This window comes from Bradyrhizobium sp. STM 3561, from assembly GCF_045571455.1.
In the GTDB taxonomy this organism is placed as follows: domain Bacteria; phylum Pseudomonadota; class Alphaproteobacteria; order Rhizobiales; family Xanthobacteraceae; genus Bradyrhizobium; species Bradyrhizobium vignae.
In genome coordinates, this window is record NZ_CP120695.1 from 3,524,142 (window position 1) to 3,580,120 (window position 55,979).

Below are 55,979 nucleotides of genomic sequence, written 5' to 3' on the forward strand. Positions count from 1 at the left end.
GCCGGTGCCCAGGAAATTCGCCTTGTATCCGGGACGCGATTTCAGCGTGCTCTGATCGATATGCACGGCCTCCATCGGCAAGCCGTTCTTCGCGCTGATGTTGGGCAACAAGCCCGCCGGTGGGGCGATCAACGGCTTGCCGCCATTGTGCATGCCGCCGTTCGGTGCTCCGCCGTTGCCTCCCGGCGGGCCCTGCACGGGCGCCGGCGGAGGCATCGGAATTTCCGTCCTGAACATCGGCAACGGCACGCGGATCGGAACCACGAGCGAGGTCCCGTCGAGGGATTGCTCGACCCAGGCATTGGCACCGAAAGCAGGCGCGGGGGCCGGCGGCCGGACTTTCGCGACCTCGTCCCGGATCGGCGGCTCCTCCTCATCGAGCACCGGCCTGATCAAGGGATGAGAACCAATCGCAACTTTGAGATCGGCGACGATCGCGCTGATCCGGATGCCTTCATTGGCGATCCAGTCGATCGAGGATTCGTCCATCGTCGGCTTCCACACCTTGCCGTCCTTGGTCAGGGTGCGGCCCTGCGCATCCTTCCGAGGAACGCCACTGTGGTGCAGCGCGACCACCTGCCAGAAGCGGTTGAACGCCGGCGATCCCGATGATCCGGCCGTCGTATCGGTGTTGTACCAGAGGAAGTCGCCGACATATTTGAGCAGCTTGTTCTCGCGGACGCAGACCTGCTTCATCTGACCGCTGGGATGCTGGATGATGGTGAGGTACTCGCCGGGGTCTGCCTTGCCGGGCGCGCCGCTCAGCGGCAGCCATCCCCAATCCTCGAGCCCCTCGTTGCCTGACAGCGAGGTCGGCGCCACCGCAACGACCGAGAAATCCAGCCTGTCGTTGGTGTAGAAGAATTTGCCCGGCTCGAATCCGAACCGCACCGGCACACGCTCCTGTCCCGAAACATCCAATTCATAGTTGAAATCGGCAATCGAATTGGCCGCCTCGGCCGGCGTACCGAAGACATGATGGTTCGTCAGCAGCAGGCCGGGTCCGATCAGAAAGCCCGAGCCATAGCCGAGCAGGTTCGACTTGAGATCCCTGAGTTGAATGCGGCAGACCGGGCGCGAGGCGGCCGTTCCCTTGGCCAGGTAATTGATGCTGTCGAGATCATTGCCCTGGAGAATTCGCTCCAGGCCGATCTCGGCCGCCTGCACGTCCTGCGTCTCGGCCAGGAGCTGGCGCTGGCGCTGGCGTATCTTTTCGACGGTCATCTCGATCGGCCCGTCGCCCAATTTACGGTTCAGGGCATCGGGTGAGAACTCGGCTTGCTTGAATCGCCTTTCTGAGCCCGCGATCAGGCTTGGCTTGATGAGCATCATGACCTCTCAAAATACTGGGCGAATATTGGACATGGTCGGCGCCTGAAAATCTGCGCCAAGGTTGCAGCGCGGTTCGGACCGCAGGTCGCTGCCGATCGTTCTGAAAATCGGGGCACCGCCCCTACTACTTTAGGCCTATATATTTATTCCACAACAACCAGAGCGTCAATCAACGTGCGCTGCTGAGGACGCGACATCATGCCATGGTCTGCGGCGCCGTCCGTGTGACATTTGCCACAAATGATCGCTGCATTTGTCCGCCACCGTTCTCATGCGCTTCTTCCGATCGCCTTCAGCTGCCATCGTCGCAGCGCCACGATGGACCAGATCGCCTCGACCAGGCCGAACGGCCAGGCCCTGGAGGAAACCGTAAGCCGAGCCGAGCGCGCAGGATGCGGCGAACAGCAGCACGAACCAGTGGCTGCGATCCTCCAGGGCATAAGTGACCAGCATTGCCGTGACGGCGAACAGGCCGAATAATGTCAGCGCATCCATGTTCCGGGTTCACTCCGCAGCGTGACGCGTGATATGCGCTAACGCCATGCCGGCTCTTATCCTGCCTCTCGTCGAAGCTGCAACCCATTGGCCCGCGCGCGGCGCGCTGGTCGGGCTCGATCTCGGCACCAAGACCATCGGTGTTGCCGTGTCCGACCCCGATCGTCGGCTTGCGACCGGCGTCGAGACCATCTCCCGCAAGGCGTTCAAGCAGGATGCCGCCCGCCTGCTCGCGATCGCGGCCGAGCGCAAGGCGGCCGGATTCGTGCTCGGCCTGCCCATCAACATGGACGGCAGCGAGGGCCCGCGCGCGCAATCCACCCGCGCCTTCGCGCGCAACCTTGCCGGCCTGACCGCGCTTCCCATCGGTCTCTGGGACGAGCGCCTCTCGACCGCGGCGGTCGAGCGCGAGCTGATCGGCATGGACGTCAGCCGTGCGAAGCGCGCCGAGGTGATCGACGAGCATGCCGCGATCTTCATCCTGCAAGGCGCGCTCGACCGCCTCGCCAATCTTCGCGCCAGCCCGGGGATCGATTGATCCATGGCCGTCGTCGTCGCGGCGCTGCTGCCGGTCTTCATCCTCATCGTGCTCGGCATCGTGCTGAAGCGCAGCCTGATGCGGCTCGACACGCAGTGGCACGGGCTGGAGCGGCTGACTTATTTCGTGCTGTTCCCGATGCTGCTGATCCAGACGCTGGTGAAGGCGGATCTCTCCAAGGTGCCGGTCGCCGGCGTCGGCGGCGCGCTGCTGCTGTCGGCGCTCGGGATGTCGCTGCTGTGCCTCGCGCTGCGCCCTGCCCTTTCGCGGCTCGATATCGACGGCCCCGCCTTCACCTCGATCTTCCAGGGCGCGACGCGCTGGCAGACCTTCGTCGGGCTGTCGGTGGCCGCCAACATGTTCGGCGACGTCGGGCTGGCGCTCGCTTCGGTGGCGATGGTCGCGATCATTCCGCTGGTCAACGTGTTCAGCGTCGCGGTGCTCGCCCATTACGCATCGCCCGAGAAGCAATCCGGCCGCGCCATCGTCATGACCTTGGTGCGCAATCCCCTGATCTGGGCCTGCGCGATCGGCCTCTTCATCAATGTCACCCGCTTGCCGCTGCCAAAGCTCTGGCATGAGGTTGCCGACGCGCTCAGCCGTTCCTCGCTCGCGATCGGCCTGCTCGTCACCGGCGCGGGGCTGCATCTCGAAGGCCTGCTGCGTCCGAGCGCCGCCGCTGCGATCGGCGTCGCCTTCAAGCTGGTACTGATGCCCGCACTCGCCCTCGCGCTTGCCGTCTGGTTCGGCCTGTCGGGCGAGAGCCTGGCGATCGTTGCGATCTGCTCGGCGGTGCCGACCTCGTCGAGCGCCTATGTCCTCGCACGCCAGATGGGCGGCGACGCGCCGCTGCTGGCGCAGATCATCACGCTACAGACGATGCTGGCGGCGATCACGATGCCGATGGCGATCGCGCTGGTGGCTTGAGGCGAACGACCGAACGCCGACCGATCGTACTCGTTCCGACCGAGCGGCTCCGCCCGCGCGGATGCCGCCGTTTCTGTCTTACGGAGGTGCCGGGGGCAACTGGAGATTCTGAGCGATATCGGCATATTTTTGTGCGCTCAACTGATAGTAATCGCGGTTCATTTTCGCGATCTCATACAGGGATTGCGCGATCGTCTTGATGTCGACCGGCTCCTTCCTGGAGCATTCGAGTATGTTCTTCAGCAGGTCGTTCCAGCTGACCTCATCCTTCATGGTCTTGGTCAGAGGCGCCACGCCGCGAGCATCCATCGGCTTCGAAAGCCCGCGTATATTGCTCTGTATTTCTAGACTTCGCAGTTCGTCCCGTATTTTCAAGACAACGCTACGGACTTTTACGGCTTCAACTTGCGACGAATTCACGTATCCCAACAGTTCGTCATACAATTGATCAATCAGCTTTCGTCGTGCGTACCAAGTGATGTTGATCATGTTGTAGACCGCAAGTTCCTCCTTGTTTGTGGTGTCATGGATTCCGAAGATCGGAATGTCGATCGGCGCTGCAGTGAAGTAGAACTTCAATCGACTCGCGCCGTCGATCTCCTCGTAGCGCCGAAGTGTGAGCCGGAACAGGTCGTCAGAACCGGTGGGACGAATGAAACATCCCAAGGGCGCCTTCTTCTTGCAGGCGCTCCTCAGCATCCGCGCGAGTTCAGGCTCGTAGATGTCGCGATCGACCCAATCGGAGGACAAATCCTTCCAGTTCCAAGCGCCCGTTGACACATCCTTCCCGAACAGCGCCTCCCAACCCTGGGTTCCCATGAATAGCGCATCCGCTGGCAGATTCTCCAGCTCCAGGCAGTCTTCATTCTGTTCCGTGCGGCTCAATTCGATTGAGAAGTTTGGCACGAGATCAAAATTGATCGCGGTGACGTGCGTATAGTCGAACCATCTGCAGATGTCGGTGGCAGTCTTGCGCAAGAACGCCGTATCAATACCTGGGTAAATATCTCTTTCGACGTATAATTGCTCCAGGAAATCGTAAACCTGATCCGACGATATCGGCACCGATATGTACTGGCTCAGCGCTCTTGGCTTGCTAACGCTCGGATCGTGAAACACGACAATGGATCTTTTTTCGTCTTTGCTCAGAGCCGTTTGGAATTGGCCAGCCTCGAGCAGACAGTATCCCCAATCCTGATCCTCGCCAGTGTAGAGCAGCAGAAAGAGATCCGCACTCTGGATCGCTGCTGTGATCTCCGGACTGAGTTCTCTTCCCTTCTGAAAATCCTCCGCAAGGACGATCTTGATTTTGTTGCCAGAGTACGAGGCAATCAAATTTCCGATACGGCGAGCCGCCTCACTATCCTTCGGCATCTTGTGGCTGATGAAAATCGTTAAATCGGACATGGCCCCTCCAATCGTAGCGCGTGGGACAAAGCTCGAAAATCAAAATAAAAAGTTGGGCGGGGGCCGTGTGTCGCGTGCGACGGCGCCCCCTAGCTAATTTCCGCATTCAAGCCGACAAGGGGATGCGTGACAAGCCTCTTCTACCTTGGGATGCCCGATAGAGCCGGGAACTTGCAAGGCAGCGGACGGCAACACCAATCTGACCCGCTGAGACACCGCGGGTCTTTCGGAGCCGCCGCAGTTGGGGAAGCGGCAGGCGAGCGCTCAGCCCCCCACCCACATCGTCAGCACCACCGCGGTCAGATTGTTCAGCGCATGGAGCACGATGGTGAGCCACAGCGAGCCGGCGCGATAGCGCATGTAGCCGAACCACAGGCCGATGGTGAAGACCTCGGCGAGGAAGTAGATGTCGTATTGCAGGTGCACGATTGTCCAGACCAGCGACGACAAGAGGATCGCGCCGGGCACGCGCAGGAAGCTCGCGGACCAGCCGCGATAGAGAAAGCCTCGCGCCAGAATCTCTTCCGACATCGGCGCGGCCACGCTGAAGGCGAACAGAAGCAACAGCGCAGCGCCCTTGTCGCGTCCCGATTTCAACAGATCGGTCATGAAGCCCGGTGTCGCCTCGCGGCCGAGTGCGCGCGACATCGTCTCCCAGACCAGCACGATCAGGATGAGGCCGACGGCGCCGAGCAGCAGCTGCTTCCAGGACGTCCAATGCAGCGCGAGATAGTCGACAAAGGAGGCCTTCTTGATGCGGATCGCGAGCCAGACCGCAAGAAGCGTTGCCGGCAGGCCCATGATGACCGAGAGCGCGAGCGTCTGGGGCTCATGGCCGACGAGCTGGAGCGAGGCGAGGTCCATGGGGAGGCCACGCTGCGCCGCCAGCAGAACGACGGCGCCGATCTGGCCGACGAACATCGCGACGAAGATGAAGAGGCCCCACAGCGCCGTACCCCAGAACTTCCAGACAGGTGGCGCGTGCTCTGCTCGCGTCATGACGAGAGGCGGATGGTCGGGATTGAGGGTGTCCATCAGGAGGCTTTCGTTGGAACGCGCAAACTAACGAGCGATCGTCATGCCCGGGCTTGTCCCGGGCATCCACGTTCTTCTTGCCACGCAGCAAGACGTGGATGGCTGGGTCAGGCCCGGCCATGACGCTGTGGAGAGACCGCGGCCGCTCACGGCAGCGCCCGCTCCAGCAGCGCGCGCTCGTCGGCGCTGTCGAGTTCGACCGCACCGTACATGCTGGCGTGATTGGCCGCGAGACGCGTCGCCGCGAACAGTTCGGCATTGTGCGGTGACACGCCGTTGAGCGCTGCGGCCGCAGCGAGCAACGCCAACGTCTCGACGGCAAGCCGCGCGACGCGCTCGCCGTCGGCGCGCCAAAAAATCCTGCCGATGAACGCGACCGCCTCCCCGGCCCCCGGCAGGCTCTTCGTGTCGGCCGCAAGCGATTGCAGCACGGTCATCGCCGCCTCCGGCTCGCGCGAGAGCGCGCGGAGCACGTCGAGGCACATCACGTTGCCCGAACCTTCCCAGATCGCATTGACAGGGGACTCGCGATAGTGGCGCGCCAGAATGCCGTCCTCGACATAGCCGTTGCCGCCGAGGCACTCCATCGCCTCGTAGAGAAATGGCGGCGCGCTCTTGCAGGTCCAGTATTTGATCGCGGGCGTGAGGAGCCGCATATAGGCGGCTTCCGCCGCATCGTGCGGCGTTCGGTCGAAGGCGCGGCAGAGCCGCATCACGAGCGCTGTACTCGCCTCGACATGCAGCGCCATGTCCGACAGCACGGCCTGCATCAGCGGCTGATCGGCCAGATGCTTCTGGAACACGCTGCGGTGACGGGCGTGATGCAGCGCATGCGCCAGCCCCGAGCGCATCAGGCCGACGGAGGCGATCGCGCAATCCTGCCGCGTCAGCTGCACCATCTGGATGATGGTGCGGATGCCCTTGCCCTCCTCACCGACCGCTTGCGCATAGGCGCCGACGAACTCGACTTCGGACGAGGCATTGGAACGGTTGCCGAGCTTGTCCTTCAGCCTCTGGAACTGGATGGCATTGACCGAGCCATCCGGCGCGAAGCGTGGCATGAAGAAGCAGGTCAGCCCCCCCTCCGCCTGCGCCAGCACCAGGAACGCATCGCACATCGGTGCCGACATGAACCATTTATGGCCGGTGATGCGATAGCCGTCCCCGTCGCGCACGGCGCGCGTCATGTTGGCGCGCACGTCGGTGCCGCCCTGCTTCTCGGTCATGCCCATGCCGAGCGTCATGCCGCGCTTTTCCCACCAGGGCGCGAAGCTGGGATCGTAGCTCTTCGTCGACAAAACCGGCATCACGCGCGCGAGCAGATCGGGTTGCATCGCCAGGGCACCGACGGAGGCGCGCGTCATCGTGATTGGGCAGAGGTGGCCGGTCTCGACCTGGGCTGCCATGTAGAACTTTGCGGCACGAATGACCTCGGCGCCATCGCCCGCCGGCTTGCCATCTGCGGTCCAGGTGGAATTGTGCACGCCGGCATGCGCGCTGTGCGCCATCAGCTCGTGATACGAGGGGTGAAACTCGACCTGGTCGCGGCGATGGCCCTTCGAATCAAAGGCGCGCAGCTTCGGCGTGTTCTCGTTGGCGAGGCGCCCGCGATCGGCCATCGCGGCCGAGCCCCAGTGCTTGCCGAACGCTGACAGCTCGCGCTCCGCCGCCGCGCCGCCATTGGCCTTGACCGCCTCGACCAGCGGCCGATCCGTGGCGAACAGGTCGACGTCCTCGAACGGCGGTGACTGGTTGAGGACCTCGTGCGTCGCAAATGTGGGCTGGGTCATTGTGCTTCCATCGAATCTATCTCGGCTCGGGCAGTGCCACCTCTCGCAACGGGAGAGGTCGCGCCGGAGGCGCGGGCGAGGGGCTACGCTCTATCGAGGGACCTGATCCCCTCACCCGGCGCTTCGCGCCGACCTCTCCCCTTGGGGCCCCTTGGGAGAGGTAACCCTGCCCGCGGCGGCTTCCGTTTCAATCGAACTCTACCTCGTACGCGGCTGGATCGGGAAATCATAGGCCGGCCCGCCCGCCCCCGGCAGGGAAAAATGCCACCACTCCTTCGAATAGTTCACAAAGCCTTGCCTCGCCATCGCCGCGACCAGCCGCTTGCGCCAGGCGCGCTGCTCCGGATTGATCGACGGTGCCGCAGTGTGCCCCTTCGCATCGGTACAGTCGTAGCCTGTGCCCATGTCGACGCTGCCCTCCGGCGCGCGTATCTCGGCCGGCGCCGTGCAATCGGCGTAGGTCTTTGACGGATCATATTTTGCGGAATTGTCGGCCTTGAGATCGACCAGAGTGAGATCGAGCGCTGCACCCGTGGAATGCTGCGAGCGGCTCGCAATATAGCCGAGGCGGAACAGCTCGGTCTTCGGAATCCCGGGGTTGTAGCGCCGCTCAGCCGCCGTCTCGTGACCGTTCTGCGACCACTTCACCATGTCGAGCGAGGCGCGCGCCGGCCGGTAGCAGTCGAACATCTTCAGCGACAGATTCTGTGCGGCTAGCTCCGCTTGCACCGCCTTCAGCCGCAGCCCCACCTCCCGTTTCACCACGCATTCACCGGCATTGTAACCAGCGAGCGGACGGCCCACGAAATTGTTCGCCGTGGCGTATCGGATGTCCTGGATGATGCCGGGATCGATGTCGCGCAGGTAAACGAAGCCGCCGGGGAGCGATTGGGCGTGGGCCGTGCTGATTGGCACCGCGGCCAGGAACGCCGTCAGAATTCTTTTCACGAAATGCCCCACGATCGTCATGCCCGGGCTTGTCCCGGCCATCCACGTTCTATTGCGTCAAATGCGATAGAAGATCGTGGATGCCCGGGACAAGCCCGGGCATGACGGAGAAGGTGGCGGCAGGCCAGGCCACAGCGACCAAACCGACAGATCAGGGGATAACTCGCCTCCCGCCGTTTGCCCCTTGCTCCCCCCGCCATCCCCGCCTATAGCTCTGCTTTTAATGACATCGAAATCGACCTTCGTCCTCGGCCACCGGCATTTGCTGGGCATCGAGGGCCTTTCCGCGGCCGACATCAGCGGCCTCCTCGACCTGTCCGAAGAATATGTCGAGCTCAACCGCCAGGTTGACAAGAAGCGCACCGTCCTGCGGGGACGGACGCAGGTGAACCTTTTCTTCGAGGCCTCCACCCGGACCCAATCCTCGTTCGAGCTCGCCGGCAAGCGGCTGGGCGCCGACGTCATGAACATGTCGGTGTCCTCGTCCTCGATCCGCAAGGGCGAGACCCTGATCGACACCGCCGTGACGCTGAACGCGATGCACCCCGACATCCTGGTGGTCCGCCATCACGCCTCCGGCGCGGTGGAACTGCTGGCGCGCAAGGTCGACGGTTCCGTGATCAATGCCGGCGACGGCGCGCATGAGCATCCGACCCAGGCGCTGCTCGATGCCCTCACCATCCGCCGCAACAAGGGCCGGATCGAGGGCCTGGTGGTCGCGATCTGCGGCGATGTGCTGCATTCGCGCGTCGCCCGCTCCAACATCATCCTGCTCAACACCATGGGCGCCCGCGTCCGCGTCGTCGGCCCGTCCACGCTGCTGCCAACGGGCATCGAGCGGATGGGCGTCGAGGTCGCGCGCGACATGCGCGAAGGTCTCGAAGGCGCCGACATCGTCATGATGCTGCGGCTGCAGCGCGAGCGCATGAACGGCTCCTTCGTGCCTTCCTCGTCGGAATATTTCCATTATTTCGGGCTCGACCAGAAGAAGCTCGCCTACGCCAAGCCGGACGCGCTCGTGATGCATCCAGGTCCCATGAACCGCGGCGTGGAGATCGACTCGATCGTGGCCGACGGCGCCCAGTCCCTGATCCGCGAACAGGTGGAGATGGGCGTCGCGGTGCGCATGGCCGTGCTGGAAGCGCTCGCCCGCAACCTGCCGAACGCGTGATGCCGATGTTGACCGACCGCCGCCCCATCCTGCTCGCCAACGCCCGCGTCGTCGATCCCTCCAGGGAGTTCGACGGCATTGGTGACGTTCTCATTGCCGACGGCACCATCCGCGAGACCCGCCGCGGCATCGGCGCGGCCGGTGTCCCCGAGGGCACCGACATCATCAATTGCTCCGGCAAGATCGTGGCGCCGGGCCTGATCGACATGCGCGCTTTCGTCGGCGAACCCGGCCTCAGCCACCGCGAGACCTTTGCCTCGGCGAGCCAGGCCGCGGCGACCGGCGGCATCACCACCATCATCTGCCAGCCCGCCACCTTGCCCGTCATCGACAATTCGGCGACCGTCGATTTCGTGATGCGCCGCGCCCGCGACACCGCGATCGTCAACATTCAGCCGATGGCCGCGCTCACCAAGGGCATGCAGGGCGAGGAGATGACCGAGTTCGGCCTCCTGAAGGCGGCCGGCGCTGTCGCCTTCAGCGACGGCGACAAGAGCGTCACCAACGCCCAGGTGATGCGCCGCGCGCTGACCTATGCCCGCGACTTCGACGCACTGATCGTGCATCACACCGAGGATCCCAACCTGGTCGGCGAAGGCGTGATGAACGAGGGCGAGTTCGCGACCCGGCTCGGCCTGATGGGCATCCCGAATGCCGCCGAAGCCGTGATGCTGGAGCGCGACCTGCGCCTCGTCGCCCTCACCGGCGGCCGCTACCACGCGGCTTCGCTGACCTGCATCGACTCTCTCGATATCCTCCAGCGCGCTCGCGACGCCGGACTCGCGGTCAGCGCCTCGGTCTCGATCAACCATCTGGCGCTGAACGAGAACGACATCGGTCCTTACCGTTCGTTCCTGAAGCTGTCGCCGCCGCTGCGCACCGAGGCCGACCGCCGTGCGGTGGTGGCGGCGCTCGCCTCCGGCCTGCTCGACGTCATCATGTCGGACCACAATCCGCAGGACGTCGAGGTCAAGCGCCTGCCGTTCGCGGAAGCCGCACCCGGCGCCGTCGGCCTCGAGACCATGCTGCCGGCCGGCTTGCGGCTGGTGCATAATGGCGAGATGGAACTGAAGACGCTGATCCGTGCGATGTCGACCCGGCCGGCCGAGTTGCTCGGGCTGCCAGGCGGAACCCTGCGCGCGGGCAGCCCGGCGGACGTCATCGTAATCGATCCCGATACGCCCTGGGTGGTCGATCCCGCCGACCTCAAATCGCCCTGCAAGAACACCCCGTTCGACGAGGCCCGCTTTACAGGCCGCGTGGTGCGCACCATTGTCGGCGGCCGCACGGTCTATGAGCATGTCTGACGTGCGAGATCGTTCGACACGGAGATCCAGCCATGGCGCTTGAAGCATTTTTGCCGGTCGCCTTCGTCACCGGCTATCTCCTCGGCTCGATTCCATTCGGCCTGATTCTGACCAGGCTCGCCGGCACGCAGGATATTCGCTCGATCGGCTCCGGCAGCATCGGCGCGACCAATGTGCTGCGCACGGGACGCAAGAGCCTTGCCGCGGGCACCCTGCTGTTCGACGCGCTCAAGGGCACCGTGGCCGTGGTGATCTGTGGCTACATCGCCGGGCCAAATGCTGCGATGGTGGCCGGGCTCGGCGCGTTCCTCGGCCATCTCTTCCCGGTCTGGTTGAAATTCAGAGGGGGCAAGGGCGTGGCGGTCTATATCGGCATCCTGCTCGGCCTGTTCTGGCCCGGCGCCGTCGTGTTCTGCCTGCTCTGGCTGGCGACCGCCTTCACCACCCGCTACTCTTCACTCTCGGCGCTGGTGGCGGCGTTCATCACGCCGATGTTCCTGTGGTGGTTCGGTCACCTCGCATTGTCGGCACTGGCAGCAGTGCTGACGCTGCTCTTGTTCTACGCGCATCGCGAGAACATCAAGCGCTTGCAGGCCGGCAGGGAAAGCCGGATCGGCGAGAAGGCTTGAGGGCCGGAAAAAGTACGGATACCGCCGCACCCCTTCCGCACTATATGCCAAATTCTGTTCGCAACTTGGCTGCGACTCACGTCAGGCTGTAGCGAACGGGTTTCACGCCTGTCATCCTGACCCAGAAAAAGGCGTTACGCGGTTGCTCAGAATGAGCGAGAAGATTGTCGGCGTGCAGGATGGGGTTGGTTCGTCAGGTGTGACCGGCACCGCGGCAAGCCGGCTGCTTTCGGCGACCAACATCTGGTCCGATGCGCCGCCGCAAGCGGCTGCCGCTGTTTCACCGCCAACGCCGCAGCCTGAGCCCGTCGCGCGAGCCGCCGCTCCGCCCGATATCGTGGTCACCAAGGCTGTACCGGCCGCGCCTGCACAGGCGCGTTCAGACCAATGGCCGCCGCGAAAACTTTCGCTGGCGCTGCAGGGCGGCGGCACCTTTGCCGCCTTCACCTGGGGCGTGCTGGAGCGGCTGCTGGAAGAACCAGACATCGCGATCGACACCATCAGCGGCGCCAGCGCCGGCGCCATCAATGCACTGCTGCTCGCGTGCGGCTTGGCCGAAGGCGGCCGCGAAGGCGCGCGGTCGCGGCTGAACCGGTTCTGGGTCCGGCTGATGCACGAGGCCTCGTTCCGCTCGCTGATGCTGATCGGCGGCTTTTCCCCCGCGGGAAGCTCGGTCGCATTCGGCCCGACGCTGCGCTCCGGACAGTTCGATCCGTTCGACCTCGATCCGCTACGGCAGGCGCTGTCGCGCGACATCGATTTTGCCGCACTGCGCGACCCGAGGTGCCCAAGACTCATGATTGCGGCGACGCGGATCCGCGACGGCCAGCAGCAGATCTTCCGCAACGACGCCATCACCGCCGACGTCGCGCTGGCCTCGACCTGCCCGCCCCTGGTTCACTGCGCCATCGAGGTCGATGGCGAGGCTTATTGGGACGGCGGCTTCGGCGGCAACCCGCCGCTGCTGCGGCTGGCGCAGGAGACCACGACGTCCGATGTCCTGCTGGTGCAGGTCACGCCGACGCGCGACAGCTACGTGCCGATCACGCTTGCCGCAATCGACCGCCGGCTCGACCAGATCGCAGCCAACGCCGCGCTCAATGCCGAGATCGCAGCGATCGAATGGGCAAAGACCCATGCCGCGCCGTCGCTGCGGCTCTCCAGGATCGCGGCTGAAGATTCCGTCGACGGCCTGGCGCAGCGCTCTTCGACCGATCTCGGCCGCGGCTTCATTCGCCTCTTGCACCGGAGCGGCCGCGAGGCCGCCGAGCGCTGGCTCGGGCAAGGTACCGCTGGCAATGCAACATCACCTGCATCCGATCAGCGCATCGCTCCAGTGGAGCCCGCACTGGTCTAGAGTATGACCAAGTGTGAGACTGCCTGCGGTCTTGGTTCACCTCCGGGTGAGGGGCCGCAGCATTCAGTGAGACCATAACCCTGTCATCCGTGAAGAGCGGCTAAGCGATTGAGCTGGAATCGCATTTGTGGTTGCGGGGTGTTTTAGGATTGCAGGGTTTTGATGCTTCGGGCATCGGAACCTTGCAATTTCATTTTCAGGATTCCGTCGATCGCCAGACATGATTCGGTGGCCGCATCGGAGGTGGCGATGCGACCGAAGAAGCACAGGACGACGGGATCGGGCGATCTGTTCCGGGCCAGGCTGGACCAGATCATCAACATGAAGCACGAGCTGGTTCAGCTCGCTGGCAAGGTCGATTGGGACTGGATCGACGGCGAGATCGCGCCGCTCTACAGCGAGAACGGCCGGCCCGGCATCGCGACCCGCTTCGTGATCGGGCTGCTGCTGCTCAAGCACATTTACGGCCTGTCCGATGAGGGGGTCTGCGAGCGCTGGGTCCACGACCCATATTTCCAGTACTTCACCGGCGAAGAGTTCTTCCAGCACGCCTTCCCGCACGAGCGCTCGGACCTGAGCCACTGGCGCAAGCGGCTCGGCGACAAGCTGGAACTGCTGCTGGCCGAGAGCCTGCGGGTGGCGCACGAGGCCGGCGCGTTACGCGGCCAAGACCTCAAGCGGGTCACAGTCGATACCACGGTGCAGCCAAAGGCCATCACCTTCCCGACCGATGCCAAGCTGCTGCACGCGGCGATCAAGGGGCTCAACCGTCTGGCGAGGAAGCACGGGATCAGGCTGCGGCAGTCCTATCTTCGCATTGCCAAGACCGCGGCCATGATGGCTTCCCGCTACGCCCATGCCAAGCAATTCAAACGGCATCAGCGGCAGTTGCGCATCCTGCGCAGCCGGTTGGGCCGGATCATCCGCGATATCCGCCGCAAGATCGAAGCTCAGGCCGTGCTCGAGAACGCCTTCGCCCTGCCGCTCAGCCGGGCCGCGCAGATCCGCTCGCAGCAGCAGCGCCAGCGCGGCTGGAAGCTGTATTCCTTCCATGCTCCGGAGGTCGAGTGCATCGGCAAGGGCAAAGCAGCCGCGCCTTACGAGTTCGGTGTCAAAGCCTCCATCGTCACCAACAACCGCCGTGCTCCCGGCGGCCTGTTCGTGCTGCACGCCAGGGCGCTACCCGATAACCCGTACGACGGTCACACCCTGCGGGACGTCATCGACCGCACCGAGACACTCACCGGCTGTCCGATCGAGCGGGCCTATGTCGACAAGGGATACCGCGGCCATGACGCGCAGAACCCGCGCCGTGTCTTCATCTCCGGCCAGAAGCGCGGCGTCTTCGGTATCATCAAGCGCGAGCTGCGCCGCCGCTCCGCCATCGAACCCGTCATCGGACACCTGAAGGCCGATGGTCACCTCGGCCGCTGCTACCTCAAAGGCCGCGCCGGCGATGCCGCCAACGTCATCCTCTCTGCCGTCGGTCACAACTTCCGCCGCATCCTCGCCTGGCTGAGGGTTCTTTGGTGCCTCTTCCTGGCCACCCTCATCGCAGCCATCAGCGACCGCTCACCGCTGCAATCGGCTTCTTAACGGACGACTAACCCTCACCCGCCGCGACTCGTCCGGCGCTAGCCTGATTTCGCCAGCGCCTCCTCCAGGAACCAGGCCACCGCGAGTGCGAGCGGATCATTGCCGAAGCGCGCGATCACCTGCACGCCGATCGGCAGGCCCCCGGCCTTCAGCACCGGTACGTTGACGCAAGGATTGCCCATCAGCGTCCAGAGCCGGTTGTAGCGGGGGTCGCCGGTGCTGGCGAGCTCCTTGGCCGGCGCGGTGCCCGGCGCCGAATAGGTCAGGAGCACGTCGACGCCCTCGAACAATTCGCCGAGTTCGCGGCGGCCGCGACGGCTGATGCGGCGCGCCTCGTCATATTCCTTCGGCGTCAGCCCGACGGTCGCATCGAGACTGGCGCGCAGCATCGGCGCGATCTCGTCGTGACGCTCTGAAAACTCCCAGGCGAGTGCGCGATGCGCCTCAAAGTCCTGGATGATCGGGTGGATGCGCCAGGCCTCCTTGATGGCCTCGGGCAGATCGATGGTCTGCACGCTGGCACCGGCGCGCATCGCCGCCTTGATCGCAGCTTGCAGCCCCTCCTCGGCCGCCGCCTCGACGGCGCCCGCAAACTCCTGCCTGACCACGCCGATGCGCGGCGACTTCGCCGGAGTGATGCCCGAGAATTCGCGGCGCGCGGTCATCGCCAAGAGCCCGCGCGCAAGATCCTCTGCCCGGGCGCCGAACAGGCCGACCGTATCGAGCGCCCATGAATAGCACTTCACGCCGACCGTCGGCAGCATCCGGAACGACGGCTTGATCGCGGCCGTCCCGCAATAGGCGGCGGGCCGGATCACCGAGCCGCCGGTCTGGGTGCCCAGCGCCAGCGGGATCATGCCGGCGCCGACGGCCGCCGCCGAGCCCGAGGACGAGCCGCCTGGCGAATGAGCCAGATTGTGCGGATTGCGCGTCGGGGTCGGATCGCGCGAGGCGAACGCGGTCGTGGTGGTCTTGCCGATGATGGTGGCCCCTGCCCGCTTCAGCATCATCACGACAGGTGCGTCAGCGCGCGGCCGCCAGCCGCGATAGATCTCCGAGCCCATCTCGGTCGGCATATCAGCGGTGTCGATGATGTCCTTGATGCCGACCGCGATGCCGCGCAGCGGCCCGGTGCTTTGCGCGCTCGCCGACTTGTCATGACGGACGAAGGCCTGGACGTCCTTCTCCTTTGCCTCGATCGCGGCATGCGATTGCGCGATGGCGGCCTCGGGCGAAAGCTCCCCCGCTTCGATGCGGCGCTGGAGGTCGGCAAGTGAGATCATGGCAAAACCCTTCTTATTGCCACCGCTTTTAGCATCGCGACCAAGCCGCGCAAGCGCACGTCCCTGTTGCGCAACGCCCTCAGGTTGTTTCATGCTGTCCCTGCAAGGAGACACCGTGGACGCCATCAACAGAAGCGTGGAGCTGACCGAGGCTGAGCGGATCGATCGCCTGCGGCTGATCCGCTCCGACAACGTCGGGCCGCGCACCTTCCGCTCGCTGGTCGATCATTTCGGCAGCCCGCGCGCCGCTCTGGAGCGTTTGCCCGATCTGGCACGCCGTGGCGGTGCGCAGCGATCGGGGCGCATCTGCAGCGCGGACGACGCGAAGGCCGAGCTCGCCGCCAGCCGCAAATTCGGCATCGCCTGGCTTGCGCCCGGCGAGGACGGCTATCCGGCGCGGCTCGCAACACTCGATGATGCGCCGCCGCTGCTTGCCGTGCGCGGCGACACAAAAAGCTTGATGAGGCCGATGATCGCGATCGTCGGCTCGCGCAATGCGTCTGGTGCCGGCTTGAAATTCGCCGGCCAGCTCGCGCGTGCGCTCGGCGAAGCCGGCTTTGTCGTCATCTCGGGGCTGGCGCGCGGCGTCGACCAGGCTGCGCACCGAACCAGCATCGAGAGCGGTACGATCGCAGTGCTCGCCGGCGGCCATGACTGCATCTACCCGCCCGAGCACGGCGACCTGCTCGCCGCGATCCTGGATCACGCGGGCGCCGCGATCTCCGAAATGCCGCTCGGCCACGAGCCGCGCGCCCGCGACTTCCCCCGCCGTAACCGCCTGATCTCGGGCGCTTCGCTCGGCGTCGTCGTGGTGGAAGCGGCCCACCGCTCGGGCTCGCTGATCACCGCGCGCATGGCGGCCGAACAGGGCCGCGAGGTGTTCGCGGTGCCGGGCTCGCCGCTCGATCCGCGCGCCGCCGGCACCAACGACCTGATCAAGCAGGGCGCAACGCTCGTCACGGAAGCCGCCGACATCATCAATGCGGTGCAGCCGATCATGGAGGGCTCGTACCTTACCTCCCCTGGAGGGAGGGAAAAATCGACCTCGCAGCATGAGCAGAGCGCTTGAGCAGAGTGCTTACCCCCTTGATTCTCCGCTTCACCCGTCGTTGCGCTCGTCGAAGCGCGCTCGTGCTGCCGCGATCTGCTCCTGATGCGCGATCGCCCATTCTCCGAGCGCCTTCACCGGCTGCTGGAGGCCGTGGCCGAGATCGGTCAGCTCATAATCCACGCGCGGGGGTATGGTCGGGAAGATCGTGCGCGTGACGAGGCCGTCGCGCTCGAGGCCACGCAGCGTCAGGGTCAGCATGCGCTGCGAGATGCCGTTGATCATGCGCTTGAGCTCATTGAAGCGCTTTGGCCCGTCGCTCAGCATCATGATGACGAACACGCTCCATTTGTCGCCAACGCGGGACAGCACGGAAGCGACCCCGCGACAGTCTGCATGGTTGGGGTCTGGCCTTTGATCCGGCCTTTGATCCGGACCTGGAACCAGCCTCGGCGAGGCAGGCAAATCGGTGTTCTCAGGTTTCAATAATGTGCTCATGGCTCAAAAAAGTGCGTTCTTGCGGGGATTTCAACAGTCACTCATGTAGCGCTGGTTACAAACCTATACCAGGGTGACCCCAAATGAAACTGCTCCATATCGACTCCAGCGTACTCGGCCCCCACTCCGTCAGCCGGCAGGTTTCCGCCGCCATCGTCGACCGGTTCCGGCAGGCGACGCCCTCGCTTGACGTCGTCTATCGCGACCTGACCCAGACGCCGCTTGCCCATCTCTCCGGCTCGCATCTCGCGGCCGCGCAGGGCGCCCCGGCGCCGGCGGAACTCGGACCGGACCTTGCCGCAAGCGCGGCGGCGCTGGAAGAGTTCCTGGCCGCCGAAATCGTCGTCATCGGTGCGCCGATGTACAACTTCACGATTCCGAGCCAGCTCAAGGCCTGGATCGACCGCATTCTGGTTGCGGGGAAGACTTTTAAATACGGCGCGGCCGGGCCGGAGGGCCTTGCCGGTGGCAAGCGCGTGATCGTCGCGATCTCGCGCGGCGGCTATTATGGCGCGGGCTCGCCCGCTGCAGCCCTGGAGCACCTCGAAAGCTATCTGCGAGGCGTATTCGGCTTCATGGGCATCCACAATGCCGAGTTCATCATCGCCGACGGCATCCAGGTCGGACCGGATCATCGCGAGAAGGCGCTCGCCGGCGCGCTTCAGGCAGCCACCAGCCTGCACGCGGCCTGACGCCGTGCTGAAATCAGCCGCCGCCGGATTGCGCGGCGGCTGACGGCTGCACGATCTGAGACGCTAAAACCAGACGCCCTGCATGCCCAGGATCACGGCAAGGAGGGAAACGAGCAGGCCGATCCCGGAGAACAACGCGATGGCGACGAACTCGGCCGTGTCGGAACGCTTGGCCGGAATGGCGGATCTTTCGGTGAAAACGCGCGGTGATGAAATCGATGAAAAAATGCGGGCTGCCTTCGCCATAACCGACTCCCTTAAAAATGAGTCTTCTGCCCCCTTGCCCGTAAAAGTGTCTTCGCGGTCTGGATGAAGGTTCAACGCCTCACGCAAAGGTTCAGGAAATACGTCTTCCAAGATGCGGGAACCGGCCGGCGCAACCAACCTGGTCGTGCCGGCCGATTCAATTTGCACTCGACTTGTTCAGCCGCGGTAGATCGGCGCGCCGCTCGGGGACGCCACTGCGCCGCCGTCGACGAAGATTTCCTGCCCCTGCACGTGCGCGGAATCATCGGAGGCGAGGAACAGCACCGTCTTCGCAACATGGTCCGTTTCACCGATGCGGCCCAGCGGCGTCGATAGCGCAATCCGCGTCTCGAACGCTTTCTCGGCTTCGGGCGTCGCGGTCGCGGGCCCCCAGATCGGCGTGCGGATCGCGCCGGGCGCCACGACATTGACGCGGATGCCGCGCGGCGACAGCTCCGAGGCCATGATCCTCGCCATCGCCCGCACGCCCGCCTTCGCTGCGCCGTAAGCGGAGTAACCGGGAATGCCGAGCACGGAGATCACGGAGCCGTTGAGGATGATCGAGGCATTGTCGTTGATGTAAGGCAACGCGGACTGCACGGTGAAGAACACGCCGGTCAGATTGGTGCTGATCACCTTCTCGAAGACCTCGAGCGTGGCCGAACCGAGCGGCGTGCCGCCGGCGATGCCGGCATTGGCGAACACGATGTCGAACTTGCCGAACTTTTCCGCACCCTGCTTGATCGCGGCTTCCGTCGCCCCGATGTCCGTGGCGTCGGCCGGCAGCGCGAGCGCGTTCGGCCCGAGCTCCTTTGCGGCCGCCGCCAGCGTCTCCTTGTTGCGCCCGGTGATCACCACCTTGGCGCCCTCCGCCACGAACAGTTTTGCCGTCGCCAGCCCGATGCCGCTATTGCCGCCGGTGATCAGGGCCGTCTTGTCCTTCAGTCTCACGCTCGCCTCCAGTAGTTGCATGATGAAACTAAGTTGCCATCTAGGCCATTCGGTTCTATGATGCAACCACACAAGCGCGTGATCGGCGCTGGCGCCGTGCGAACGCGACAGGACAGAGGACGATGGTGAAACGAACGAGCTTCGAGAGCGATGCCTGCCCGATCGCGCGCTCGCTGGACGCGCTCGGCGACTGGTGGTCGCTCTTGATCATCCGCGAAGCGCTGTTCGGCCTGCGCCGCTTCGGCGAATTCCAGAGCAAGCTCGGCATGGCCAAGAACATTTTGTCGGCCCGGCTGCGCGCGCTGGTCGATCACGGCATCCTGGCAACCGCCCCCGCCTCCGACGGCAGCGCATATCAAGAGTATGTGCTGACGCCGAAGGGACGCGGCACCTTCCCGATCCTGGTCGCGCTCCGGCAATGGAGCGAGGAGTTCGACGACCACCCCGAAGAGATCGCGACGATCCTGGTCGATCGCGAGAAGGGCCGCCCGGTGAAGAAGCTCGAAATGCGCGCCGAGGACGGCCGCCTGCTCAGCCCGGCGGACACGATGGTGAAACCGCGGCCGGCACTGCGCCGGCGGTCAGTGGGATGACGGTGCGCTGCCACGACACCGTCATTGCGAGCGCAGCGAAGCAATCCAGTCTTTCCGCCGAGACCGTCTGGATTGCTTCAGCGTACTCTTATCGGTCACCGTCACACTGAGGCGCTCGCCCCTTCGGCGAGCCTCGAAGGGTGACGGCCCGGCTGGCACCTCGGCCGTTCATTCTTCGAGGCTTCCGGCGCGATGCCTGGCATCGCGCCACTCGCGCACAAGGATGACAGGGCGATATTGGCCGGACTGCTCACGACAGCTTGCGCTTGGTCCGCAGCCGCAGATGCTCATCGGCCTCGAGTTGCGTCATCCCCAGGAGATGATGCAGCACATCGAGCTTGTGGCGCTCGGCGAGCTTGCGCAAGACAGCCACCTGCTCGGCGATGAAGGCGACCGCCTCATCTGCCCCGCCCTCTCCCGGTTCCTCGTGACGCGAGCCCACCCGCGCGCCTGATCCGGTGCGCGCCCGTTTCTTTCCTGGCCTAGTCACCAGACCCCACCCGAATCCATGCCCCGCGGAAACATTACGTCGACATGCACCGCAACTCCAAGGTGGTATTTTGCAACTTTCTCGATATGAAATTTTGCCCACTCCAGCGGGTTTCAACAGCCCCCGATTTGACAGGGGCCGGCTCACCACCCATGTTCGGGTCGAAACGGCCGACCCGAGTCCTTTCGTTTTCGGCCCCAGATTTTCCCGTAAGACACTGGAACTAAATGAATATCGTCATTGTGGAGTCGCCGGCGAAAGCCAAGACGATCAACAAATATTTGGGCTCGTCCTATGAGGTTCTGGCCTCGTTCGGCCATGTCCGCGATCTCCCGGCGAAGAACGGTTCCGTCGACCCCGACGCCAATTTCAAGATGATCTGGGAGGTCGACCCCAAGGCGGCCGGCCGGCTCAACGAGATCGCCAAGTCGCTGAAGGGTGCTGACCGCCTGATTCTCGCCACCGACCCTGATCGCGAGGGCGAGGCCATCTCCTGGCACGTGCTGGAGGTGATGAAGGAAAAGCGCGCGCTGAAGGATCAGAAGATCGAGCGGGTGGTGTTCAACGCCATCACCAAGCAGGCGGTCTCGGACGCGATGAAGCATCCGCGCCAGATCGACGGCGCGCTGGTCGACGCCTATATGGCGCGCCGCGCCCTCGACTATCTGGTCGGCTTCACCCTCTCCCCGGTGCTGTGGCGCAAGCTGCCCGGCGCCCGCTCGGCCGGGCGCGTGCAGTCGGTGGCGCTACGCCTCGTCTGCGACCGCGAGCTCGAGATCGAGAAGTTCGTGCCGCGGGAATATTGGTCGCTGATCGCGACCCTGCTCACGCCGCGCGGCGAAGCCTTCGAGGCCCGCCTCGTCGGCGCCGACGGCAAGAAGATCCAGCGCCTCGACATCGGCACCGGCGCGGAAGCCGAGGATTTCAAGAAGGCGCTTGAGCTGGCGACCTACGCCGTCACGGCGGTCGATGCAAAACCCGCCCGGCGCAATCCGCAGGCGCCCTTCACCACCTCGACGCTGCAGCAGGAGGCCAGCCGCAAATACGGTTTTGCGCCGGCGCACACCATGCGCATCGCCCAGCGCCTCTATGAGGGCATCGACATCGGCGGCGAGACCACCGGACTCATTACTTATATGCGTACCGACGGCGTGCAGATCGCGCCCGAGGCGATCACCCAGGCCCGCAAGGTGATCGGCGAGGATTACGGCAACGCCTATGTGCCGGATGCGCCGCGCCAGTACCAGGCCAAGGCCAAGAACGCCCAGGAAGCGCACGAGGCGATCCGCCCGACCGATCTCTCGCGCCGCCCCGACAGCATGAGCCGCAAGCTCGATGCCGATCAGGCGAAGCTTTATGAGCTGATCTGGAAGCGCACCATCGCGAGCCAGATGGAATCGGCCGAGCTCGAGCGCACCACGGTGGACATCACGGCGAAGGCCGGCGGCCGGACGCTGGAGCTGCGCGCCACCGGCCAGGTCGTGAAGTTCGACGGCTTCCTCGCGCTCTACCAGGAAGGCCGCGACGACGAGGAGGACGAGGATGCACGCCGCCTGCCCGCGATGAGCCAGGGCGAGGCCGTGAAACGGCAGAGCCTCTCCGTCACCCAGCACTTCACCGAGCCGCCGCCGCGCTTCTCCGAGGCTTCCCTGGTCAAGCGCATGGAAGAGCTCGGCATCGGCCGGCCCTCGACCTATGCCTCGATCCTCCAGGTCCTGAAGGACCGCGGCTACGTGAAGCTGGAGAAGAAGCGCCTGCATGGCGAGGACAAGGGCCGCGTCGTGATCGCGTTCCTGGAGAGCTTCTTCAGCCGCTACGTCGAATACGACTTCACCGCCGCGCTCGAAGAACAGCTCGACCGTATCTCCAACAACGAGATCTCCTGGCAGCAGGTGCTGAAGGATTTCTGGCGCGACTTCATCGGCGCCGTCGACGACATCAAGGATCTGCGCGTCGCGCAGGTGCTCGACGTTCTCGACGAGATGCTGGGGCCGCACATCTATCCGCCCCGCGCCGATGGCGGCGATGTCAGGCAGTGCCCGAACTGCGGCACCGGCCGGCTGAACCTCAAGGCCGGCAAGTTCGGTGCCTTCGTCGGCTGCTCGAACTATCCGGAATGCCGCTACACCCGCCAGCTCGCCGCCGATGGCGAGGCTGCCGCCGACCGCTCGCTGGGCCAGGACCCCGACACCGGTCGGGATGTCTGGCTCAAGGCGGGCCGGTTCGGCCCCTACATCCAGCTCGGCGAGCAGAAGGATTACGAGGAAGGCGAAAAGCCGAAGCGCGCAGGCATTCCGAAGGGCACCTCGCCCAGCGATGTCGACCTCGAGCTCGCGCTGAAGCTGTTGTCGCTGCCGCGCGAGATCGGCAAGCATCCGGAGACGGGTCTGCCGATCACCGCCGGGCTCGGCCGCTTCGGGCCGTTCGTGAAGCACGACAAGACCTATGCGAGTCTCGAAGCCGGCGACGAGGTCTTCGACATCGGCCTCAACCGCGCGGTGACGCTGATCGCGGAAAAAGCCGCCAAGGGCCCGAGCCGCCGCTTCGGCGCCGATCCCGGCAAGGCGCTCGGTGATCATCCCTCGCTCGGCACCATAACCGTGAAGAGCGGGCGCTATGGACCCTACGTCACCGCCGGTGGCGTCAACGCGACGATCCCGAGCGAGATCGAGAAGGACGCGATCACGCTGCCGCAGGCGATCGCGCTGATCGACGAGCGCGCGGCCAAGGGCGGCGGCAAGACCAAGGCAACGAAGGCAGCCAAGCCTGCCAAGGCCAAGAAAGCTGCGGAGAAAGCTGCGGAGAAGGCTGCGAACAGCGAGGACGCCGCGCCAAAGCCGAAGAAACCGGCCGCGAAGAAAGCCGCGGCCAAATCGAAAACCGAATCCACCAGCAAGGCGCGCGCCGCCGTGTCGTCGACGGCAAAGACGTCGCCGACCAAGGCAACCGCCAGCAAGGCTCCGGCCAAGAAGAGTGCCGGCAAGAATTAGAGGTTAAGTGAAACGCAAGAATGACCATGGCTTTCCCGATCGGAACGCCATCGTCGCCTTCATCAAGGCAAATCCAGGAAAGGTCGGCACTCGCGAAATTGCGCGCGAGTTCGGCCTGAAGAACGCCGATCGCGCCGAGCTCAGGCGCATGCTGCGCGAGCTCGCCGACGACGGCATCATCAAGAAGAAGCGCCACAAGGTCTCGGAGCCGGACGCGCTGCCGCCCATCCTGCTCGCCGACATCACCGGCCGTGACAGCGACGGCGAGCTGATCGCCTCCCCCGCCGAATGGGACGAGGTCGAGAGCGGCGAGCCGCCAAAGATCCTCATCGAAATGCCGCGCCGGCCCAAGCCAGGCACCGCCGCCGGCGTCGGCGACCGCGCACTGCTACGCGTCGAGCGCACCGACGAGACAGAAGGCCCCGCCTATCGCGGCCGCATCATCAAGGTCATCGACAAGGCCAAGAGCCGCATCCTCGGCGTGTTCCGCAGCCTTCCCGAAGGCGGCGGGCGGCTCGTCCCCGTCGACAAAAAGTTCGCCGACCGCGAGCTGAACATCGCGAAGACCGACACCCAGGGCGCGCAGGACGGCGACCTCGTCAGCGTCGACATCGTCCGCTCGCGCGGCTTTGGCCTCGCCTCAGGTCGCGTGAAAGAGAAGCTCGGCTCGGTCAAATCCGAGAAGGCGATCAGCCTGATCGCGATCTACGCCCACGACATCCCGCTGCAATTCTCCTCCGCCGCGATGCGCGATGCGGAAGCCGCGGAGCCCGCCAATCTGAAGGGACGCGAGGACTGGCGCGACGTCCCGCTCGTGACCATCGATCCGCCGGATGCGAAGGATCACGACGACGCGGTGCATGCGCAGGCCGATGACGATCCCAACAACAAGGGCGGCTTCATCGTCAACGTCGCCATTGCCGATGTCAGCTTCTACGTCCGCCCGGGCACCGCGCTCGACCGGGACGCGCTCGACCGCGGCAACTCGGTCTACTTTCCCGACCGCGTCGTGCCGATGTTGCCCGAGCGCATCTCCAACAATCTCTGCTCGCTGGTGCCGGGCGAGCCGCGCGGCGCGCTCGCGGTGCGGATGGTGATCGGCCCGGACGGGCGGAAACGCTCGCACAGCTTCCACCGCATCCTGATGCGTTCGGCGGCGAAGCTGCACTACGCGCAGGCGCAGGCTGCGATCGAGGGTCGGCCCGATGACACCACCGGCCCGCTGCTCGATCCGATCCTGAAGCCGCTCTACGCCGCCTATGCTTGCGTCAAGCGCGCCCGCGACGAGCGCGATCCGCTCAATCTCGACCTGCCCGAGCGCAAGATTCTCCTGAAGAGCGACGGCACGGTCGACCGCGTCGTCATCCCCGAAAGGCTCGATGCGCACAAGCTGATCGAGGAGTTCATGATCCTCGCCAATGTCGCCGCGGCCGAGATGCTGGAGAAGAAATCGCTGCCGCTGATCTACCGCGTGCATGACGAGCCGACCTTGGAGAAGGTCCACGCGCTCGCGGAGTTCCTGGATACGCTGGACGTCCCCTTCGCCAAATCGGGCGCGCTGCGTCCGACGATGTTCAACCGCGTGCTGGCCCAGCTCGAAGGCCACGACTATTACCCGCTGGTCAGCGAGGTGGTGCTGCGGGCCCAGGCGCAGGCGGAATATTCCGCGGAGAACTACGGTCATTTCGGCCTGAACCTGCGCCGCTATGCGCATTTCACCTCGCCGATCCGCCGCTATGCCGATCTCGTCGTGCACCGCGCCCTGGTCCGCGCGCTCGGCCTCGGCGAAGGCGCCCTGCCCGACAGCGAGACGCCGGAAAGTCTCGGCGAAGTCGCCGCGCATATTTCGCTGACCGAGCGGCGGGCGATGAAGGCGGAGCGCGAGACCGTGGATCGCCTGATCGCCCATCACCTCGCCGACCGCATCGGCGCCAGTTTCCAGGGCCGCGTCTCCGGCGTCACCCGCGCCGGCCTGTTCGTGAAGCTCAGCGAGACCGGCGCCGACGGATTGATCCCGATCCGATCCCTCGGCACGGAATATTTCAACTATGACGAGAGCCGTCACGCGCTGGTCGGCACGCGCAGCGGCACCATGTACCAGCTCGGTGATGTAGTCGACGTCCGCTTGGTCGAAGCAGCCCCAATCGCCGGCGCGTTGCGCTTCGAGCTGCTGTCGTCACAGAGCGAGGGCGGCCCACGCGAGCGCCGGCCGTTCCGTCCGCAGCGCAAATCATCAAAGGCTCGTCCCGGACGCAGCCCAGAGCAAAAACGCAAGCCGGAGAAGCAGAAGTCCGGCAAGGAGAGGAACGCCAAAGGAAAGAACAAGGGAAGAGGCAAGAAGGGCAAGGCATGGTGACCACGAGCACGGCCCCAAAAATCTGGACGCGCGAAAGCGGTCTCGTCGAGAAGCGCGACGTGTGGGCGGCCATGAAGCGCGGCTTTCGCGGCCGCTGTCCGCGCTGCGGCGAGGGCAAGTTGTTCCGCGCCTTCCTGAAGACTGCCGACGATTGCGCCAAATGCGGTCTCGATTTCACGCCGCATCGCGCCGACGATCTGCCCGCCTATCTCGTCATCGTCATCGTCGGTCACATCGTGGTGCCGGCCATCCTCTGGATCGAGACCAATTATTCGACGCCGGTCTGGCTCAGCTTCGCTGCCTATCTACCCTTCACCTTCGTCGCCTCGCTCGCGCTGTTGCAGCCCGTCAAGGGAGCTGTGGTCGGCTTGCAATGGGCTCTGCGCATGCACGGGTTTGACGAGAACCCTCCGGATGGTATTCCGCCAGTGTAAGCAAAATAAGCAAGAACAGTTCGGGTGAGGACATGACGGATATTGCGCAAATTGCGGAGAAGGCCAGGGTTCACGAGGAGAAGGAAGCCGACCACCATCCCTATTTCCGCCCGAGGGATGCGGCGACGCTGATCCTGGTCGATCGCAGCGGCGCCGTGCCGAAAGTGCTGGTCGGCAAGCGCCATGACAAGGTGGTGTTCATGCCGGGAAAATTCGTCTTTCCCGGCGGCCGAGTCGACAAGGCCGATCATCGCGTGCCGTGTGCGGCGCCCATCACCGCGGAGTTGGAGGCCAATCTCGCCAAGGGCAGCCCGAAGACACCGGCCTCGCGCGCGAAGTCGCTGGCGATTGCCGCGATCCGCGAAGCTTGCGAGGAGACCGGTCTTTGCCTCGGCCGCAAGGCGGAAGGAAAGTTGGCAAAGCTCGAGGGTCCCTGGAAGCCGTTCGCGGATGCGGGCCTGTTGCCTGATCCCTCCGGCCTGTTCCTGATCGCGCGCGCGATCACTCCGCCCGGCCGCGTCAAGCGCTTCGACACGCGCTTCTTCACCGCCGATGCTTCCGCGATCACCCATCGCGTCGAAGGCGTGATCCATGCCGATGCCGAGCTGGTCGAATTGGTCTGGGTCGAGCTCGGCTCGAAGCCGCTCGCCGATCTGCACCCGATGACGCGCAACGTGCTCAACGAGCTCCACACCCGCCTTGCCACCGGTCCGCTCCGCCACGACGCACCGGTGCCGTTCTTCCATTTCTACGGCGGCAAGATGCAGAAGGATATTTTGAGCTGACATGACGGATGTCGCCGCACTTCGGCGCGCCGTCATCAGCACCCCTCTGGCGTGATGAGCACACTCAACGCCGCACCTCTGAAGGGACGGTCTTCGCGGCCGCCCTGTCCGTGGCCGATTGCCCAATGCCGGGGCCACGACAGCTGTTCCAGCCCCCGCGCCGTCGCGGAGGTGAAGGACGACCAGCGCGTGCAGTCGTGCCGGCGGTACAAGAGACCGCCGGGGCCCATATCAGGGTAGATCGTGGCGTAGATATCGAAACCCTCGCCCGGCGGAAGATCAGGTCCGAACCAATAGGTCGGGCTTCGCCCTGGCTGACCACCCACGATGGCCGTCAGGGTTTGCCGCGGTCCCCGAAGCCCCAGCCAGAACGGGGCGATCGAACCAGGTTCGAAAGCCGTGAAAATCGTCTGAGCCGTTGCGACGTCGGCTGCAGCGCTTTGCCCCGCAAGCCTCAGCTCGATCCGGCGTCCGCTCTTCACTTGTCCTTTGAACGGTGCTTCGACATCTCCGAGCCGCAACTCTCTCCACCCGGCGGGATCGGGCAGCGGCCATTGCAGCCTCTCCCTGACGACGCCATCGATATCGAGCACCTGATAGCGCAGGCCTTCCTCGTCGAGCGCGGCCTGAACGCAATGCAGATACTCGACGCCCTCGGGCATCCTGTGCGCCGTCCCTGCGCCCGCCGTGCAAATCTGCAGGACACCACGATGCGCCTGGACATCGAACGCCAGGATGTGGCTGCACAGATAAGCCAGCACATTCTCCTTCACTAGAATGTCCCAAAACGGGCGGCCGTATTCGTGGCCGATCTCGCGCTGATACGTCCCGGTAAAGCCGTTGATGGAAAACACCGGATGATGGCCCAGGACGAGCTTATGTCGGGCATCACCGTGGTCTCTGAGCGTCGCTTCCAGCCAGGCCAGCTCGACATGGCCCTCACCTCCAAGGCCGCTCCAGAGCGTGTTGACGAACACCATCAGAAGGTCGCCGCGCCGTACGTAGTAAGAGAGTCCGGCTTGGTCGGGCGGCCCATTGTCCGGCAGGTCCAGCACTGCGCGAAACACCGCCTCGCTCATCGCGTCGTAGGTCGTGTGGTTGCCGGTGGTGTGCCAGATCGGAATAGCCGCACGGTCGAGCCACGCCATTTCCGTGTCCAGCCAGTAACGCCACTGCGCACGCAGAGCGTCCGGGTCCGGCGTGAGTCCGATGATCTCATCGCCCGGAAAGAGAATGAAATCAGGCTGCGGCTTCAGGCGCTGCACGACTGCATTGACCGAAGCGAAGGTCCTTTCGTGCAAGGCACCGGGCACGCCCGAACAGGAGTCGCCGTACAAGAGAAACTGGTGGCCCTTGCCGCGCGGCAGAAGCGCGGGAATGGGATTATTCACAGAGGTCATGGCCTTCCATCGCGCTGTTCGGCCACGAGGATGACAATTTCCGGAGCGGGTCGCAACCAGGCCTTGATCAGCTCTCATCCGGCTCGGAGCCGACATAGTCGCGCGCCGGCAGCTTAAGGATGCGGCCGAGCTCGTTTGCGAGCTTGTCCGCCTCCTCGCTGGTGAAGGTCTGAAGCGTGATCGGCTCGGTGCCCTTGTTGCCGCAGAGATTGACGTCGTCGGTGGTCAGATCCGTATCATAGTCGTCGGTGATGCTGATGAAGTGATAGTCGGCGAGATCGCGCGATGAGCGGATATTCAACAGGCCGAATTGTCTGGTGATTACGATCTGGCGACCCAGGGCATGGGCCGGTCGATGCGAATCATGCCGCCATCCACTGTCATTGTGCCTGCAATGTCGGGGCTCCTCACAGGTTTTGGCTTGGTTGGGGCGAAGGGCGGATTGGTGCGATGAGGCGCGTCCGACGCCTTGCGACCGGCCCCGCTCCGCCGCGATGCGCCGGTACCGTTCTTCCATTTTCCATTGCGGCAAGATACGACGAGATGTGCTAGGTGAAGGGCGCTTGAACGACTGGAGGATCGGATGACGCGGTTCGTAAGGCCTCTGCTCGCTTCCGTGGCGTTGTGCGGCCTGCTCTCGCCGCCTGCCCATGCGGAGCTCGACGTCGCCAAATTGAAGCAAACCATCGAGACTTCCTTCGAGAGCCAGTATCCGAAGCTCGACGCGCTCTACAAGGACATCCACGCCCATCCCGAGATTGCTTTCCAGGAGGAGAAGACCGCGGCGAAACTGGCCGCCGAGATGCGTGCGATTGGTTTTGAGGTCACCGAGCACGTCGGCAAGACCGGCCTTGTTGCCCTCTACAGGAACGGCGACGGTCCCACCATCATGGTTCGTACCGAGCTCGATGCGCTGCCGATGGAGGAGAAGACCGGCCTGCCCTATGCCAGCCGTGACAAGCAGATCTGGCAGGGCCGCGAGACGTTCGTCGCCCATAGCTGCGGCCATGACATCCACATGGCGAGCTGGGTCGGCACGGCGAAAACCCTGGTCGGCATCAAGGACCAGTGGCACGGTACGCTGATGTTCATTGCGCAGCCCGCCGAGGAAGAGGTCGCGGGCGCAAGAGCGATGATCGCCGATGGCCTGTTCACCCGCTTTCCGAAGCCCGATGCGGGATTTGCCCTGCACGACGGCAGTGGAGCCTACGGCTCCGTGACCTACAGGGTCGGGGTCGGATCGTCGAATGTCGACGGGCTCTTTATCAAATTTGTCGGCCGCGGTGGCCATGGCGCGATACCGCAGGCGACCATCGATCCCGTGATGATGGCATCCCGCTTCGTCGTCGACGTGCAGAGCGTGATCAGCCGCGAGAAGGACCCGACCGAATTCGGCCTTGTTACCATCGGCGCGATCCATGCCGGCACCGCCGGCAACATCATTCCCGACGAGGCCAGGGTGATCGGCACGATCCGCAGCTTCAAGCCGCAGGTGCGCGCGAGGATGCTAGCCGGGATCGAGCGGACGGCGAAGGCGGTGGCGGCGATGGCGGATGCGCCGGCGCCCGAAATCCATCTCGACGAGGGTACCAAGGCGGTGGTGAACGATGCTGCTGTCGTCGGCCAGGCCGAGCGGGTGCTGAAAGCGGCCTTCGGCGACAAGTTCAACGTCAGCCCTGCGAACACGACCAGCGAAGACTATTCGGAATATGTCAACGCCGGCGTGCCTTCGATGTTCTTCAACATCGGCGTTTATGAGCCCGACCGCGTCGCCGCCGCGCGTAACGGCAGCGCTCCGCCACTTCCCGGCAACCACTCGCCGCAATTTGCCCCGGTGCCGAAACCGACCATCCAGACCGGTGTCACCGCGATGACGCTCGCCGTGCTGAGCGCCTTCGATCAAAGGGCCCAGGGGCAGTAGTTTCTCTCAGGGTCTACGGCTTGATGGATTCTCAGATGCGCAATTGCGCGTCGTAGCTCGCCGCGACGCGGCGCCCCGGAATGACGCGAACGTGCTGAGAGTTGATCGAAAAACAAAAAATTCTTCCCGCCTCCCCCAATGGCGCAGTTCCCAGGCGTGCCTATGTCTTTGCGAACGACACCCAGAACGGATACGGGGCGATGGCACAACGGCAACTCAAGCTTGGCGCGTTCATGCGCCCGATCTCTATCCACACCGGCGCCTGGCGCTATCCCGGGGCCTGGCCCGACGCCAATTTCAACTTCGGCCACATCAAGCAGCTGATCCAAAAGCTCGAGGCCGGCAAGTTCGACGCCTTCTTCATGGCCGATCACCTCGCCGTGCTGAACATGCCGATCAACGCGCTCAAGCGCAGCCACACCGTGACCTCGTTCGAGCCGTTCACGCTGCTGTCGGCGCTCTCGGCGGTCACCGACCGCATCGGCCTGATCGCGACGGGCTCGACCACCTTCGACGAGCCTTATCACGTCGCGCGCCGCTTCGCCTCGCTCGACCATCTCAGCGGCGGCCGCGCAGGCTGGAACATCGTCACCACCTCGAACCCGGACGCGGCGCTGAATTTCGGCCTCGACGACCACATGGAGCACGCCGAGCGCTACAAGCGCGCCCGCGAGTTCTACGACGTCGTCACTGGCCTCTGGGATTCCTTCGCCGACGATGCCTTCGTGCGCGACGTCGAGAGCGGCCTGTTCTTCGATCCCGCGAAGATGCACGTGCTCGATCACAAGGGCAGATACTTCAAAGTGCGCGGTCCCCTCAACATCGCCCGCCCCGTGCAGGGCTGGCCGGTGATCGTGCAGGCTGGTGCCTCCGAAGACGGCAAGCAGCTCGCCGCCGAAACGGCTGAAGCCGTGTTCACCGGCGGCGGCAGCCTCGCCGACGGACAGAAGCTGTATGCCGACATCAAGGGCCGTATGGAAAAGGTCGGCCGCGATCCGGAGCACCTCAAGATCCTGCCCGGAGCCTTCGTCGTGGTCGGCGACAGCGTCGATGAAGCCAAGGAAAAGCGCGCGCTCCTCGACAGCCGCGTGCATTACGACAGCGCCATCGCCTCGCTCTCCGTCATCCTCGGCACCGATGCCTCCGGCTTCGATCCTGACGGCCCCCTCCCCGAGATCCCCGAGACCAATGCCAGCAAGAGCGGCCGCCAACGCATGATCGATCTCGCCGCCCGTGAGAAGCTCACCGTGCGTCAGCTCGCCCAGCGCGTCGGCGGCTATGGCGGGCTGTCCTTCGTCGGCACCGCCAAAACGATCGCCGACCAGATGGAGGAATGGCTGGTCGGGCGCGGTTCCGACGGCTTCAACATCATGTTCCCGTTCCTCCCCGCCGGCCTCGACGATTTCGTCGACAAGGTCGTCCCGGAGCTGCAGCGGCGCGGGATTTTCCGCAAAGAGTATGAAGGGGCCACTTTGAGGGAGAATCTGGGCCTGCCGCGGCCGAAAAACCGCTTCTTCGAGGCCTGATCGGGCCGATTTGAGCGGTTTTCCGGGCGTAAAACCTTGACATCAGGCGGTTTCTGGCTAGGTTGCCGGCCAACGCGGGCCGATTGGCCGGCTCGAGATTCCCCAATTCTCTGAGGTTCAGAACATGGCCAAAGCGGTCACCATCAAGGTCAAGCTCGTGTCCTCGGCCGACACCGGCTTCTATTACGTCGCCAAGAAGAATTCGCGCACCATGACCGACAAGCTGGTCAAGAAGAAGTACGATCCGGTCGCGCGCAAGCACGTCGAATTCCGCGAAGCCAAGATCAAGTAAGATCGGCGAAGCGTTGAAGTTTTGCGGGGCCCTTGCGGGCCCCGTTTTCTTTTGGCGGCCCCTGAGGTTTCAGCGGCCCTCGAAGGGCGGCGGTTTGATATCAGGCCCAGCCGCTCCGCTTCGAGCGCTGCGCTGCGTCCGGGGCACGAGAACGAATTGACGTGCTCCACTTTCTCCTGACCGCCATGGCCAATCGATTGGGCAGTGGTCGCCTCAATCTTCGATTGCGCAACCACAAATGTCGATGCGCCGAAACAGGTGGCCAAGCCGCACGTGTCGGAACGGGGAGCAAACACGATGGCGCCGCGTCTGCGCATACAACAACCTGAAGCGCGATGGCGATTGATCCAATCTCATCGTGTCTTGCCCTATCCGGCTAGGGCGGAATGACTTCAGGTTGAATCGATTGCCGCGGCTCGTTCACCTCTCCCGCAAGCGGCCCATCACGAACCAACCAACGCGGCGTCCGCTCGAACCTCGCAAGCTGACGATAGCAAGCGCACGCTCGCCTTACGCCGTCCGCAATACCGGCGGCTGCGACCGCCTGACCAGCGCGAACGCCACCTGCACGATGCCGCCGGCAAGGCCGAGCGCCACGCCGATTCGCCAGGCCATGGTGTAGGAGCCGAGCGCGTCGTAGAGCAGCCCGCCTCCATAGGCACCGAGGAAGCTGCCGATCTGGTGGCTCATGAAGGCGAGGCCCTGGATCATCGCCTGCCAGCGCAAGCCGAACATCTCGGCGACCGCGCCGGCGACCAGCGGGCCGACGCCCATCCACAAGAAGCCCATGATGGCGCCGAACAGCAGCGTCGAGAACGGCGTCGCCGGCAGCATGAAATACCCGGCGAGCGCCAGCGAGCGCAGGATGTAGATGCCGCCAAGCAGCGCCAGCTTGTTCCAGCGCTGGCCCGCCCAGCCGAAGAACAGCGAGCCGAGCACGTTGAAGCCGCCGATCATGCCGAGCGTCTGCGCGCTCAGCATCGGATCGAGGCCGCAGATCGCAAGATAGGACGGCAGATGCGTGGTCAGGAAGACGAGTTGCATGCCGCAGACGAGATAGGCGCAGGTCATCACGACGAAGGACACGTTGCCGAACGCGGTTTTCGCAGCCGTCGCGGCCGTGGCATCGTCGATCTCGTCGGCCGCCGGCTTGGGCAGCGGGATCTGGTCGACGCGCCCGGCGTACCATGCGGCGGGGATCATCAGCACCGACATGATGACGAAACCGGCCAGCCCGATGCGCCAGCCAAAGCCCTCGTTGAGCATCTGCCCGATCGGCGCCGACAGCAGCGCGCCGAGCGAGCCCGCGCCGGAGACGATGCCGAGCACCGTGGAGCGCACCGTCTCGGGGACCGCGCGCGCCGCGACCGACATCGCGATCGCCGCTGCGGTGCAGGCCAGCGACGTCCCGATCAGCACGCCGGCGCCGATCATGATGCTGATCATGCCGTGCGCGGTCGCCATCAGCGCGAGGCCCACGATGTACATCAGCGCGCCCACGATCATGATCGGACGGAAGCCGTAGCGCACCGTCATCGCGCCGGCGAGCGGCTGGAGGAAGCCCCAGGCAAGGTTTTGCACGGCCAGCGCCAGCGTGAAATCCGAGATCGAAATGTGAATGTCATGCGTCAGCGGCTGCATGAAGATGCCGAGCGACTGCCGCAGCCCCATGCTCAGCGTCAGCATGATCGAGGCGCCGATCAGGATCGGCAATGTCGGACGCAGGACCTGCAACAGGGGCATTCTTCTTCTCCCTTTTGGGCGCGGCACGCGTGCCGACGTCTGCTTTTGCCGTTGATTTTGGTTACACAGACCTGTTTACTTAGGCTATGAACGCCGGATGCTGTCAAGCGAACAGGACGCGCGCCACCGCATGGCTCCCCCGCCCAAACCACAGACGATGAAAGAGCGGATCCTCGAGACCGCCGACAAGCTGTTCTATCTGAAAGGCATTCGCGCGATCGGCGTCGACACCATCGCGGCCGAGATCGGCATCTCCAAGCGCACGCTCTACAACCATTTCCCGTCCAAGGACGCCCTGATCGCGGCGTACCTCGAGCGCCGCTTCGTAAGCGCACGCCCTTCCGACAAGCCGCCAGCCGAGCAGATCCTCGCCACCTTCGATTCGCTGGAGCGGCGCTTTGCGGCCAAGGATTTTCGCGGCTGCCCGTTCGTCAACGCGGTCGCCGAGCTCGGCCCCGCCGACCGCGCCGTGAAGAAGATCGCCATCGCCTTCAAGGAAAGCCGCCGCCTCTGGTTTCGCGAGCGGTTGACCGAGCTCGGCGTTCGCGACGCTGAGGCGCTCGCGACGCAGCTCGTGCTGCTGGTCGACGGCTCCATCGCGCAGGACCTCGTGCGTGATGACCCCGCGATGGCAAGGGCCGCGAAGGAAGCTGCGAAGGTGCTGTTGCGGAATGCGGGGGTGGATGTGGGCGGCGATGCGGTGAAGCAGGTGAAGGGGCGCAAGCGCGCGCCACAATGATCACTGCCACCGCCCTATTCGGTGTCATCACCCGCGAAGGCGGGTGATCCAGTATTCCGAGACAGCGAGGCTGGAACCGAGACGCCGCGGCGTACTGGATTCCCCGCCTTTCGCGGGGAATGACAGCGGCGTTTGTGGCACCGCCGCGACCCTACCAATATGCTCCTGTTTTGCCCGACGGGTCAAATGACGCTGCCGCCGACGCAAGCCATCGCGCCACCTGCGTAACCCATTGATCCGGCTCGCGCCGGCTACTGTGCATGGGGTTGTTTTCGCAAACTTTGCGGGCGGCCGCTCACGCCGCGTGCGACACCACGCGATTGCGGCCGTCGTGCTTGGCGCGGTAGAGCGCGGTGTCGGCGCGCTTGAGGACGTCGGCGACCGCCTCGCCCTTCTGCTCCAGCGTGGTCAGGCCGATCGAGATCGTGACCTCGATGCGCTTGGCCCCTTTGTGGATCGCGAACGGCTCGCCCGCGATCGAGCGGCGCAGGCGCTCGGCGACCATGCCGGCGACGTGGAGATCGGTCTCGGGCATCACGATGACGAACTCCTCGCCGCCGTAGCGGCAGGCCAGATCAATGCCGCGGATCGACTTGCGCACGCGCACCGCGAACTCGCGCAGCACGTCGTCGCCGGCATCGTGGCCGTAATTGTCGTTGATCGACTTGAAGTAGTCGATGTCCAGGATCATCAGCGCCAGCGGCTTGCCGCGGGTCGCGGCCTGCTCGGCGAGCGTTGCCAGATGGCTCTCCATGTAGCGGCGATTGTGCAGGCCGGTGAGCGCATCGGTGATCGCCATCTCGATCGAGTTCTGCACGTTGTCGCGCAGATGGTCGGTGTAACGGCGGCGGCGGATCTGGGTGCGGGCGCGCGCCAGGAGCTCGGTCTTGTCGATGGGGCGCAGCAAATAGTCGTTGACGCCGATCTCCAGGCCCCGGAGCAGCCGCGTCGAGTTCTCGGGGTCGGCGATCGCCAGGATCGGCACGTGGCGCGTGCGCTCCAGCGAGCGCGCCTGGCTGCAGAGCCTGAGGCCATCGAAATTGTTGAGGTCGAGCGAGACGATCAGGAGATCGTAATTGCCCTCTGCGGCGTGGAACAGCGCCTCAGTCGGATTCGGCTCGACGTCGATGGTGTGCTCGGCGGCGAGGATCGTCGCCAGCCGCTCGTACGAGGACTCGCGGTCGTCGACCAGGAGGATGCGGCCGCCCTTGCCGGTATCGGCGACGGCGCTGCGCTCGGGCGCCTGCATGCCGATCTCGAGCGACGTGATGGCGCGCATGCGCAGCTCATCCGTCATCATCTTCAGCCGCGTCAGCGAGCGCACGCGCGCGATCAGCACGACATCAGAGACGGGCTTGGTGAGGAAATCGTCGGCGCCCGCTTCCAGCCCGCGATTGCGGTCGGCGGGACTGTCGAGCGCGGTAACCATCACGACCGGGATGTGATGCGTGGCCGGATCGGTCTTGAGGCGGCGGCAAACTTCGAAACCGTCCATGTCCGGCATCATCACGTCGAGCAGGATGATGTCGCATTCGGCGCGGTGGCAGATCGCCAGCGCCTCGGTGCCGTTCGAGGCGGTCATCACGTCGAAATATTCGGCGGAGAGGCGGGCCTCTAACAGCTTGACGTTGGCGGGGACGTCGTCGACGACCAGGATACGCGCGGACACTGTGAACTCACTTCCTATCCGATGAAACGCCGGACCGTCTCAATGAATTTCCCGACCGAGATCGGTTTGGATAAATAAGCTTCGCAGCCGCCCTCGCGGATGCGCTCTTCGTCGCCCTTCATCGCGAAGGCCGTGACCGCGACGACGGGAATGGTACGCAGCTCCGGATCGTCCTTGATCCAGCGCGTCACCTCGAGCCCGGAGACCTGCGGCAATTGGATATCCATCAGCACGAGGTCGGGCCGCATCTTGCGAACGAGGTCGAGCGCCTCGTAGCCGTTGCTGGTGCCTGTGGTCTGGTAGCCGTGCGCCTCCAACAGGTCGCGGAAGAGCTTCATGTTGAGCTCGTTGTCTTCCACGATCAGGACGGTCTTAGCCATCCCGCCCTCCTGATTGGTCCGAAGGACCGGTACATGTGACGCCTCAGACGCCGCTTCCCGGCGTTTCGAAAACTGGATTCAAACTAGCCTCAGATTCGCTTGAGTTTCGTTAAACCCGAGGGCCGACTTTCTGCAGTGTGGTTTCCAGTTGCTTGTCTGGGGCCGGAAGACTTGAGGACGAGACTCGGGCATGATGATTCCAAATTAGAGACCGAAAGTTAACGGAAAGGCAAACCGTCCCCGTGAAAAAGCCTGTTCACAACCCCCGCGAAGTCGCTGAAATCGTTGCGATTCAGGCCCTGTCCTTCATCGCCGGCGAGCCCGAGCGGCTGGGCCTGTTCCTGGCCGAGACGGGGGTCGGTCCGGAGACCCTCCGCAATGCCGCCGCGGACCCGAACTTCCTGCTCAGCGTGCTCGATTTCGTGCTGCGCGACGATGCCACGGTGAAGGCCTTTGCCAGCTCCGCGGAACTGCATCCGACCAACGTCGCCGCAGCGCGGCAGGTCCTCGGCGACGCGCTCGGCGACCCCTCCTGGGAGCGCGACGTGCCGTGAGCGACCCAGAGGCGGCCGGGCCCCGCTGCTTCTGCCGGGATTGTCTGGCCGACCTGGATATGGGGGTGCGACGCTGTTCCGCCTGCGGATCCCCTCGCCTCGTCCGCCACCGCGCACTGGCAGGCCTGAGCATCGCCCATATCGACTGCGACGCCTTCTACGCAGCGGTCGAGAAGCGCGACAACCCTGAAATCGCCGACAAGCCCGTCATCATCGGCGGGGGGAAACGCGGCGTGGTATCGGCCGCCTGCTACATCGCGCGCACCTATGGCGTGCGCTCGGCCATGCCGATGTTCAGGGCGTTGGAGGCCTGCCCGCATGCGACCGTGATCCGCCCGGATATGGCGAAATATGTCCGGGTCGGCCGCGCGGTGCGGCAGGCCATGCAGGCGCTGACGCCTCTGGTCGAGCCGCTCTCGATCGATGAGGCCTTCCTCGATCTCTCCGGCACTGAACGGGTGCACGGCATGATCCCGGCAAAGGTGCTGGCTCGCTTTGCCGGCGACGTCGAGCGCGACATCGGCATCACCGTCTCGGTCGGCCTGTCCTGCAACAAGTTCCTGGCCAAGATCGCCTCCGATCTCGACAAGCCCCGTGGCTTTGCCGCGCTCGATCGGGAGGAAGCGCGTTCGATGCTGGCGGAAAAGCCGGTCGGCTTCATCTTCGGCGTCGGCCCCGCCACGCAGGAACGCCTCGTGCAGCGCAGCTTCCGCGTCATCGCCGACCTGCAGAAGGCCGACGAGATCGAGATGATGCGGCAGTTTCCGAGCGACGGCCGCAGGCTGTGGCGGCTCGCGCGCGGCATCGACGACCGTCGCGTCGAGCCTGATCGCGGCGCCAAGACCATTTCCAGCGAGACCACCTTCGAGACCGACATCCGCGATTTCGCAACGCTGGAGAAGATCTTGTGGCGGCTGTGCGAGAAAACGTCGTCGCGGCTCAAGAACAGCGAGCTTGCCGGCTCGACCGTCACGCTGAAGCTGAAGACCGCCGATTTTCGCCAGCGCACCCGCTCGCAGTCGATCGCAGCGCCGACGCAGCTTGCCGCAAAGATCTTCTCGATCTGCCGCGAGATGCTGGCGAAAGAGATCGACGGCACCGCCTTCCGCCTGATGGGCGCCGGCGTCAGCGCGCTGCGCGAGGGATCAACGAGCGACGACACCGACATGCTCGACCGCCGCGCCGCTCACGCCGAACGTGCGGTCGACAGCCTGCGCAAGAAGTTCGGCAGCACCGCGGTGATCCGCGGCATTGCGTATGAAGGGCCGGAGAAGGCGCAGGAGTGATCTAGTCTGCTTTAGTCAGTCGCGTTCGAAGATCCGTGCACCCGGATAGGCGCGCCGGGCATACTGAACGACCAACTGTCGATCCTGGGTTTCCAGGAACGGCGTTCGGATCTGACAAGACCCGACGATGAGGTGCCACAAGCCGTTGAGCTTCCGAATGACGACGTTCATTTGAGCCTCTTCGCAGTGACCCGAGCGGACTCGAATTGTAAGAATCTGCCGCCGTCGCTCAATTGTACCAGCGTAAGGTCAGCGCATGAGAAGGATTAGAGGAGATATACAAAGGTATGTTGCTTGTGACTTCTACAGCCCCTGGCGCAGATAGCTTCGCAGGCGCTCAAACGATCTCGGGACTGGCACCGTGACAGGCGAACGCGATCTCGACGCACTGCTGACTAGCATGAAGCCGGAGATCCTGGACGGCATCTTCGTGTTTTGCACGCTTGCACCGGGTGCGAGCATTCCAGCCACCATTCACCCGATGCTGACGTTCCGGGAGCGCGAAGGAACAACGCTGGTGATCCTGCACGAGGAGGCCGAACGCGCCGGACTACGCCATGAATTTCCATCGCGCCTGATCACCTTGTCAGTTCACTCCGCGCTCGATGCGGTGGGCTTCCTGGCTGCAATCACGACGCGTCTGGCCGAAGCCGGCATCAGCGTGAACGCCGTGTCGGCCTTTCATCACGATCTCTCTTCGTGCCTGCCGACCTGGCCGATAAAGCGATGGTGCTGCTACGAGAGATGTCAGAAGCGAAGCATTCGTAGCCCGGATTACGCTGGCAGCGCAATCCGGGCTACGGAGTCAATCCGCGACGGCCACCGCCTCGATCTCGATCAGCCACTCCGGTGCAGCGAGCGCGGAGACGCCAACGAGCGTCGATGCCGGCGGCTCCATGCCTTCGAAGAAGGCGGAGCGAGCCTTGCCGATGACTGGACGCAACTCCGGCTTGTAGTTCACCACGAAAGTCGTGATCTTGACGATATTCGCATAGCTCGCGCCGGCCGCCTTCAACGCGAGGCCGAGATTCTGCATCACCTGCGTCGTCTGCGCCGCGATATCGCCCTCGCCGACGATCCGCCCCTCCTCGTCCACAGACACCTGGCCGGAGATGTAGATCGTGCGCGCACCCGTGGCAGTGACGACGTGGGAATAAGCGGGATTGTGATGCAGTCCGCTGGGGCGGAGATGGTCGAGCTTGGGCATCGGGTTGCCTCCCTGAGTTCCGTGGTTGTCGAGCGTAGCTGGGGAGTAAGCGGAGAGCCAGCCCCGTCATTGCGAGGAGCGAAGCGAGGAAGCACCCCAAAATCTTCCCGCGGACGGACTCTGGATTGCTTCGCGGAGCCTGTCATCGGGCCGCGCTTCGCGCGGACCCGTTGGATTGACGGAAGAGAGACTGCCCCTCAATTACAGGGCTTGCTGTCCTTCACGTCGAACTTGCCCATCGCGCCGGAGATGACGAAATCGTTGTAATCGAGCACGAGCTGGCGCGAGACGCCGTTCTCGTAGAGCTCGAACGACATCGCGTAGACCGGGGTCTGCTCGCCCTCCTTCTGCTGGGCGTCGCGGTCGAAATAGCTGACGGTGACAGGCCAACGCTTCAGCGACTTCATATGCTCGTCCGAGATCGACGGATCGGACGGCGTGGCGCGGTCGGCGGGGATCGGCTGGCCGATCACGGTCAGCGTGTTGTAGACCTTCTGGCCGTCGTCGGAGCCGTCATAGACGGAGAGCTCGAGCAGCGACTTGCCCTCCTTGGCTGCGGCGATGATGCGCTGGATCTGCTCGGTCGGGAATACGATCTTGCCGTCGAGGGTGAAGGTCTTCGGTGCCGGCAGCTTCAGCTTCACATTGATATGGTCGCCGTCGCGCTCGGCCGAGCCGTCGACGCGGCCGGCATCCGCCTCGTTCATGCGCGTTTCGATCTTGAAGCGGTAGCTCTTTCCCGCGGCGTCCTCCCAGGAATTGGAGCGGAGGTCGCTGAGCGTGACCTTGCCCTCGCCGCTGTCGAGCTCGGAGACCTGACGGAACTCGGAGGTGTAGCCCTCGCAGGCGCTGCCCGTGAAGTTGTAAAGAATCCGGCCGCGTGCGCTGTTGACCGAATTGGAGCGCGATTTGACGAGGCTGAGGTCATAGAGCGCCTGGTGCGCGAGAAACGGACCGTTGGCGGCCAGAGCCCCGCCACCAAGGCCGACACTGGCCGCGGCGAGCGCCATCACACCGAGCGAAGTCCGGAAAAGGTGCACCATGTCTGTTCCCTGAGGAAAGCGCAGATTCGACATTTTAATGACCGTTCCATTGCGTCGCAACTGAGGCCATTTCACGTAAAGTTGCGGCACTCGCGCTGAACCTGCTGCTCCGCCTCAACAAAACGCAGCCCCGGTCTGGTTGGGTTGCTTGCATGTGGCGGCACGATGGGCGAAACAGGTCGCGCCCGGCGTTCTAACGGACGCGCCGGGGGCAATGATTTTTGGACAACGAGGTCGGACATGGTGGGCACGGTCGAGCAGAAACTGGCGGAACAGGGCATCAGGCTACATGAGGCTCCCACCCCCGTCGCCAACTACGTCCCGTTCGTGCGCACCGGCAACTTGCTGTTCGTCTCCGGCCAGGTCTGCTTCGACCCCGCCGGCAAGCTGATCGCCAAGGGCAAGCTCGGCGCGGGCGTCTCCATCGAAGACGGTGCGGCCGCCGCGCGCGGCTGCGCCGTCAACCTGCTGGCCCAGGTCAAGGCAGCGCTCGGCGATCTCGACAAGGTCGTGCGCGTGGTGCGCCTCGGCGGCTTCATCAACTCGGCGCCGGACTTCCTGGACGGGCCGAAGGTGCTCAACGGCGCCTCCGACCTGATGGTTGCCGCCTTCGGCGACAAGGGCCGCCATGCCCGGACCACCGTCGGGGTCGCCTCGCTGCCTGCGGATGCGGCGGTCGAGGTCGAAGGCGTGTTCGAGGTCGCCTGACGCGCATGCGCGCTCCCGATTGGCTGACAGCCCGGCCGGTCGCCCATCGCGGCCTGCATGACATTTCGCGCGGCATCGTCGAGAACATGCCGGGCGCGGTGCAGGCTGCGATCACAGGCAATTTCTCGGTCGAGGTCGACATCCAGCTCTCCGCCGACGGCGAGGCCATGGTGCATCACGACCATGCGCTCGGCCGCCTCACGGAGGCCACCGGCGAGGTCATCTCGAAAACCGCCGCGGAGCTGAAAGCCCTCAAATTCAAGGACACGGACGAGCGAATGATGTCGCTGTCCGACCTCTGCGCCCTCGTCGCCGGCCGCGTGCCGCTGGTGATCGAGGTGAAGAGCCACTTTGGCGGTGACCGCAAGTTGGTGAAGCGAATGGCGGAGGTGCTGGCGTCCTATGATGGCCCGGCGGTCGGCATGTCCTTCGATCCCGACCAGGTGCTCGCGCTGCGCGAGCTGTTGCCCGACCGCCCGCGCGGCATCGTCGCGCAGCGGACCTATGAGGACGAGTACTGGGCCAAGCTCACGCAGAAGCAGCGCGACAGCATGCTCTACCTGCGGCACGGCTTGCAGACCCAGCCGCACTTCGTCGCCTTCAAGGTCGACCACCTCCCGGCCCCCGCCCCCTGGATCGCCCGCAACGTCTTCGGCTGCGCCCTGCTCGGCTGGACCGTGCGCACGCCAGAGCAGAGGACCCGGGTTGGGCGCTATGCGGACCAGATGATCTTCGAGGGGTTCGTGCCATAGGGCGCCCCTCCCTCCTCGTCATTGTGAGGAGCACTTGCGACGAAGCAATCCAGGATCCCTTCGCGGAAACAGTCTGGATTTGCTTCGCGGAGCCTGTCATCGGGCGCTTCGCGCGGACCCGTTGGCTCGCAATGACGGCGGTGGCGACCGCCCGACCTGTGTTCCCGCCCCTTGAAGTCGCTGCTGCAATGCACGATCTTGGGCGCAATGGCATCATCCGAAATTACGCTCGAGGCCGTACCGTCCATTGGCGACATCTCGCCCGAGGATTGGGACGCCTGCGCCAACCCCGGCAAGACCTTTAACGAGAAGCCTTGCAACGGTCATGGCGCGGGAACCTCATCCGCTCCTCCAGGCGATTCTCTCGGGCTCTCAAGACCCGCCTATAACCCGTTCGTCTCGCACGCGTTTCTTTCCGCGGCCGAGAAATCGGGTTCGGCAACGATCCGCACCGGCTGGGGGCCGCGCCACCTCGTGGCCAAGCTCGACGGCCGCGTCGCCGGCGTTGTGCCCTGCTATTTGAAATCGCACTCGCAAGGCGAATACGTCTTCGACCGCGGCTGGGCGGATGCCTATGAGCGCGCCGGCGGACGCTATTATCCGAAGCTTCAGGTCTCAGTTCCCTTCACCCCGGCAACGGGACCGCGGCTGCTGGTTCGCGACGGTGTCGACCGCGAGCGCATCACAGACGCGCTGGCGAGCGGGCTGGTGGCGCTGTGCGGCGTCAGCAAAGCCTCATCCGTGCATGTTACCTTCGCGCGCGAGGACGAATGGAAGCTGCTCGCCGAGCACGGCTTCCTCCAGCGCACCGACCAGCAGTTCCACTGGCACAACGAGGGTTTTACGAGCTTCGACGATTTCCTGGCGACGCTGAACTCCCGCCACCGCAAGTCGATCAAGCGCGAGCGGCGCGATGCGCTGGCCGCCGGCATCACGATCCACTGGCTCACGGGAAAAGACATCACCGAGGATGCGTGGGACGCCTTCTTCGAATTCTACATGGAGACCGGCTCGCGTAAATGGGGCCGCCCCTATCTCACGCGCGAGTTCTTCTCGCTGATCGGCGAAACCATGAGCGAGGATGTGCTGCTGGTGATGGCCCGCCGCAACAATCGCTGGATCGCGGGCGCCATCAACTTCATCGGCTCGGACACGCTGTTCGGCCGCAACTGGGGCGCGGTCGAGCATCATCCGTTCTTGCATTTCGAGGTCTGCTATTATCAGGCGATCGACTTCGCAATCAGACACGGCCTGAAGCATGTTGAGGCCGGCGCGCAGGGCGAGCACAAGATCGCGCGCGGCTACCTGCCGCGCACCACCCATTCCGCCCATTTCATCGCCGATCCCGGACTGCGCCGCGCCATCGATGATTACCTCAAGCGCGAGCGCGCCTATGTCGCGGAGGCCGGGCGTGAGCTCGCCGAGCTCGGTCCGTTCCGCAAAGGCGGCGACGAGGCGCCTTGACGCCTCGCCGCTGCTGGTGACAGTAAGCGCAAAATCTCGAGGAGCCGCCGAGGAGCCATCATGACCGCCTACGACGCCAACAACATCTTCGCAAAGATCCTGCGCGGCGAACTGCCCTGCTACAAGGTGTACGAGGACGAGCACGTCTTCGCCTTCCTCGACATCATGCCGCGCGTACCCGGTCACACGCTGGTGATCCCGAAGGTCGCTGCCCGCAACATCCTCGACATCAAACCGGACGACTACGCCCATGTCGCCCGCGGTGCGCACAGGATCGCCGCCGCGGCGATGAAGGCGTTCGAGGCCGACGGCATCACCGTGCAGCAGTTCAACGAGCCTGCCGGCGGACAGGTGGTGTTTCATCTCCACATGCACGTGATGCCGCGCCACGACGGCGTCGCCATGCTGCCGCCGGCGAGCCGCAAGGAAGACGACAAGGTGCTGCGAGAGCACGCGGCGAAGCTGACCGCGGCGCTGAAGGCGGGGTAGGCGGCGCCGCATCCATCGTCATTGCGAGCCAACGGGTCCGCGCCAAGCGCGGCCCGATGACAGGCCCCGTGAAGCAATCCAGAATCCCTCCACGGAGGCAGTCTGGATTGCTTCGTCGCAAGAGCTCCTCGCAATGACGGGATTAGAGCGGAGCGCTCCTCACTCGGTCTCGAAATCGCCCTTCTGCGGCGCAGCCAGCGGCGTGAACTCGCAACGATCCGGCTTGATATCGATCAGCGGCGTATTGTCGATACAGTCGAGCCCGCGCACCAGGATCGCGTTGCCCTCGATACCGACCAGCTTCACGATCGAGGTGCCGATCGGATTGGGCCGCACCGGCGAGCGCAGCGAGAACGTGCCGCGCGTTTTCTCGTTGTTCTTCGGGCTCTGCAGGATGATGTCCCGGCGCGACTTGTCGAGCCAATAGAGCACTTCGAGATTGCTGTAGAAATCGACGCCCTTGATGGCCGGCACGAACGGCTCGAAGATCTCGAGGCGGCATATCGGGCCGTCCTGACGCCCCTGCCGCGGCGTCTCCAGCCGCGATGTCCAGGGCGTGCGGATACGGCCGATGAAGACGAGTCCGGCATCTTGCGTCGGCGGCAGCTCGATAGCGACCTCGCCCTCGCGGAGCTCCTGTTCGCGAACCATATGTCCATCCCTACTGTTCGCCGGCGGTTTTAGCCCAACCACCACTTGCCGGCCAGCATGAAGACTTCGCCCGTGACCACACCCGCAAAGATCGAACGGCGCGTCAGCAGGAAGACGACGAGCCCGGCGCCGACCGCACCATAGCGCAGGATATCGGGTACGCTCGCAAGCGCCCCGGGCGGCTCGACCACGATCTGTGCGATGACGCCGGCCAGGATCGCGGTGGCGACCGCCCTCACCCAGACCAATAGCTCGGAGCCCTCGTCGATGCCGCCGCCGAACCACAGGCCCAGCATGCGCCAGATCTGGTTGGGAACGACGCCGGCGACGAACAGCACGGCGAGCGCGTGCCAGTCCCCGATCGCTTGCGCAAGACTCACGCGCGCACCTCCCGCCACCAATGCACACCATAGGCGATCGTGCCCGCCACCGTGCCGCTCACGAGGATGTCGAGACCCGAGTTCATCTTCGCCGCCAGCGGATAAAGCAGTATCCCGAGTGTCAGCGCCACGACATCAGCAACCTCGCGGCTGTTGCGTGCGGTCGAGAACAGGAACGAAAGCGGTGTGAGCAGCAGGATCGCCGCACCAAGCGTCTGCGTCAGGTTGGCGGCGAGGAAATAGCCGACCGTATTGGCGGTGAGGCACACCGAGACCAGGCCGCAGCCGAGCCCGTGGACGAAGGCGATCCGCCGCTCGCGCGGCACCTGCGGCAGGAAGCGATGACACTCGACCCACAGCGTCACCGCGGTGAGGTGCGCGGCGAAGATCAGCTCGCGCCGTTTCGTCTTCGGCGTGCGCATCAGCGGCAGCACCGAGACCACCATCGGAAACAGGCGGATGGCGCTGACGGTCACCGCGATCGCCGACTGGACGATGGTGGCGCCCGAGCCGAGCGTGGTGATCAAGATGATCTGCGCCGGCCCCGCCCAGACGAACAGCGTCGAGCAGAGCGCCCAGATCAGGCTGAAATGGGTGTCATGAGCCAGCGCGCCGATGCCGAGATAGGTCACGAACAGGACGACGGTGAGGATCGTCTGCGTGATCGAGCGCAATCCCCACGCAAAGGCGCGCCACGGGCTTTGCCATTGAGGGGAATCGAGCGGAGGAAGCGCCACGGGAGTTTTGGCCGGGTGAGGAATCGTGCCCGCATAACGGGCAGTACGGCGGTCTGCGTCAAGGAAGTCCGCGGCGGGGCTGGCATGCGTGAAACACCCACCGCGGTCATTCCGGGGCGCGCCTTGGCGCGAACCCGGAATCCATTGCGCCACAGAGATCGCTGCACGATGGATTCCGAAGCTCTTCGTCGCGCGCCGGAATGACGGGAGTGCCTACCCCCTCACACCCCTATTCCTCAGAACGAAGCAGGCGCCACCCGCCTTGCGGATGCGGTTGCACAGATCATCCGCCTCGGCCCGGGTATCCGCACCAATGCGCACCTGGTAGAACGCACGCGTGCCGCGGCTGCGCATCACCGAGCTCAGCAGGCTCGGATCACGCTCGCCGATCACGGCGCTCAGTTTCGTGACGGCCCGGGAATACATCGCCAACGCCTTGTTGCGGTCGAAGCCGGCCGCGAGCTGCACCCCCCAGACCTTTGCGGCGGCAAGCTCCACATGCTGCTCGAGCTCGGCGACGAACGGGTTGGGAGCACGCTTGAGCAACGCCATCAGATCACGGCAGCTCGTCGGCGGCGAACTCGGCGGTCCCTTGCCGGTGCTGCCCGCCTTGGCCCAGGCATCGACGCTGGTGCCGGTGATTGCGTAAACGTAGTTGCGGGTTTGCTCCGGCATTCCGCCGGTGCCATCGAGCCATTCCTGCACCCGGCGCGGCCCCGCATTGTAGGCAGCGGCCGCCAGGCCGAGATTGCCGAACTGGTTGCGCAGCTCGTTCAGAAACTCCGCCGATTTCGGCAACGCCTGCACCGGATTGAAGGGATCGAGCAGTCCGCGCTCGCTCGCGGTGCCCGGCATGAACTGCGCGATCCCCTGCGCGTGCTCGCCGCTGCGCGTCATGGGCCCGACCGCATCGGCGTGGAAGCGGCTTTCCTGCCAGATCACGCGGGCGAAGAACTCCAGCGGCAGGTCGTTGTCGCGTGCCGCCGCCTCCACGATCAAGCAGATCGACTCCCGCGTGTCACTCTCGCGGGCGTCATTCGGCTTTTCCACCGGCTTCGCTGGTCCCTCGGCCTTCGCAGGTACGTCGGGAGGCGACGTCTCCTCTGCGAGCGCCGGCGACAGCACGAGGGCCAGGCACAAGACAGCGATAACCCGAGCTATTCGCATGGCATCGTCGCAATCGGATAAATCGGACCTTGACTTGGAACCCCAGCCAACTAGCAACATACGGCAGTATCAACGCAGGTCCCGCCTGATGGTGACAATCTTTTTTGATCTCGACGGAACGCTGACCGACCCTAAGCCCGGGATCACTCGCTCGATCCAGTATGCGTTGGAGCGGCTCGGGGTTTCGGTGCCGAGCGAGGACGAACTGACCTGGTGCATCGGCCCTCCGCTGCTTGCGAGCCTGAGAAAACTCACCGGAACCGATGAGCTCGCCGACCGCGCGCTCCTGCTCTATCGCGAGCGCTTCAGCGATATCGGCCTGTTCGAGAACGAGGCTTACAGCGGAATTGCGGACACATTGTCATCGCTCGCAGCGACACGTCAGCGCATGTTCGTCGCGACCAGCAAGCCCGCCGTCTACGCCACGCGCATCGTCGATCATTTCGGACTGAAACCGTATTTCGAGCGCGTGTTCGGCTCCGAGCTCGACGGCACGCGCGTCGACAAGCGCGACCTGCTCCGCTATGCGCTGGACGAGACGAAGGTCGATGCGAACAACGCGATCATGATCGGCGACCGCAGCCATGACGTGGTCGGCGCCCGCACCAACGGCATGACCGCCATCGGCGTGCTCTACGGCTATGGCAGCGAGGCCGAGCTGCGGGATGCCGGCGCGCACCACATCTGCGCGGCGCATCCGGACTTGCTCGGTCATTGCATAACCTAGTCGATCAGGCGCCGGCGGTGTTCACGGCCGCCAGCATCCCCGTCTTTGGGTGACAGTTCAGATATTCGAAGAATTGTTCGTCGGCGGCGGCTGCCACTGTCACCTCGTGATAGAGCCGCAGCTTGGCTGACGCCCCGAGCAGCTGCGGCATTGAGATCTCGTTCCAGTCAGCTATCACCACGAGCCTTCGCTTCGAGCGAAGGCAATGCTCGCCAATTCCAGATTGTCTTGCCTGGCGGCCTGGATCAGGCTGGCGCACATGAGGACTCACCACACCATAGGCGGATCGGAGCTGTTGCTGGGTGTGATCGCACTCCGGCTCGCGGTGCTGGTCCTGGTGGGCTGGAGCCTGACGCTCCTGCCGCGGCAAACGCGTGACAGCGAACCAGCGTGCTTCCCTGGGCCCGCAACAAGGCTCGAAGCTCAATCCTTGGTGAAGACACCCGGCTCGCACGTTGCCAATGCAGCATTCGACGACATGCGCCTGCACGATTAGGCCGCTCTCAGGCAAGGCCGCTATGTGCGCACGTGATAGGACGCGGCGCCTGCTTGCGGTATCCTTTGGCACCGAGCCGCAGTGATCAATCAGCGGCCAGCCAAGGAGCCAATCGATGGAATACCGACGCTTGGGCCGGTCGGGCCTCATGGTGCCCGCGTTGAGTCTCGGCACCGGCACCTTCGGTGGCGTCGGCCGCCTCGCTGCTTGGGGCACGACGGACGCGACCGAAGCGCGGCGCCTTCTGGACATCTGTCTCGAGGCCGGCGTATCGATGTTCGACACAGCGAATGTCTATTCGCTCGGCGAGTCCGAGCGGGTGCTCGGCGAAGCCATCAAGGGTCGCCGCGACAAGGTCCTGATCTCGACCAAGGCGTCGTTCCGCTTCGGTGACGGCCCTAACGACATCGGCTCGTCGCGCCAGCACCTGCTCGCCGCCATCGACGGTTCGCTGAGCCGGCTCGGCACCGACCATATCGACCTGTTCCAGCTCCATGGCTTCGACGCCTTCACCCCGCCCGAAGAGGTGCTCGCCACCCTCGACGTGCTCGTGCGCGCCGGCAAGATCCGCTATGTCGGCGTCTCGAATTTCTCGGGCTGGCACCTGATGAAGTCGCTCGGCGTTGCCGACAAGCACGGCTTCCCGCGCTACGTCGCCAACCAGACCTACTATTCACTGATCGGACGCGACTACGAATGGGAGCTGATGCCGCTCGGCCTCGACCAGGGCCTCGGCGCGGTGGTCTGGTCGCCGCTTGGATGGGGACGCCTCACCGGCAAGATCCGGCGTGGTCAGCCGAAGCCGCAGGTCAGCCGGCTGCCCAAGACCGCCGAGTTTGGCCCGCCCGTGCCGGACGAGCACGTCTACCGTGTCGTCGATGCAATCGACGAGATCGCCAAGGAGACGGGCAAGAGCGTCTCGCAGATCGCGCTCAACTGGCTACTCCAGCGCCCCACAGTCTCGACGCTGATCATCGGCGCGCGCAACGAAACCCAGCTGCGCGAAAATCTCGGCGCGGTCGGCTGGTCCTTGACCAAGGACCAGGTCGCAAAGCTCGATGCCGCCAGCCAGGTGACGCTGCCCTATCCCTATTGGCACCAGCGCACGACCTTCATCGACCGTAATCCGCCGGCGGTGTAGGACACTTGAGCTGCATCAAGCCCGCTTGCGTCGGCCGTGGCACCCTGCGGCCCTCGCTTGGCTGCCGATGCGCCGATTTGCCATGAAGGCCCTGTTCATGGTGCTTAATCTCAACCGCACCGAATTGACGCGGATCGACCGCGATCGCACCATCCTGGTCTTCTCGACGGCGGTGACACTCGGGCTCATTGCCCTCTATGTCTGGGGCAAGGCGACCGCGCGCTGGTAATTGCGGCTCCGGAACTATCGCGGTCCTGCCCTGTTGGCGCAATACTCGGCCACCTGGCAGAGTTCGATTCGCGAAACCAGACGCCGCTCACAATGTCGACAGTCACCATCGAGCAGGCGGATGGCCTGCCGCTGCCGCAGCGTCGATGGGCCATCCTCACCATTGCGCTCGGCATCACCATGTCCGTGATCGATGGCGCCATCGCCAATGTGGCGCTGCCGACGATCGCGGCCGACCTCGATGCCAGCCCTGCCTTCTCGATCTGGATCGTCAACGGCTATCAGCTCGCGATCACCATCTCGCTGCTGCCGCTGGCCTCGCTCGGCGAGATCGTCGGCTATCGGCGTGTCTATCTGGCGGGACTTGCGCTGTTCACCGTTGCCTCCGCACTTTGCGCCATCGCGCACTCGCTGCCGCTGCTGACCGTCGCGCGCGTCATACAGGGTTTTGGCGCGGCCGGCATCATGAGCGTCAACACCGCGCTGGTGCGCTTCACCTATCCGCATGCGCTGCTTGGGCGTGGCATCGCGCGCAACGCGCTCGTCGTGGCGGTCTCGGCCGCGATCGGGCCGACCTTGGCCTCGGGTATCCTGGCAGTGGGAAGCTGGCCTTGGCTGTTCGCGATCAACGTGCCGATCGGTGCAGTTGCAGTTGCGCTCGGCGCCCGCTGCCTGCCGCACACGCGCCTGGCGGCGCATTCATTCGACTGGCAGAGCGCGGGCCTGAGCGCCGTCACCTTCGGCGTCGGCATTTTCGCCGTCGACAGCGTCGGCCATGGCGAGCCGCTCCTCACCTGCATGATCGAATTCGCCGTCGCCGCGATCGCGGGCGCTGCCCTGATCTGGCGCGAGACGCATATGGCTGTGCCGCTGCTGCCGATCGATCTCCTGCGCATCCCGATCTTCGCCCTGTCGATCGCGACCTCGGTCGCCTCGTTCTGCGCCCAGATGCTCGCCTTCGTCGCGATCCCGTTCTACCTCCAAAGTCGGTTCGGCTATTCAGCCGTGCATATGGGCCTTCTGATCACGCCCTGGCCGATCACGGTGACGTTCGCCGCCCCGCTCGCCGGGCGCCTCGTCGAGCATTATCCGGCCGGCTTGCTCGGCGGCATTGGCCTTTTGCTGTTCGCAGGCGGGCTCGCCTCGCTGGCGATGCTGCCGGCCGAGCCCAGCGCCGTCGATGTCGTCTGGCGCATGGCCCTCGCCGGCTTTGGCTTCGGCCTGTTCCAGACGCCGAACAACCGCACCATGATCGCCGCCGCCCCGCGTCAGCGCTCCGGCGGCGCCAGCGGCATGCTCGGCACCGCCCGCCTGCTCGGCCAAACCACCGGCGCGGCGCTGGTCGCACTGTTGCTCGGCCGCTACCCGCAGGAGGGCACCAGGATCGCGCTGCTCGCCGGCGTCGGTTTTGCCCTGTGCGGCGCGCTGCTCAGCATGCTGCGCTTGTCACCCGCGGGCGCGCGCGGCGCCGAGCATGTCCGGGTTCAGGAAGGACAGCGGATGAAAGGGGAATGAGCGCGCCACGGCCGCCTTCTCGGTATCTCCCACACAACCTGTGCGTGGTTTAACCATTTGGACGCCTGACGTATTGCCCTCTCGCTCCGGTTGCGCTCCACTCGCCGCGGGACAAGGGGCATTTCATGCGTTCATTTGGAATAGTGGCGCTCAGCGTCATGCTTGGCGGCTGCGCGTCCGTTACGCGCGGTACGACGGAAAACATCAGCATCTCATCGACACCTTCGGGCGTGGAAGCCGTGGTCAGCGGAATGGAGGTTCCGACCACCTGCACGACGCCCTGCTCCGTGGTCGTCAAGCGAAACGCCGACATTTCGATCACCTTCCAGAAGGAAGGGTATGAGCCGCAAGTCGTGCCGCTCAGCCGGGACGTCCAGACCAGCGGGGCCGCCGGATTCGCGGGCAATCTTCTGCTGGGCGGCGTCGTTGGCATGGGCGTCGACGCCGCGACCGGGGCTGCGACCGATCACAAGCCCAATCCGGTCATCGTGACGATGCAGCCGTCGGCCCCTGCCCGCGCGCGGCCCGCCGCTCCGAGAAAGCCGAGGCCGCCGGCGGCAGCGCCAGAGGCCGGAACGTAGGGCCAACTGCGACCCAAAATAAAAGGCCGGCTCTTCAGCCGGCCTTTTCGATTTCACCACACGCCGATCAAACCTTGACCAGCGGCCCCTTGGAGGTCGGCCCCTTCGAGCCGCCAGGACCGCCCGGCTTCGACTTGCCCGGCGGGCGCTTGCGGGCGCCCGGGAGCTTCTCCTGCTTCGGCGTAACCGGACCCTCAACGAACTCGAATCCGATCTTCTCCTTGCTCTCGTCGGCCTCGTCCTTGACCAGAACGACGCGAACGTGGCCGCCGCCCTTCAGCTTGCCGAACAGCACCTCGTCGGCCAGCGGCTTCTTGATGTGCTCCTGGATCACGCGGGCCATGGGACGTGCGCCCATCTGCTCGTCATAGCCGTGCTGGATCAGCCAGGCCTTGGCCTCTTCGGACAGCTCGATTGTGACGTCGCGGTCGCCGAGCTGCGCCTCGAGCTGAAGCACGAACTTCTCCACGACCGTGCCAATCACCTCGACGCTGAGATGGCCGAACGAGACGATGGCATCGAGACGATTGCGGAATTCCGGCGCGAACTGCCGGTTGATCGCCTCGTGGTCGTCGCCTTCGCGCTTGGAGCGGGTGAACCCGAACGCCTGCTTGGCGAGATCCGCTGCGCCCGCATTGGTGGTCATGATCAGGATCACGTTGCGGAAGTTGACCTGCTTGCCGTTGTGGTCGGTGAGCCGGCCGTGATCCATGATCTGGAGCAGCACGTTGTAGAGGTCCGGATGCGCCTTCTCGATTTCATCGAGCAGCACCACGCAATGCGGATGCTGGTCGACGCCATCGGTGAGCAGGCCGCCCTGGTCGAAGCCGACATAGCCGGGAGGCGCGCCGATCAGGCGCGACACGGTATGCCGCTCCATATATTCGGACATGTCGAAGCGCAGCAGCTCGACGCCCAGCGCGGCCGCGAGTTGCTTGGCAACCTCGGTCTTGCCGACGCCGGTGGGTCCGGAGAACAGGTAGCAGCCGATCGGCTTCTCCGGCTCGCGCAGGCCCGCGCGTGCCAGCTTGATCGAGGCGGCGAGCGACTCGATCGCCTTGTCCTGGCCGAACACGGTGCGCTTCAGGGTCTGCTCGAGATGCTTGAGCACCTCGGCATCATCCTTCGACACGCTCTTCGGCGGAATCCGCGCCATCGAGGCGATCGTGGTCTCGATCTCCTTGATGCCGATGGTCTTCTTGCGCTTGTTCTCGGCAACCAGCATCTGCGCCGCACCGGACTCGTCGATCACGTCGATCGCCTTGTCGGGCAGCTTGCGGTCGTGGATGTACCGCGAGGAGAGCTGCACGGCGGCCTCGATCGCCTCATTGGTGTACTTCAGCCGGTGGTAGTCCTCGAAATACGGCTTGAGGCCCTTGAGGATCGCGATGGCATCCTCGACCGTCGGCTCGTTGATGTCGATCTTCTGGAAGCGCCGCACCAGAGCGCGGTCCTTCTCGAAGTGCTGACGATATTCCTTATAGGTCGTCGAGCCCATGCAGCGGATCGTGCCCGAGGCAAGCGCCGGCTTGAGCAGGTTGGAAGCGTCCATCGCCCCGCCCGACGTCGCGCCCGCACCGATCACGGTGTGGATCTCGTCGATGAACAGGATCGCATTGGGATGCGCCTCGAGCTCCTTGAGCACCTGCTTCAAGCGTTCCTCGAAGTCGCCGCGATAGCGCGTGCCGGCGAGCAGCGTGCCCATATCCAGCGAGAACACGGTCGCGGCCGCCAACACTTCCGGCACCTCGCTGTCGACGATGCGCTTGGCAAGGCCTTCCGCGATCGCGGTCTTGCCGACGCCGGCCTCGCCGACGAACAGCGGATTGTTCTTCTGCCGGCGGCACAGCACCTGGATCGCGCGGTTGATCTCGGAGTTGCGTCCGATCACCGGGTCGATCTTGCCGTCGCGCGCCTTCTTGTTGAGGTTGACGCAATAGGTCTCGAGCGCCTCGCCCTTCTTCTTGGCATCCTCGTTGCCCTTGGTCTCGGTCTCCTCGTCGACGCCGCGCACAGGACGCGCCTCGGAGACGCCGGGCCGCTTGGCGATGCCATGGCTGATGTAATTGACCGCGTCATACCGCGTCATGTCCTGCTCTTGCAGGAAGTAAGCGGCATGGCTCTCGCGTTCGGCGAAGATCGCGATCAGCACGTTGGCGCCGGTCACCTCTTCGCGACCCGACGACTGCACATGGATCACCGCGCGCTGGATCACGCGTTGGAAGCCGGCGGTCGGCTTGGCGTCGTCGGCGCCATCCGTCACCAGGTTCTCGAATTCGGTCTCAAGATAGTTGACGAGGCTCGTACGGAGCTTGTCGAGATCGACGCTACAGGCGCGCATGACGGCGGCTGCATCGGAGTCGTCGATCAAGGAGAGCAAAAGATGCTCGAGCGTCGCGTATTGGTGATGACGCTCGTTTGCGATCGCCAGCGCACGATGCAGGGATTGTTCAAGGCTTTGGGAAAAAGTCGGCATTCGCGTCCTCTATGGCCCCCACCATCATGATCGCCATCGCCCGGTCAGGCAACAACAACCTTCGTCACATATAGTTATACAAGATCGCGGCAAAAGACCGGTTCCGCGACTCGGCGGCTGCGCACCCCGGAATATTCTCGATGCAAAACCCGTTCCGATTTGGGCGGGATTGGCGAGGGCGTGGATTTCCGTAGTTTGCCGGTTACAAGCGGCGTCGCGCGCGCCACACGGCGGTCACACTGCTACTTACACTTCGAACGCGCCGTGACCTATTTCTTCTCCATCACGCATTGCAGCGGATGCTGGTGCTTGCGGGCGAAGTCCATCACCTGCGTCACCTTGGTCTCGGCAATCTCGTAGGTGAACACGCCGCACTCCCCGATCCCATGATGGTGGACGTGCAGCATGATCTTGGTCGCAGCCTCGACGTCCTTGTTGAAGAACTTCTCCAGCACGTGGACGACGAATTCCATTGGCGTGTAGTCGTCGTTCAGGATCAGCACGCGGTACAGATTCGGCCGCTTGGTCTTGGGCTTGACCTTGGTGATGACCGACGTGTTCGGCCCGGACGGGCCGCCCGCACGGTTGTCATCATTGCTCATCCGGAGAGCGTGGGCGGCGGCGGACAGGTCGAGTCTGGAAGTCAGTTGCGGCATGGCACAGGCGTTCAAATTCCCCACGGAAGCGAAAGACGGTCCGCCGCACCGCTCCGCACCCGGAGCCTCGCACAGGCGCGCCGCCCTATTGGATCGCCGCTTCCAACCGGTCCGGTCGAAGCCGGATCGCTCGCAAGCAATATGGGCCCCCTCCCGCCTCGCCGCAAGCGTGCCACCTGGTCGATGCGGCTCGCGGCGGTCCCGATTCCCGGTCCGGGCGATCCCCACCAAGGTTAATCAATCCGGACCGATTTGACAAAAATTTCCGGCCGGCCTGTTTAGAACGCGTTGACCAGGAACCCAGCCGCGGTGCAGGGCGCGACCTTTTGGTCCGTGGTCCCTCCGGCTTTGCAGCGTGCAATTTACCGGCGATTCAACGATGTGGCGCAAAATCCGGCAAAGTCACAGATTTCGGGGTCGCCATGTGTCGCTCGTCCGTCGTCATCCGCATTGGTCGACAGCTCGCCCGTTTTGCCGGAGCCGAGCAAGGCAATATCGCCGTGATCTTCGCCATCGCGCTCGTCCCGGTGTTGACCTTCATAGGCGCCGCCATCGATTACAGCCGGGCCGCCAACGCCCGTACCGCGATGCAGGCGGCGCTGGACTCCACTGCTCTGATGCTCTCCAAGGACCTGTCGGCGGGCACAATCACGACATCCCAAATCAGCTCAAAGGCACAGAGCTACTTCACCGGCCTGTACACCAATACAAGCGCTCAATCCCTCTCGATCTCCGCGACCTACACCGCCGCCAGCAGCAGTAGCAATGCGACGGTCCAGGTCACCGGATCCGGATCCATCCCGACCGAATTCATGAAGATCGCCGGATTTCCGAACCTCGGTTTCGGCGCGACCGCGACCAGCACTTGGGGAGCCAACCTGCTCCGCGTCGCACTGGTGCTCGACAACACCGGATCGATGGCCAACTACAACAAGCTCGCCTCGTTGCAGAACGCCGCCAAGAGCCTCGTGACCCAATTGTCTAATCTCGCCGTCAACCCCGGCGACGTCTACATTTCCGTCATTCCGTTCGAGATCGATGTCAATGTCGGCACGTCCAACGTCAATGCGAGCTGGCTGCGCTGGGACCAGTGGGACCCCACGAATTATCCGAACTCGTCGTATCCCTGGCAGACCTATTGCAGCGGCGGCTA

54 protein-coding genes and 4 pseudogenes (2 of these 58 cut by a window edge) are annotated in these 55,979 nt (G+C 64.5%); 32 read left to right on the forward strand and 26 right to left on the reverse strand.

Annotation, left to right across the window (positions count from 1 at the left end; genetic code table 11):
- Positions 1-1,332: the 5' portion of a DNA/RNA non-specific endonuclease gene (locus P6U28_RS16610; protein ID WP_122402890.1), read on the reverse strand. The gene continues 894 nt to the left of window position 1, outside the view; the window shows 1,332 of its 2,226 coding nt (coding positions 1-1,332); the start codon lies at positions 1,330-1,332; the stop codon falls past the left edge of the window.
- 269 nt (positions 1,333-1,601) lie between these two features.
- Positions 1,602-1,827, reverse strand: a pseudogene (locus tag P6U28_RS16615) (hypothetical protein).
- A 46-nt stretch (positions 1,828-1,873) separates the two neighbouring features.
- Between P6U28_RS16615 and ruvX the strand changes: the two are divergent.
- Positions 1,874-2,365 (forward strand): Holliday junction resolvase RuvX, encoded by a 492-nt coding sequence (gene ruvX, locus P6U28_RS16620; protein WP_162500242.1) that lies wholly within the window; start codon positions 1,874-1,876, stop codon positions 2,363-2,365.
- Between the two features lie 3 nt (positions 2,366-2,368).
- Positions 2,369-3,292 (forward strand): AEC family transporter, encoded by a 924-nt coding sequence (locus tag P6U28_RS16625; protein ID WP_122402887.1) that lies wholly within the window; start codon positions 2,369-2,371, stop codon positions 3,290-3,292.
- Positions 3,293-3,370: 78 nt separating this feature from the next.
- On the opposite strand, the gene P6U28_RS16630 is transcribed toward P6U28_RS16625, so the two are convergent.
- From P6U28_RS16630 to P6U28_RS16645, 4 genes are all read right to left on the reverse strand, one after another.
- Positions 3,371-4,699, reverse strand: coding sequence for a toll/interleukin-1 receptor domain-containing protein (locus P6U28_RS16630; RefSeq protein WP_122402886.1), 1,329 nt, complete (start codon positions 4,697-4,699; stop codon positions 3,371-3,373).
- A gap of 264 nt (positions 4,700-4,963) precedes the next feature.
- Positions 4,964-5,734 (reverse strand): CPBP family intramembrane glutamic endopeptidase, encoded by a 771-nt coding sequence (locus tag P6U28_RS16635; RefSeq protein WP_122402885.1) that lies wholly within the window; start codon positions 5,732-5,734, stop codon positions 4,964-4,966.
- A 146-nt stretch (positions 5,735-5,880) separates the two neighbouring features.
- The gene (locus P6U28_RS16640; protein ID WP_122402884.1) at positions 5,881-7,524 is read right to left on the reverse strand and encodes an acyl-CoA dehydrogenase family protein; all 1,644 of its coding nucleotides are present in this window, start codon (positions 7,522-7,524) and stop codon (positions 5,881-5,883) included.
- Positions 7,525-7,722: 198 nt separating this feature from the next.
- Positions 7,723-8,493: a M15 family metallopeptidase gene (locus tag P6U28_RS16645; RefSeq protein ID WP_245163386.1), complete on the reverse strand. Its 771-nt coding sequence runs from the start codon at positions 8,491-8,493 to the stop codon at positions 7,723-7,725.
- 202 nt (positions 8,494-8,695) lie between these two features.
- Here P6U28_RS16645 and P6U28_RS16650 point away from each other — a divergent pair, with 202 nt between their 5' ends.
- The 5 genes from P6U28_RS16650 to P6U28_RS16670 all read left to right on the forward strand — a co-directional run bounded on the left by P6U28_RS16650 (position 8,696) and on the right by P6U28_RS16670 (position 14,532).
- Entirely contained in the window at positions 8,696-9,643 is a 948-nt protein-coding gene (locus P6U28_RS16650) for an aspartate carbamoyltransferase catalytic subunit (protein WP_122402883.1), read from the forward strand.
- A gap of 5 nt (positions 9,644-9,648) precedes the next feature.
- On the forward strand, positions 9,649-10,950 hold the full coding sequence (locus P6U28_RS16655; protein WP_122406623.1) for a dihydroorotase: 1,302 nt from the start codon (positions 9,649-9,651) through the stop codon (positions 10,948-10,950).
- Between the two features lie 32 nt (positions 10,951-10,982).
- A complete protein-coding gene (gene plsY / locus P6U28_RS16660) occupies positions 10,983-11,579 on the forward strand; it encodes a glycerol-3-phosphate 1-O-acyltransferase PlsY (protein WP_122402882.1) in 597 nt (198 codons plus the stop codon).
- Between the two features lie 151 nt (positions 11,580-11,730).
- The gene (locus tag P6U28_RS16665) at positions 11,731-12,936 is read left to right on the forward strand and encodes a patatin-like phospholipase family protein (protein ID WP_122402881.1); all 1,206 of its coding nucleotides are present in this window, start codon (positions 11,731-11,733) and stop codon (positions 12,934-12,936) included.
- A 249-nt stretch (positions 12,937-13,185) separates the two neighbouring features.
- Positions 13,186-14,532: an IS5 family transposase gene (locus P6U28_RS16670; RefSeq protein ID WP_122406345.1), complete on the forward strand. Its 1,347-nt coding sequence runs from the start codon at positions 13,186-13,188 to the stop codon at positions 14,530-14,532.
- 38 nt (positions 14,533-14,570) lie between these two features.
- Here the strand turns inward: P6U28_RS16670 and P6U28_RS16675 are convergent, their stop codons facing one another.
- Entirely contained in the window at positions 14,571-15,815 is a 1,245-nt protein-coding gene (locus tag P6U28_RS16675; RefSeq protein WP_122402880.1) for an amidase, read from the reverse strand.
- A gap of 91 nt (positions 15,816-15,906) precedes the next feature.
- On the opposite strand from P6U28_RS16675, the pseudogene dprA reads away from it, so the two are divergent.
- Positions 15,907-16,818: pseudogene (gene dprA, locus P6U28_RS16680) on the forward strand (DNA-processing protein DprA); the annotation flags it as partial.
- A gap of 96 nt (positions 16,819-16,914) precedes the next feature.
- Here the strand turns inward: dprA and P6U28_RS16685 are convergent.
- The gene (locus tag P6U28_RS16685) at positions 16,915-17,361 is read right to left on the reverse strand and encodes a helix-turn-helix domain-containing protein (RefSeq protein WP_122402879.1); all 447 of its coding nucleotides are present in this window, start codon (positions 17,359-17,361) and stop codon (positions 16,915-16,917) included.
- An 83-nt stretch (positions 17,362-17,444) separates the two neighbouring features.
- Between P6U28_RS16685 and P6U28_RS16690 the strand changes: the two genes are divergently transcribed.
- Positions 17,445-18,053 carry an FMN-dependent NADH-azoreductase gene (locus tag P6U28_RS16690; protein ID WP_122402878.1) on the forward strand — a complete coding sequence of 203 codons (609 nt, stop codon included), beginning with the start codon at positions 17,445-17,447 and terminating at the stop codon, positions 18,051-18,053.
- A 63-nt stretch (positions 18,054-18,116) separates the two neighbouring features.
- Here the strand turns inward: P6U28_RS16690 and P6U28_RS16695 are convergent, their stop codons facing one another.
- Both P6U28_RS16695 and P6U28_RS16700 read right to left on the reverse strand, forming a co-directional pair.
- The gene (locus tag P6U28_RS16695) at positions 18,117-18,299 is read right to left on the reverse strand and encodes a hypothetical protein (RefSeq protein WP_122402877.1); all 183 of its coding nucleotides are present in this window, start codon (positions 18,297-18,299) and stop codon (positions 18,117-18,119) included.
- A gap of 177 nt (positions 18,300-18,476) precedes the next feature.
- On the reverse strand, positions 18,477-19,250 hold the full coding sequence (locus tag P6U28_RS16700; RefSeq protein ID WP_162500241.1) for an SDR family oxidoreductase: 774 nt from the start codon (positions 19,248-19,250) through the stop codon (positions 18,477-18,479).
- Between the two features lie 122 nt (positions 19,251-19,372).
- Between P6U28_RS16700 and P6U28_RS16705 the strand changes: the two genes are divergently transcribed.
- Positions 19,373-19,843 (forward strand): helix-turn-helix domain-containing protein, encoded by a 471-nt coding sequence (locus tag P6U28_RS16705; RefSeq protein ID WP_122402875.1) that lies wholly within the window; start codon positions 19,373-19,375, stop codon positions 19,841-19,843.
- Positions 19,844-20,093: 250 nt separating this feature from the next.
- Here P6U28_RS16705 and P6U28_RS16710 read toward each other — a convergent pair whose 3' ends face one another.
- On the reverse strand, positions 20,094-20,333 hold the full coding sequence (locus P6U28_RS16710) for a hypothetical protein (RefSeq protein ID WP_122402874.1): 240 nt from the start codon (positions 20,331-20,333) through the stop codon (positions 20,094-20,096).
- Positions 20,334-20,560: 227 nt separating this feature from the next.
- Here P6U28_RS16710 and topA point away from each other — a divergent pair, with 227 nt between their 5' ends.
- The 4 genes from topA to P6U28_RS16730 are packed head-to-tail and all read left to right on the forward strand — an operon-like array spanning position 20,561 to position 26,898.
- The gene (gene topA, locus P6U28_RS16715; RefSeq protein ID WP_122402873.1) at positions 20,561-23,323 is read left to right on the forward strand and encodes a type I DNA topoisomerase; all 2,763 of its coding nucleotides are present in this window, start codon (positions 20,561-20,563) and stop codon (positions 23,321-23,323) included.
- Between the two features lie 7 nt (positions 23,324-23,330).
- On the forward strand, positions 23,331-25,679 hold the full coding sequence (gene rnr, locus P6U28_RS16720) for a ribonuclease R (protein WP_122402872.1): 2,349 nt from the start codon (positions 23,331-23,333) through the stop codon (positions 25,677-25,679).
- Positions 25,673-26,113 carry a DUF983 domain-containing protein gene (locus P6U28_RS16725; protein WP_122402871.1) on the forward strand — a complete coding sequence of 147 codons (441 nt, stop codon included), beginning with the start codon at positions 25,673-25,675 and terminating at the stop codon, positions 26,111-26,113. Before rnr ends, P6U28_RS16725 begins: the two co-directional genes overlap by 7 nt.
- A 32-nt stretch (positions 26,114-26,145) precedes the next feature.
- Entirely contained in the window at positions 26,146-26,898 is a 753-nt protein-coding gene (locus P6U28_RS16730; RefSeq protein ID WP_122402870.1) for an NUDIX domain-containing protein, read from the forward strand.
- 35 nt (positions 26,899-26,933) lie between these two features.
- On the opposite strand, the gene P6U28_RS16735 is transcribed toward P6U28_RS16730, so the two are convergent.
- Positions 26,934-28,298 (reverse strand): metallophosphoesterase, encoded by a 1,365-nt coding sequence (locus tag P6U28_RS16735; RefSeq protein ID WP_122402869.1) that lies wholly within the window; start codon positions 28,296-28,298, stop codon positions 26,934-26,936.
- Positions 28,299-28,365: 67 nt separating this feature from the next.
- Complete coding sequence (locus P6U28_RS16740) at positions 28,366-28,599, reverse strand: hypothetical protein (RefSeq protein WP_244607980.1); 234 nt, start codon at positions 28,597-28,599, stop codon at positions 28,366-28,368.
- A gap of 282 nt (positions 28,600-28,881) precedes the next feature.
- Between P6U28_RS16740 and P6U28_RS16745 the strand changes: the two genes are divergently transcribed.
- From P6U28_RS16745 to rpmG, 3 genes are all read left to right on the forward strand, one after another.
- The gene (locus P6U28_RS16745) at positions 28,882-30,219 is read left to right on the forward strand and encodes an amidohydrolase (RefSeq protein ID WP_122402868.1); all 1,338 of its coding nucleotides are present in this window, start codon (positions 28,882-28,884) and stop codon (positions 30,217-30,219) included.
- A gap of 200 nt (positions 30,220-30,419) precedes the next feature.
- Positions 30,420-31,745 (forward strand): LLM class flavin-dependent oxidoreductase, encoded by a 1,326-nt coding sequence (locus tag P6U28_RS16750; RefSeq protein WP_122402867.1) that lies wholly within the window; start codon positions 30,420-30,422, stop codon positions 31,743-31,745.
- A 124-nt stretch (positions 31,746-31,869) separates the two neighbouring features.
- Positions 31,870-32,037, forward strand: coding sequence for a 50S ribosomal protein L33 (gene rpmG / locus P6U28_RS16755; RefSeq protein ID WP_007603295.1), 168 nt, complete (start codon positions 31,870-31,872; stop codon positions 32,035-32,037).
- A 510-nt stretch (positions 32,038-32,547) separates the two neighbouring features.
- On the opposite strand, the gene P6U28_RS16760 is transcribed toward rpmG, so the two are convergent.
- Positions 32,548-33,780, reverse strand: a complete 1,233-nt coding sequence (locus tag P6U28_RS16760; RefSeq protein ID WP_122402866.1) for an MFS transporter — start codon at positions 33,778-33,780, stop codon at positions 32,548-32,550.
- 130 nt (positions 33,781-33,910) lie between these two features.
- On the opposite strand from P6U28_RS16760, the gene P6U28_RS16765 reads away from it, so the two are divergent.
- Entirely contained in the window at positions 33,911-34,519 is a 609-nt protein-coding gene (locus tag P6U28_RS16765; protein ID WP_162500585.1) for a TetR/AcrR family transcriptional regulator, read from the forward strand.
- A 295-nt stretch (positions 34,520-34,814) separates the two neighbouring features.
- Here P6U28_RS16765 and P6U28_RS16770 read toward each other — a convergent pair whose 3' ends face one another.
- Positions 34,815-36,188, reverse strand: coding sequence for a PleD family two-component system response regulator (locus P6U28_RS16770; RefSeq protein WP_122402864.1), 1,374 nt, complete (start codon positions 36,186-36,188; stop codon positions 34,815-34,817).
- A 14-nt stretch (positions 36,189-36,202) separates the two neighbouring features.
- Positions 36,203-36,568, reverse strand: coding sequence for a response regulator (locus P6U28_RS16775; RefSeq protein WP_027573612.1), 366 nt, complete (start codon positions 36,566-36,568; stop codon positions 36,203-36,205).
- Positions 36,569-36,810: 242 nt separating this feature from the next.
- Here P6U28_RS16775 and P6U28_RS16780 point away from each other — a divergent pair, with 242 nt between their 5' ends.
- Both P6U28_RS16780 and P6U28_RS16785 read left to right on the forward strand, forming a co-directional pair.
- On the forward strand, positions 36,811-37,122 hold the full coding sequence (locus P6U28_RS16780; protein ID WP_122402863.1) for a DUF3572 domain-containing protein: 312 nt from the start codon (positions 36,811-36,813) through the stop codon (positions 37,120-37,122).
- Positions 37,119-38,408: a DNA polymerase IV gene (locus P6U28_RS16785; RefSeq protein ID WP_122402862.1), complete on the forward strand. Its 1,290-nt coding sequence runs from the start codon at positions 37,119-37,121 to the stop codon at positions 38,406-38,408. The genes P6U28_RS16780 and P6U28_RS16785 overlap by 4 nt, the downstream gene beginning before the upstream one ends.
- Before the next feature lie 15 nt (positions 38,409-38,423).
- On the opposite strand, the gene P6U28_RS16790 is transcribed toward P6U28_RS16785, so the two are convergent.
- The gene (locus P6U28_RS16790; protein WP_008548553.1) at positions 38,424-38,579 is read right to left on the reverse strand and encodes a hypothetical protein; all 156 of its coding nucleotides are present in this window, start codon (positions 38,577-38,579) and stop codon (positions 38,424-38,426) included.
- 190 nt (positions 38,580-38,769) lie between these two features.
- Between P6U28_RS16790 and P6U28_RS16795 the strand changes: the two are divergent.
- Positions 38,770-39,176: pseudogene (locus P6U28_RS16795) on the forward strand (ACT domain-containing protein).
- 37 nt (positions 39,177-39,213) lie between these two features.
- Here P6U28_RS16795 and P6U28_RS16800 read toward each other — a convergent pair.
- Both P6U28_RS16800 and P6U28_RS16805 read right to left on the reverse strand, forming a co-directional pair.
- Positions 39,214-39,615, reverse strand: a complete 402-nt coding sequence (locus tag P6U28_RS16800) for a RidA family protein (protein ID WP_122402861.1) — start codon at positions 39,613-39,615, stop codon at positions 39,214-39,216.
- A 197-nt stretch (positions 39,616-39,812) separates the two neighbouring features.
- Positions 39,813-40,658 (reverse strand): cell envelope integrity EipB family protein, encoded by an 846-nt coding sequence (locus P6U28_RS16805; RefSeq protein ID WP_160118821.1) that lies wholly within the window; start codon positions 40,656-40,658, stop codon positions 39,813-39,815.
- A gap of 240 nt (positions 40,659-40,898) precedes the next feature.
- Here P6U28_RS16805 and P6U28_RS16810 point away from each other — a divergent pair, with 240 nt between their 5' ends.
- The 4 genes from P6U28_RS16810 to P6U28_RS16825 all read left to right on the forward strand — a co-directional run bounded on the left by P6U28_RS16810 (position 40,899) and on the right by P6U28_RS16825 (position 44,071).
- The gene (locus tag P6U28_RS16810) at positions 40,899-41,366 is read left to right on the forward strand and encodes a RidA family protein (protein WP_122402859.1); all 468 of its coding nucleotides are present in this window, start codon (positions 40,899-40,901) and stop codon (positions 41,364-41,366) included.
- 5 nt (positions 41,367-41,371) lie between these two features.
- Positions 41,372-42,118: a glycerophosphodiester phosphodiesterase gene (locus P6U28_RS16815; protein ID WP_122402858.1), complete on the forward strand. Its 747-nt coding sequence runs from the start codon at positions 41,372-41,374 to the stop codon at positions 42,116-42,118.
- Between the two features lie 207 nt (positions 42,119-42,325).
- Positions 42,326-43,582, forward strand: a complete 1,257-nt coding sequence (locus P6U28_RS16820; RefSeq protein WP_407122787.1) for a GNAT family N-acetyltransferase — start codon at positions 42,326-42,328, stop codon at positions 43,580-43,582.
- A gap of 60 nt (positions 43,583-43,642) precedes the next feature.
- A complete protein-coding gene (locus P6U28_RS16825; RefSeq protein ID WP_122402856.1) occupies positions 43,643-44,071 on the forward strand; it encodes an HIT family protein in 429 nt (142 codons plus the stop codon).
- 159 nt (positions 44,072-44,230) lie between these two features.
- Here the strand turns inward: P6U28_RS16825 and tsaA are convergent, their stop codons facing one another.
- The 4 genes from tsaA to P6U28_RS16845 form a co-directional block, all read right to left on the reverse strand.
- Positions 44,231-44,722 (reverse strand): tRNA (N6-threonylcarbamoyladenosine(37)-N6)-methyltransferase TrmO, encoded by a 492-nt coding sequence (gene tsaA, locus P6U28_RS16830; protein ID WP_129143237.1) that lies wholly within the window; start codon positions 44,720-44,722, stop codon positions 44,231-44,233.
- A 29-nt stretch (positions 44,723-44,751) separates the two neighbouring features.
- On the reverse strand, positions 44,752-45,102 hold the full coding sequence (locus P6U28_RS16835; protein WP_122406622.1) for an AzlD domain-containing protein: 351 nt from the start codon (positions 45,100-45,102) through the stop codon (positions 44,752-44,754).
- Positions 45,099-45,839, reverse strand: coding sequence for an AzlC family ABC transporter permease (locus tag P6U28_RS16840; protein ID WP_122402854.1), 741 nt, complete (start codon positions 45,837-45,839; stop codon positions 45,099-45,101). Before P6U28_RS16840 ends, P6U28_RS16835 begins: the two co-directional genes overlap by 4 nt.
- Positions 45,840-46,052: 213 nt before the next feature.
- The gene (locus tag P6U28_RS16845) at positions 46,053-47,006 is read right to left on the reverse strand and encodes a transglycosylase SLT domain-containing protein (protein WP_122402853.1); all 954 of its coding nucleotides are present in this window, start codon (positions 47,004-47,006) and stop codon (positions 46,053-46,055) included.
- 88 nt (positions 47,007-47,094) lie between these two features.
- Between P6U28_RS16845 and P6U28_RS16850 the strand changes: the two genes are divergently transcribed.
- Positions 47,095-47,733 (forward strand): HAD family hydrolase, encoded by a 639-nt coding sequence (locus tag P6U28_RS16850; protein ID WP_122402852.1) that lies wholly within the window; start codon positions 47,095-47,097, stop codon positions 47,731-47,733.
- A 4-nt stretch (positions 47,734-47,737) separates the two neighbouring features.
- On the opposite strand, the pseudogene P6U28_RS16855 reads toward P6U28_RS16850, so the two are convergent.
- Positions 47,738-47,872, reverse strand: a pseudogene (locus tag P6U28_RS16855) (phenylacetaldoxime dehydratase family protein); the annotation flags it as partial.
- Between the two features lie 66 nt (positions 47,873-47,938).
- Here P6U28_RS16855 and P6U28_RS16860 point away from each other — a divergent pair.
- The 5 genes from P6U28_RS16860 (at position 47,939) to P6U28_RS16880 (ending at position 51,694) form a co-directional block, all read left to right on the forward strand.
- Positions 47,939-48,229, forward strand: coding sequence for a hypothetical protein (locus tag P6U28_RS16860; RefSeq protein WP_244607979.1), 291 nt, complete (start codon positions 47,939-47,941; stop codon positions 48,227-48,229).
- A gap of 115 nt (positions 48,230-48,344) precedes the next feature.
- The gene (locus P6U28_RS16865; RefSeq protein ID WP_122402851.1) at positions 48,345-49,370 is read left to right on the forward strand and encodes an aldo/keto reductase; all 1,026 of its coding nucleotides are present in this window, start codon (positions 48,345-48,347) and stop codon (positions 49,368-49,370) included.
- 82 nt (positions 49,371-49,452) lie between these two features.
- Entirely contained in the window at positions 49,453-49,599 is a 147-nt protein-coding gene (locus P6U28_RS16870) for a hypothetical protein (protein ID WP_162500034.1), read from the forward strand.
- Between the two features lie 92 nt (positions 49,600-49,691).
- Positions 49,692-51,113, forward strand: coding sequence for an MFS transporter (locus tag P6U28_RS16875; RefSeq protein WP_122402850.1), 1,422 nt, complete (start codon positions 49,692-49,694; stop codon positions 51,111-51,113).
- Positions 51,114-51,238: 125 nt separating this feature from the next.
- Positions 51,239-51,694, forward strand: a complete 456-nt coding sequence (locus P6U28_RS16880) for a PEGA domain-containing protein (RefSeq protein ID WP_162500240.1) — start codon at positions 51,239-51,241, stop codon at positions 51,692-51,694.
- 67 nt (positions 51,695-51,761) lie between these two features.
- Here P6U28_RS16880 and clpA read toward each other — a convergent pair whose 3' ends face one another.
- Complete coding sequence (gene clpA, locus P6U28_RS16885) at positions 51,762-54,170, reverse strand: ATP-dependent Clp protease ATP-binding subunit ClpA (protein WP_122402848.1); 2,409 nt, start codon at positions 54,168-54,170, stop codon at positions 51,762-51,764.
- 269 nt (positions 54,171-54,439) lie between these two features.
- On the reverse strand, positions 54,440-54,772 hold the full coding sequence (gene clpS, locus P6U28_RS16890) for an ATP-dependent Clp protease adapter ClpS (RefSeq protein ID WP_162500239.1): 333 nt from the start codon (positions 54,770-54,772) through the stop codon (positions 54,440-54,442).
- A gap of 476 nt (positions 54,773-55,248) precedes the next feature.
- On the opposite strand from clpS, the gene P6U28_RS16895 reads away from it, so the two are divergent.
- A protein-coding gene (locus P6U28_RS16895) for a TadE/TadG family type IV pilus assembly protein (protein ID WP_122402846.1) crosses the window boundary here: on the forward strand, positions 55,249-55,979 show its 5' portion. 658 nt of this gene lie beyond the right edge of the window; 731 of the gene's 1,389 nt are visible here — the first part of the coding sequence; it begins with the start codon at positions 55,249-55,251; its stop codon lies off the right edge, out of view.

Coding starts and splice junctions, on each gene's coding strand:
- P6U28_RS16690 (WP_122402878.1), top strand. CDS start 17,445: ATGAAACTGCTCCATATCGACTCCAGCGTACTCGGCCCCCACTCCGTC.
- P6U28_RS16760 (WP_122402866.1), bottom strand. CDS start 33,780: ATGCCCCTGTTGCAGGTCCTGCGTCCGACATTGCCGATCCTGATCGGC.
- P6U28_RS16880 (WP_162500240.1), top strand. CDS start 51,239: ATGCGTTCATTTGGAATAGTGGCGCTCAGCGTCATGCTTGGCGGCTGC.
- topA (WP_122402873.1), top strand. CDS start 20,561: ATGAATATCGTCATTGTGGAGTCGCCGGCGAAAGCCAAGACGATCAAC.
- P6U28_RS16695 (WP_122402877.1), bottom strand. CDS start 18,299: ATGGCGAAGGCAGCCCGCATTTTTTCATCGATTTCATCACCGCGCGTT.
- P6U28_RS16640 (WP_122402884.1), bottom strand. CDS start 7,524: ATGACCCAGCCCACATTTGCGACGCACGAGGTCCTCAACCAGTCACCG.
- P6U28_RS16705 (WP_122402875.1), top strand. CDS start 19,373: ATGGTGAAACGAACGAGCTTCGAGAGCGATGCCTGCCCGATCGCGCGC.
- tsaA (WP_129143237.1), bottom strand. CDS start 44,722: ATGGTTCGCGAACAGGAGCTCCGCGAGGGCGAGGTCGCTATCGAGCTG.
- P6U28_RS16645 (WP_245163386.1), bottom strand. CDS start 8,493: ATGACGATCGTGGGGCATTTCGTGAAAAGAATTCTGACGGCGTTCCTG.
- P6U28_RS16805 (WP_160118821.1), bottom strand. CDS start 40,658: ATGGTGCACCTTTTCCGGACTTCGCTCGGTGTGATGGCGCTCGCCGCG.
- rpmG (WP_007603295.1), top strand. CDS start 31,870: ATGGCCAAAGCGGTCACCATCAAGGTCAAGCTCGTGTCCTCGGCCGAC.
- P6U28_RS16865 (WP_122402851.1), top strand. CDS start 48,345: ATGGAATACCGACGCTTGGGCCGGTCGGGCCTCATGGTGCCCGCGTTG.
- P6U28_RS16810 (WP_122402859.1), top strand. CDS start 40,899: ATGGTGGGCACGGTCGAGCAGAAACTGGCGGAACAGGGCATCAGGCTA.
- P6U28_RS16775 (WP_027573612.1), bottom strand. CDS start 36,568: ATGGCTAAGACCGTCCTGATCGTGGAAGACAACGAGCTCAACATGAAG.
- P6U28_RS16845 (WP_122402853.1), bottom strand. CDS start 47,006: ATGCGAATAGCTCGGGTTATCGCTGTCTTGTGCCTGGCCCTCGTGCTG.
- P6U28_RS16665 (WP_122402881.1), top strand. CDS start 11,731: ATGAGCGAGAAGATTGTCGGCGTGCAGGATGGGGTTGGTTCGTCAGGT.
- P6U28_RS16650 (WP_122402883.1), top strand. CDS start 8,696: ATGACATCGAAATCGACCTTCGTCCTCGGCCACCGGCATTTGCTGGGC.
- P6U28_RS16860 (WP_244607979.1), top strand. CDS start 47,939: ATGCTCGCCAATTCCAGATTGTCTTGCCTGGCGGCCTGGATCAGGCTG.
- P6U28_RS16630 (WP_122402886.1), bottom strand. CDS start 4,699: ATGTCCGATTTAACGATTTTCATCAGCCACAAGATGCCGAAGGATAGT.
- P6U28_RS16730 (WP_122402870.1), top strand. CDS start 26,146: ATGACGGATATTGCGCAAATTGCGGAGAAGGCCAGGGTTCACGAGGAG.
- P6U28_RS16685 (WP_122402879.1), bottom strand. CDS start 17,361: ATGAGCACATTATTGAAACCTGAGAACACCGATTTGCCTGCCTCGCCG.
- ruvX (WP_162500242.1), top strand. CDS start 1,874: ATGCCGGCTCTTATCCTGCCTCTCGTCGAAGCTGCAACCCATTGGCCC.
- clpS (WP_162500239.1), bottom strand. CDS start 54,772: ATGAGCAATGATGACAACCGTGCGGGCGGCCCGTCCGGGCCGAACACG.
- P6U28_RS16735 (WP_122402869.1), bottom strand. CDS start 28,298: ATGACCTCTGTGAATAATCCCATTCCCGCGCTTCTGCCGCGCGGCAAG.
- P6U28_RS16745 (WP_122402868.1), top strand. CDS start 28,882: ATGACGCGGTTCGTAAGGCCTCTGCTCGCTTCCGTGGCGTTGTGCGGC.
- P6U28_RS16875 (WP_122402850.1), top strand. CDS start 49,692: ATGTCGACAGTCACCATCGAGCAGGCGGATGGCCTGCCGCTGCCGCAG.
- P6U28_RS16850 (WP_122402852.1), top strand. CDS start 47,095: ATGGTGACAATCTTTTTTGATCTCGACGGAACGCTGACCGACCCTAAG.
- P6U28_RS16870 (WP_162500034.1), top strand. CDS start 49,453: ATGAAGGCCCTGTTCATGGTGCTTAATCTCAACCGCACCGAATTGACG.
- P6U28_RS16625 (WP_122402887.1), top strand. CDS start 2,369: ATGGCCGTCGTCGTCGCGGCGCTGCTGCCGGTCTTCATCCTCATCGTG.
- P6U28_RS16670 (WP_122406345.1), top strand. CDS start 13,186: ATGCGACCGAAGAAGCACAGGACGACGGGATCGGGCGATCTGTTCCGG.
- P6U28_RS16825 (WP_122402856.1), top strand. CDS start 43,643: ATGACCGCCTACGACGCCAACAACATCTTCGCAAAGATCCTGCGCGGC.
- P6U28_RS16790 (WP_008548553.1), bottom strand. CDS start 38,579: ATGAACGTCGTCATTCGGAAGCTCAACGGCTTGTGGCACCTCATCGTC.
- P6U28_RS16800 (WP_122402861.1), bottom strand. CDS start 39,615: ATGCCCAAGCTCGACCATCTCCGCCCCAGCGGACTGCATCACAATCCC.
- P6U28_RS16675 (WP_122402880.1), bottom strand. CDS start 15,815: ATGATCTCACTTGCCGACCTCCAGCGCCGCATCGAAGCGGGGGAGCTT.
- clpA (WP_122402848.1), bottom strand. CDS start 54,170: ATGCCGACTTTTTCCCAAAGCCTTGAACAATCCCTGCATCGTGCGCTG.
- P6U28_RS16815 (WP_122402858.1), top strand. CDS start 41,372: ATGCGCGCTCCCGATTGGCTGACAGCCCGGCCGGTCGCCCATCGCGGC.
- plsY (WP_122402882.1), top strand. CDS start 10,983: ATGGCGCTTGAAGCATTTTTGCCGGTCGCCTTCGTCACCGGCTATCTC.
- P6U28_RS16725 (WP_122402871.1), top strand. CDS start 25,673: ATGGTGACCACGAGCACGGCCCCAAAAATCTGGACGCGCGAAAGCGGT.
- P6U28_RS16655 (WP_122406623.1), top strand. CDS start 9,649: ATGTTGACCGACCGCCGCCCCATCCTGCTCGCCAACGCCCGCGTCGTC.
- P6U28_RS16765 (WP_162500585.1), top strand. CDS start 33,911: ATGGCTCCCCCGCCCAAACCACAGACGATGAAAGAGCGGATCCTCGAG.
- P6U28_RS16750 (WP_122402867.1), top strand. CDS start 30,420: ATGGCACAACGGCAACTCAAGCTTGGCGCGTTCATGCGCCCGATCTCT.
- P6U28_RS16820 (WP_407122787.1), top strand. CDS start 42,326: ATGGCATCATCCGAAATTACGCTCGAGGCCGTACCGTCCATTGGCGAC.
- P6U28_RS16635 (WP_122402885.1), bottom strand. CDS start 5,734: ATGGACACCCTCAATCCCGACCATCCGCCTCTCGTCATGACGCGAGCA.